Origin of the sequence: Paenibacillus polymyxa (genome assembly GCF_001719045.1) — a bacterium.
In the GTDB taxonomy this organism is placed as follows: domain Bacteria; phylum Bacillota; class Bacilli; order Paenibacillales; family Paenibacillaceae; genus Paenibacillus; species Paenibacillus polymyxa_B.
On sequence record NZ_CP015423.1, the window covers coordinates 5,233,998 to 5,291,668 of the forward strand.

Annotated in this window: 50 protein-coding genes (2 of these 50 cut by a window edge); 39 read left to right on the top strand and 11 right to left on the bottom strand. The window is 45.7% G+C overall.

The features are described from left to right. Together AOU00_RS23715 and AOU00_RS23720 are read left to right on the top strand one after the other, a co-directional pair. Positions 1-121, top strand: partial view of an ATP-dependent DNA helicase gene (locus AOU00_RS23715; protein WP_069291803.1) — the end only. Its footprint begins 1,847 nt before the window's first position; the window shows 121 of its 1,968 coding nt (coding positions 1,848-1,968); the start codon falls outside the window, past its left edge; its stop codon occupies positions 119-121. Beyond that, positions 115-414 carry a DUF6509 family protein gene (locus tag AOU00_RS23720; protein WP_061831931.1) on the top strand — a complete coding sequence of 100 codons (300 nt, stop codon included), beginning with the start codon at positions 115-117 and terminating at the stop codon, positions 412-414. Before AOU00_RS23715 ends, AOU00_RS23720 begins: the two co-directional genes overlap by 7 nt. 119 nt (positions 415-533) lie before the next feature. Here AOU00_RS23720 and AOU00_RS23725 read toward each other — a convergent pair whose 3' ends face one another. After that, positions 534-896, bottom strand: a complete 363-nt coding sequence (locus AOU00_RS23725) for a hypothetical protein (RefSeq protein ID WP_069291804.1) — start codon at positions 894-896, stop codon at positions 534-536. A gap of 255 nt (positions 897-1,151) precedes the next feature. Between AOU00_RS23725 and AOU00_RS23730 the strand changes: the two genes are divergently transcribed. From AOU00_RS23730 to AOU00_RS23740, 3 genes are all read left to right on the top strand, one after another. Next, positions 1,152-2,075, top strand: coding sequence for a PLP-dependent cysteine synthase family protein (locus tag AOU00_RS23730; RefSeq protein ID WP_023988377.1), 924 nt, complete (start codon positions 1,152-1,154; stop codon positions 2,073-2,075). 1 nt (position 2,076) lies between these two features. Further along, entirely contained in the window at positions 2,077-3,207 is a 1,131-nt protein-coding gene (locus AOU00_RS23735; protein WP_069291805.1) for a bifunctional cystathionine gamma-lyase/homocysteine desulfhydrase, read from the top strand. Positions 3,208-3,407: 200 nt separating this feature from the next. Further along, a complete protein-coding gene (locus AOU00_RS23740) occupies positions 3,408-6,164 on the top strand; it encodes a PHB depolymerase family esterase (protein WP_069291806.1) in 2,757 nt (918 codons plus the stop codon). Between the two features lie 90 nt (positions 6,165-6,254). Here the strand turns inward: AOU00_RS23740 and AOU00_RS23745 are convergent, their stop codons facing one another. From AOU00_RS23745 to AOU00_RS23755, 3 genes are all read right to left on the bottom strand, one after another. Continuing rightward, complete coding sequence (locus AOU00_RS23745) at positions 6,255-7,139, bottom strand: IS3 family transposase (RefSeq protein WP_155765264.1); 885 nt, start codon at positions 7,137-7,139, stop codon at positions 6,255-6,257. Beyond that, positions 7,094-7,408, bottom strand: a complete 315-nt coding sequence (locus AOU00_RS23750) for a helix-turn-helix domain-containing protein (protein ID WP_061831351.1) — start codon at positions 7,406-7,408, stop codon at positions 7,094-7,096. Before AOU00_RS23750 ends, AOU00_RS23745 begins: the two co-directional genes overlap by 46 nt. A 166-nt stretch (positions 7,409-7,574) precedes the next feature. Next, positions 7,575-8,492: a hypothetical protein gene (locus AOU00_RS23755; RefSeq protein WP_061831352.1), complete on the bottom strand. Its 918-nt coding sequence runs from the start codon at positions 8,490-8,492 to the stop codon at positions 7,575-7,577. A 445-nt stretch (positions 8,493-8,937) separates the two neighbouring features. Here AOU00_RS23755 and AOU00_RS23760 point away from each other — a divergent pair, with 445 nt between their 5' ends. From AOU00_RS23760 to AOU00_RS23825, 15 genes are all read left to right on the top strand, one after another. Further along, on the top strand, positions 8,938-10,740 hold the full coding sequence (locus AOU00_RS23760) for a vWA domain-containing protein (RefSeq protein WP_061831353.1): 1,803 nt from the start codon (positions 8,938-8,940) through the stop codon (positions 10,738-10,740). A gap of 24 nt (positions 10,741-10,764) precedes the next feature. After that, positions 10,765-14,154 (top strand): tubulin-like doman-containing protein, encoded by a 3,390-nt coding sequence (locus AOU00_RS23765; protein ID WP_061831354.1) that lies wholly within the window; start codon positions 10,765-10,767, stop codon positions 14,152-14,154. 3 nt (positions 14,155-14,157) lie between these two features. After that, entirely contained in the window at positions 14,158-16,524 is a 2,367-nt protein-coding gene (locus AOU00_RS23770; protein ID WP_061831355.1) for a transcription initiation factor TFIID, read from the top strand. A 46-nt stretch (positions 16,525-16,570) separates the two neighbouring features. After that, the gene (locus AOU00_RS23775; protein WP_061831356.1) at positions 16,571-17,860 is read left to right on the top strand and encodes a vWA domain-containing protein; all 1,290 of its coding nucleotides are present in this window, start codon (positions 16,571-16,573) and stop codon (positions 17,858-17,860) included. 18 nt (positions 17,861-17,878) lie between these two features. Continuing rightward, entirely contained in the window at positions 17,879-18,532 is a 654-nt protein-coding gene (locus tag AOU00_RS23780) for a hypothetical protein (RefSeq protein ID WP_061831357.1), read from the top strand. Between the two features lie 16 nt (positions 18,533-18,548). Continuing rightward, on the top strand, positions 18,549-19,814 hold the full coding sequence (locus tag AOU00_RS23785) for a TRAFAC clade GTPase domain-containing protein (protein WP_069291807.1): 1,266 nt from the start codon (positions 18,549-18,551) through the stop codon (positions 19,812-19,814). After that, positions 19,811-22,840 (top strand): GAP1-N2 domain-containing protein, encoded by a 3,030-nt coding sequence (locus AOU00_RS23790; protein ID WP_069291808.1) that lies wholly within the window; start codon positions 19,811-19,813, stop codon positions 22,838-22,840. The genes AOU00_RS23785 and AOU00_RS23790 overlap by 4 nt, the downstream gene beginning before the upstream one ends. A 218-nt stretch (positions 22,841-23,058) precedes the next feature. Beyond that, complete coding sequence (locus AOU00_RS23795; RefSeq protein ID WP_069291809.1) at positions 23,059-23,526, top strand: MarR family winged helix-turn-helix transcriptional regulator; 468 nt, start codon at positions 23,059-23,061, stop codon at positions 23,524-23,526. A 92-nt stretch (positions 23,527-23,618) separates the two neighbouring features. Further along, positions 23,619-25,001 carry an MFS transporter gene (locus tag AOU00_RS23800; RefSeq protein WP_061831361.1) on the top strand — a complete coding sequence of 461 codons (1,383 nt, stop codon included), beginning with the start codon at positions 23,619-23,621 and terminating at the stop codon, positions 24,999-25,001. Between the two features lie 80 nt (positions 25,002-25,081). Beyond that, positions 25,082-25,651: a hypothetical protein gene (locus AOU00_RS23805; RefSeq protein ID WP_069291810.1), complete on the top strand. Its 570-nt coding sequence runs from the start codon at positions 25,082-25,084 to the stop codon at positions 25,649-25,651. Positions 25,652-25,719: 68 nt separating this feature from the next. Beyond that, positions 25,720-25,869 carry a 50S ribosomal protein L33 gene (gene rpmG, locus AOU00_RS23810; protein WP_007430271.1) on the top strand — a complete coding sequence of 50 codons (150 nt, stop codon included), beginning with the start codon at positions 25,720-25,722 and terminating at the stop codon, positions 25,867-25,869. Positions 25,870-26,073: 204 nt separating this feature from the next. Continuing rightward, positions 26,074-26,313 (top strand): hypothetical protein, encoded by a 240-nt coding sequence (locus AOU00_RS27250; RefSeq protein ID WP_237166228.1) that lies wholly within the window; start codon positions 26,074-26,076, stop codon positions 26,311-26,313. Positions 26,314-26,377: 64 nt separating this feature from the next. Beyond that, positions 26,378-26,623, top strand: coding sequence for a type B 50S ribosomal protein L31 (locus AOU00_RS23815; protein WP_013310118.1), 246 nt, complete (start codon positions 26,378-26,380; stop codon positions 26,621-26,623). A gap of 680 nt (positions 26,624-27,303) precedes the next feature. Further along, positions 27,304-31,068 (top strand): S-layer homology domain-containing protein, encoded by a 3,765-nt coding sequence (locus tag AOU00_RS23820; RefSeq protein ID WP_069291811.1) that lies wholly within the window; start codon positions 27,304-27,306, stop codon positions 31,066-31,068. A 26-nt stretch (positions 31,069-31,094) separates the two neighbouring features. Next, positions 31,095-35,666, top strand: coding sequence for an S-layer homology domain-containing protein (locus tag AOU00_RS23825; protein ID WP_069291812.1), 4,572 nt, complete (start codon positions 31,095-31,097; stop codon positions 35,664-35,666). Between the two features lie 229 nt (positions 35,667-35,895). On the opposite strand, the gene AOU00_RS23830 is transcribed toward AOU00_RS23825, so the two are convergent. The 3 genes from AOU00_RS23830 to AOU00_RS23840 are packed head-to-tail and all read right to left on the bottom strand — an operon-like array spanning position 35,896 to position 39,005. Further along, entirely contained in the window at positions 35,896-36,999 is a 1,104-nt protein-coding gene (locus tag AOU00_RS23830) for a CobW family GTP-binding protein (protein ID WP_069291813.1), read from the bottom strand. A gap of 18 nt (positions 37,000-37,017) precedes the next feature. After that, on the bottom strand, positions 37,018-37,995 hold the full coding sequence (locus tag AOU00_RS23835; protein WP_069291814.1) for a TIGR03943 family putative permease subunit: 978 nt from the start codon (positions 37,993-37,995) through the stop codon (positions 37,018-37,020). A gap of 8 nt (positions 37,996-38,003) precedes the next feature. Further along, positions 38,004-39,005 carry a permease gene (locus AOU00_RS23840; RefSeq protein ID WP_069291815.1) on the bottom strand — a complete coding sequence of 334 codons (1,002 nt, stop codon included), beginning with the start codon at positions 39,003-39,005 and terminating at the stop codon, positions 38,004-38,006. 234 nt (positions 39,006-39,239) lie between these two features. Between AOU00_RS23840 and AOU00_RS23845 the strand changes: the two genes are divergently transcribed. From AOU00_RS23845 to AOU00_RS23900, 12 genes are all read left to right on the top strand, one after another. Continuing rightward, positions 39,240-40,232, top strand: coding sequence for a CobW family GTP-binding protein (locus tag AOU00_RS23845; protein WP_069291816.1), 993 nt, complete (start codon positions 39,240-39,242; stop codon positions 40,230-40,232). Beyond that, positions 40,229-41,353, top strand: coding sequence for a FecCD family ABC transporter permease (locus AOU00_RS23850; protein ID WP_069291817.1), 1,125 nt, complete (start codon positions 40,229-40,231; stop codon positions 41,351-41,353). The genes AOU00_RS23845 and AOU00_RS23850 overlap by 4 nt, the downstream gene beginning before the upstream one ends. Next, on the top strand, positions 41,350-42,138 hold the full coding sequence (locus tag AOU00_RS23855; protein WP_069291818.1) for an ABC transporter ATP-binding protein: 789 nt from the start codon (positions 41,350-41,352) through the stop codon (positions 42,136-42,138). The genes AOU00_RS23850 and AOU00_RS23855 overlap by 4 nt, the downstream gene beginning before the upstream one ends. A gap of 64 nt (positions 42,139-42,202) precedes the next feature. Then, on the top strand, positions 42,203-43,225 hold the full coding sequence (locus AOU00_RS23860) for an ABC transporter substrate-binding protein (protein WP_069291819.1): 1,023 nt from the start codon (positions 42,203-42,205) through the stop codon (positions 43,223-43,225). 217 nt (positions 43,226-43,442) lie between these two features. Next, positions 43,443-44,150 (top strand): metal ABC transporter ATP-binding protein, encoded by a 708-nt coding sequence (locus AOU00_RS23865; protein ID WP_025724201.1) that lies wholly within the window; start codon positions 43,443-43,445, stop codon positions 44,148-44,150. Beyond that, on the top strand, positions 44,096-44,944 hold the full coding sequence (locus AOU00_RS23870; protein ID WP_069291821.1) for a metal ABC transporter permease: 849 nt from the start codon (positions 44,096-44,098) through the stop codon (positions 44,942-44,944). The genes AOU00_RS23865 and AOU00_RS23870 overlap by 55 nt, the downstream gene beginning before the upstream one ends. 55 nt (positions 44,945-44,999) lie before the next feature. After that, complete coding sequence (locus AOU00_RS23875; protein ID WP_069291822.1) at positions 45,000-45,992, top strand: metal ABC transporter substrate-binding protein; 993 nt, start codon at positions 45,000-45,002, stop codon at positions 45,990-45,992. Between the two features lie 335 nt (positions 45,993-46,327). Beyond that, positions 46,328-46,690 carry a response regulator gene (locus AOU00_RS23880; RefSeq protein WP_023988407.1) on the top strand — a complete coding sequence of 121 codons (363 nt, stop codon included), beginning with the start codon at positions 46,328-46,330 and terminating at the stop codon, positions 46,688-46,690. 85 nt (positions 46,691-46,775) lie between these two features. Further along, entirely contained in the window at positions 46,776-47,264 is a 489-nt protein-coding gene (locus tag AOU00_RS23885; protein ID WP_039273324.1) for a hypothetical protein, read from the top strand. Positions 47,265-47,368: 104 nt separating this feature from the next. Then, the gene (locus tag AOU00_RS23890; protein ID WP_013310131.1) at positions 47,369-47,563 is read left to right on the top strand and encodes a hypothetical protein; all 195 of its coding nucleotides are present in this window, start codon (positions 47,369-47,371) and stop codon (positions 47,561-47,563) included. 12 nt (positions 47,564-47,575) lie between these two features. Next, positions 47,576-47,911 (top strand): YolD-like family protein, encoded by a 336-nt coding sequence (locus AOU00_RS23895; RefSeq protein WP_013310132.1) that lies wholly within the window; start codon positions 47,576-47,578, stop codon positions 47,909-47,911. 116 nt (positions 47,912-48,027) lie between these two features. Then, positions 48,028-48,372, top strand: a complete 345-nt coding sequence (locus tag AOU00_RS23900; protein ID WP_028542344.1) for a cupin domain-containing protein — start codon at positions 48,028-48,030, stop codon at positions 48,370-48,372. A gap of 104 nt (positions 48,373-48,476) precedes the next feature. Here the strand turns inward: AOU00_RS23900 and AOU00_RS23905 are convergent, their stop codons facing one another. Beyond that, the gene (locus AOU00_RS23905) at positions 48,477-49,346 is read right to left on the bottom strand and encodes an aminoglycoside 6-adenylyltransferase (RefSeq protein ID WP_069291823.1); all 870 of its coding nucleotides are present in this window, start codon (positions 49,344-49,346) and stop codon (positions 48,477-48,479) included. Positions 49,347-50,039: 693 nt separating this feature from the next. Here AOU00_RS23905 and AOU00_RS23910 point away from each other — a divergent pair. From AOU00_RS23910 to AOU00_RS26745, 6 genes are all read left to right on the top strand, one after another. After that, positions 50,040-50,735 (top strand): response regulator transcription factor, encoded by a 696-nt coding sequence (locus AOU00_RS23910; RefSeq protein WP_069291824.1) that lies wholly within the window; start codon positions 50,040-50,042, stop codon positions 50,733-50,735. Between the two features lies 1 nt (position 50,736). After that, positions 50,737-51,792, top strand: coding sequence for a HAMP domain-containing sensor histidine kinase (locus AOU00_RS27625; protein WP_028541664.1), 1,056 nt, complete (start codon positions 50,737-50,739; stop codon positions 51,790-51,792). Between the two features lie 221 nt (positions 51,793-52,013). Continuing rightward, positions 52,014-53,195: an alpha/beta hydrolase family protein gene (locus AOU00_RS23920; protein WP_069291825.1), complete on the top strand. Its 1,182-nt coding sequence runs from the start codon at positions 52,014-52,016 to the stop codon at positions 53,193-53,195. Positions 53,196-53,285: 90 nt separating this feature from the next. Continuing rightward, positions 53,286-54,236 (top strand): ABC transporter ATP-binding protein, encoded by a 951-nt coding sequence (locus AOU00_RS23925; protein WP_039275251.1) that lies wholly within the window; start codon positions 53,286-53,288, stop codon positions 54,234-54,236. A 13-nt stretch (positions 54,237-54,249) separates the two neighbouring features. Next, positions 54,250-54,966, top strand: coding sequence for an ABC transporter permease (locus AOU00_RS23930; protein WP_039275252.1), 717 nt, complete (start codon positions 54,250-54,252; stop codon positions 54,964-54,966). 36 nt (positions 54,967-55,002) lie between these two features. After that, complete coding sequence (locus tag AOU00_RS26745) at positions 55,003-55,167, top strand: YdeI/OmpD-associated family protein (RefSeq protein ID WP_155729760.1); 165 nt, start codon at positions 55,003-55,005, stop codon at positions 55,165-55,167. Between the two features lie 24 nt (positions 55,168-55,191). On the opposite strand, the gene AOU00_RS27770 is transcribed toward AOU00_RS26745, so the two are convergent. The 3 genes from AOU00_RS27770 to AOU00_RS23945 form a co-directional block, all read right to left on the bottom strand. Beyond that, a complete protein-coding gene (locus tag AOU00_RS27770; protein WP_081112497.1) occupies positions 55,192-55,566 on the bottom strand; it encodes a hypothetical protein in 375 nt (124 codons plus the stop codon). 265 nt (positions 55,567-55,831) lie between these two features. Beyond that, on the bottom strand, positions 55,832-56,713 hold the full coding sequence (gene hslO, locus AOU00_RS23940) for an Hsp33 family molecular chaperone HslO (protein WP_069291826.1): 882 nt from the start codon (positions 56,711-56,713) through the stop codon (positions 55,832-55,834). Between the two features lie 31 nt (positions 56,714-56,744). Beyond that, positions 56,745-57,221 (bottom strand): RrF2 family transcriptional regulator, encoded by a 477-nt coding sequence (locus AOU00_RS23945; RefSeq protein WP_080710773.1) that lies wholly within the window; start codon positions 57,219-57,221, stop codon positions 56,745-56,747. Between the two features lie 244 nt (positions 57,222-57,465). Here AOU00_RS23945 and AOU00_RS23950 point away from each other — a divergent pair, with 244 nt between their 5' ends. After that, a protein-coding gene (locus tag AOU00_RS23950) for an LLM class flavin-dependent oxidoreductase (protein ID WP_069291827.1) crosses the window boundary here: on the top strand, positions 57,466-57,671 show its beginning. It continues 808 nt past the right edge of the window; 206 of the gene's 1,014 nt are visible here — the first part of the coding sequence; it begins with the start codon at positions 57,466-57,468; its stop codon lies off the right edge, out of view.

Here is a 57,671-nt window from a genome sequence, read left to right on the forward strand (position 1 = left end):
ATCCATCATGGGCCAGGATTTGAGTCGTCAAGAAGTACGTACACAAGTTGAACAACTACTGCCTGCGGGCGTAGAATGCACCGTAATTGAAGGAAACCCGGGGGGAATAAAAACATGTTGAACTTTACAACGTACACAGTAGATCAGATTAAAGATGCTTTTGGTATTTTGACTGGACAGCGTTATGAATTTATCATTGATGTAGAGGTAGAGGAGGACGACGAGCTATACACTGAAAACGGACTGTATATCCGTTGTCTTTATTTAGTAGACGAAGAAAAGACGGGACTGCTAAAGTATGAATTAATTGAAAAAGTAACGAATCGTTACATTGATCTTGAACTTGAAGATGATGAGTTGCAAGCTGTTGAGACCTTCTGTAAAGAACATGTACAGGATGAAACAGTGAAGTAATAGTATAGAACACTTAGCTAGCAAAGCTGGTATATAGCTAACATATAATGAAGATATCAAGGAGTCCTGACATGATCAGGCTCCTTATTTTTATGGCCATTGAAGAGAACTTATTTGCTTTAGCGCAGTCTATCCCACACATTCACCATAAACAGCATAGTCCCCCCCGCGAGTAACACCCATCCTATGACGATCCAAACTCCAGCCTCTGGAACTTTGTAATTTTCACCTATAATCGCCAATATCAACACGGGCAGACCGATATTATGCATCCAAAAATGGATATGTGCCAAAATAGTAACTGAAAGTGCAGGAAAGGTCACATAGATCAGACCTATTATTCCAAGTGCCATCCAACCCAACAAATGGGTATGAGACTGAACATTGGATAGGCTGTGATCACCCGACACGCCAATAATTACACTAAGCAGCACACTAAGAGCAAAATATACGGCAGCTATCTTCAGAAATTGCTTTCCCATATATGAACTCCTCCTTATGTTGCACAAGGACATTTTGTGACATCTTCTCTATCATATCGAGCAAGTAGGCAGGGGGTGTGGGTATTGTGACTGGTCCATTTGACAAAAGCTTCAAATACACATAAAATCTTATTGCATCAATACTTACCGTATTACTGTGTTTTCTCGGAGATGATAGCGAACTTCTCCGACAATAGGCGTTAATTTTTGACCATTGGTTTATTTTGGATTCGCCATTAAAAGGAGCTTGAAATTATGAATGTATATCAAAATACCCTTGAACTCATCGGACGCACGCCATTAGTGGAGCTGAACAGCTATTCTCTACCGAGAGGAATTCGCCTGTTTGCGAAGCTGGAGTTTATGAATCCCGGCGGCAGCGTTAAGGATCGGGTGGGGAAGGCTCTAATTGAAAAAGCATTAAAAACAGGTCAGCTGAAGCCAGGGGGGACATTAATTGAAGCAACAGCAGGCAACGCAGGTATTGGTCTTGCGATGGCAGCGCTTCATTATAATATCTCGGTTATTTTTGCTGTGCCTGAGAAGTTCAGCCAAGAGAAGCAGGACCTGATGAAGGCATTGGGAGCACGCATCGTTCATACCCCGACAAGTGAGGGGATGAAAGGAGCTATCGAAAAAACAAAAGAATTAGCTGCTGAAATAAAAGATGCATACTTGCCACGGCAATTCAGTAATCCGGATAATCCCGAGGCATACTATACGACAATGGGACCTGAAATATGGAACGATCTGGACGGCAAAGTGGACGTATTTGTGGCAGGTGCAGGCTCGGGGGGAACGTTTATGGGAACCTCGCGTTACCTTAAGGAACAAAATGCAGCCCTTAAAACGGTCATCGTGGAGCCAGAAGGGTCCATTTTGAATGGCGGCGAGTCAGGCCCACATAAAACGGAAGGAATTGGCATGGAATTAATCCCTGAATTTGTGGATAAAGGATATTTCAATGCCATTCACACCATTAGCGATGTCGATGCTTTTGACCGTGTCAAGGAACTGGCTGCACGTGAAGGTCTTCTCGTTGGCAGTTCTTCAGGGTCTGCTTTACATGCCGCTTTACTGGAAGCAGAAAATGCACCGGATGGCGCACATATTGTTACCATTTTCCCGGATAGCAGCGAACGTTATCTGAGCAAAAAAATATATGAAGGCGGGATATAAAATGAAACGCAAAACAAAACTGATTCACGGCGGGCTTCCTACCGATCCCCATACAGGCGCGGTTAACGTTCCTATTTATCAGGTAAGCACTTATGAGCAAGAGGAAATTGGCGTCCATAAGGGATACGAATATTCGCGTACAGGCAATCCGACCCGGTTTGCTCTGGAGGAGCTGATCAAGGATCTGGAGGAAGGAAAGCGTGGTTTTGCTTTCGGTTCGGGTATGGCAGCCATTCATGCGGTATTTTCACTGTTTAACGCAGGGGATCATATTTTGCTGACCGATGATGTATACGGAGGCACCTACCGTATTGTAAGCAAAGTGCTCAGCCGTATCGGAATTGAATCCACATTTGTGGATACGACTGACCTGGAAGCCATCTCCAAAGCAATTCGTCCGAATACGAAGGCATTGTATGTCGAAACGCCAACGAACCCGCTTTTGAAGGTTACTGATATCCGTGCTGTTTCGGAGCTTGTAAAAAAACATGATCTTTTACTGATCGTCGACAACACATTTGCTACCCCTTATTGGCAGACGCCAATTACACTTGGGGCTGATATCGTCATTCACTCTGCTACCAAGTATTTGGGCGGCCACAGCGATGTTGTAGCCGGTCTGGCTGTTGTGAACAGCGACGAGCTGGGAGAACAACTGCATTTTCTGCAAAACGCCATTGGTGCTATTCTCGGCCCGCAGGATTCTTGGTTATTGATCCGCGGTATTAAAACATTGGGTCTGCGTATGGAAGCGATTGAGCAAAATGCGAAGGAAATTGCAGCCTTTTTGGAAAAACATCCGAAGGTTAGCAAAGTGTACTACCCTGGACTGGAAAGCCATGCACAACATGAACTGTCCAAAACCCAGGCTGAAGGCTTTGGCGGTATCATTTCCTTTGATGTAGGTAGTGACGCTAACGCGGTTGCACTTCTGAAAAAGGTAAAATATTTTACACTAGCTGAAAGCTTGGGAGCGGTTGAAAGTCTGATTAGCGTTCCGGCACGTATGACGCACGCCTCTATTCCGGTAGAACGTCGTGCAGAGTTAGGCATTACCGAAGGTTTGGTGCGGATTTCGGTTGGGATCGAAGATCTGGAAGATTTGATCGAAGACTTACAGGCAGCATTGTAAGAAAATAAGTGTAATGATCAAGAGAGGTAGCTGAGGCTGCCTCTTTTTTTTGTTTTTTTATCATAGCTACTTTTTTGAGAAGAACAGAGGAGTACGTAGATGTAATAACGAATAGTTTTATATAGTTCAATTGAATGTTAAACGGGATATATAACCGCGACTACGTCTCTGAGGAAACAAAAACCTGGAGGGGGAATGTTATGAGGTTCACACATCTGGAAAAAGCAACAACTGTGCTGTCGGATCATCCGGTACGTCTGAGGTCTGCTTATGCAGTCGGTCCGGTCATGCTCCCGGAAAATTGCGGTGTGGGCAGGGAATGGTCCAATTATTTTGCCCATGAGAATTGGAATTTGGAAAAGGCTTGTGGTGAAGAAGGAATAGAGCTTTCAGCCGGAGGAAAGGCAGCGTGCCGATTACTGACCGAGCTAGACCCTCGGACTGCGGAACTGAATCTAGGTGTTTTTCCGCCTTTGGCCGAACAAGAAAGGCTTTTGCTGGTTTCAAATCTTCGTTGTATGGTTGCACAGGAAGTGATTTTCAGACCCTTTGAAGGAACGGGACAAATTTGGATAGATGGCACACTGGTATATGCGGAATCCGGTCCTTTTCGCTTGTATCTGGAGGAAGGCGATCACACGGTAGTTATCATTGCTGCGTTTATTCCTGAGGAGGCCCGCTCTATTCGTATCAGTGGAAATCAGGTATGCGACGAACCAGATGTGGCAGAACTGCATCGTGAATTTGTAGAGCGTAATATACGTTTTCATATGGCATGGCTAGAGGTTGAGAAAAGTGCTGGCAGGGAGGGTGAAGACAGCCCGATCTTATTTTATCTACTGCGTAAGGATCGGATAGATCTTCCCTTAGATCAAACGTTATGGGTCGAGGTAACGAATGATGAAGGCATAAAGCTGGATCGCTTTCCAGCACATTGGGAGCAGGAGCAAAGCTATGACTGGGATCAGGAAAAGGCCAGGAATACGGGAATGCTGCACTTCACCGTTACATATCGGGATCATGAGGCTGTGGAGCATCGTTTTGTGTATTCGGCACTTGTGCGGCCTTTGTCAGTCGTCGTGGAGGGCTTGCAGGAAGAGTATGACCGGTACATTCAAGCCCGCGCTATAGATATTCTTCCTTCTGCGCAGAAAATACAAATAGAGGGCCTGCTTGAGGAATTAAAAAGGTTAACGGATTTGCCGGAAGATCCTTTTGAAATCTGGGATTACCGGATTGTGCGTGAATATATCAAGCTACTAAAACAGATCTTCACAAATGGACATACCGAACAGTCACAGCCCCCATCCTTACTTCAAGAAGAACACATTTTTTTGTCTAATGACGGAATTGGGGAAGGATTTTTTGTCTCCCGTTTGGACAATAGTTTGCAACGCTATACCATTCAGCTTCCTAGAAGCTACTCGACTGACCGACAGTATCCTCTGATCGTCCTGATGCCAGGCAAGCGATATGAGCTGGGTTTGCCGGATTTTCAGAATCGAGGTTTTGGGCAAGGCTGGGAAGAGGAAGCTATATTCGTTACTTTTTCGTGCCGTGGTGTAACGTTGGGCAGTTATATTGGAGAAGCTGCTTTTTTGGAGGGGCTGGATGTCATACTGCAAGCGTATCGAGTGGACGAAGATCGGGTCTATCTGACGGGTTATTCGAACGGAGCATACGCTGCTTGGGCGATGGCACAGGCTTATCCTTCTCGGTTTGCGGCTATTGCGGTTATCTCTGGAGCGCCACATCCTAAGCATCTGATAAATCTGTTGAATATGCCAATATTGAATGTATGCGGAGATCAGGATTACTTATTTGCACAAGCATACACAGCCCCTGTAACAGAGCTTCTATCTGATCATTTTAGAGGTGTTGTAGAGCGGCAGTCTAATCACTGGGATACGCATGAGCTGAGACTTCTGGACGGCGTACTGGGTTGGCTTATGCAATGGAAAAGAGATGTCGTACCTCAGCGTATTGCCTATCGGACGGAACGGGGGAGACATAACCGGGCTTACTGGCTGGAACTGACGCGAATGGATGAAAATGAGGAATATGCTGAGTTGTACGGTGAAATGAGTGCCACAGGTGAGTTGGATATCGAGGCGGTTCACGCCGAAGAATTTATCATTCATCTTTCTCAAGAGGTCATGCCCTTGGAGCTGGCCCAGGTTCGTATCGGAGCCCGTATTTTCGTGTTGGACTTGCGGGAATACAGCCGCTTTCGCTTTGTTAAAACACAGTCACATAAACGCCCCTCACCTGAATACCGTTTGATTGCCGAACGGGAGGAAGAAAGCAGTGGATGCTTTACAAAAGAATCGGATGCCAAAATGAAAACGGTGGGCTCGAAAAGCGTGGGAAGAAACGTTTTGAGCCACGGTATGGGTGTGCTTGACGTTTATATGGATCGTCTTCACATTGTCCTTCCATCCAGCTATGCTACACCGGAGGAAGAGCAGGCGGTGAGACGGACGGCGAACGCCTTGGCTAGCCCACGAACAGCAACTTGGAATCCGTATATCGGTGTTCATTATCCCGTGGTGTCTTCTAATGATATTACGGAGGAAGCACTGGCTGATAGCAACGTGATTTGTATCACTTCGGGCTTGTCCAGACATGAGCTGCTTCAAAAGCACCAGGCCGATCTGCAAATTACATGTACGGAGGAAGGGTATACATTGGGCGACGACTTTACGGCAGGCGAGTATTGTCTGTCATATATTCAACCTAGCCCATGGTCTGCAACCCAGCAAATGCTTGTTGTAGCGACCAATTCACCCCGTATACTGGGTAAAAACCTATTTATGCGCAGACTAATTATGCCTGGATATTTTAATGGTCTACACCCGTATTTAAATAAAGAGATCATTGTGTATGATAGCAAGGGAGTGCGTGCTCTTAACTTCACTTCCATTAGACATGCGCAGCAAAAACTGCAAGGCCAATAAAAAAGATAATAATGTTATAATAATCTATAATTAAAAAAAACCGTCTGGAGGCTGGTCAAGCCCCCATTTTATAGACACTGAAAAAAGCCCCTAGGCTATAAGCTGCTTCCGATACTCTTTCGGAGGCAGCTTATTTAACTTTCGTTGTGGTCGACATTGGTTGTAAAATTGGATATATTCTTTTATTCTCCTTTGTACCTCATCCATATTTCGGATATCATAGGGGTAGAGCCCTTCCGTTTTGAGATGCGAGAAGAAGCTCTCCATCGAGGCATTATCATAACAATTGCCTCGGCGAGACATGCTGATTCGGGCGCCAACCTTTGGCAGCATGTCATGGTACGCATGGGACGTGTACTGGAATCCCTGGTCGCTGTGAACGATGAGGCCAGTCACGTCTTTTTGCTGTTTCCAGGCTTGTCGAAACGTCTGTAAAACCAGTTCGTTATCATTTCTATGGCTCATCTGGTACGCGATAATTTCGTTATTGAACAAGTCTTTAATCGCAGACAGATATAGCCAGCAATCACCCACTCGATATTGCGTGATATCTGTGACCCATTTTTGATTTGGTTTGTCAGCCTTGAAATCCTGTTTTAGCGGATTTTTCGCCACACGACCTTCCGTAGAAGAAGCATAATTGCAGCGATGCTTCCGACGAATTTGTGAGCGGATTCCCAAGACCTGCATGAGCCGAAGTACCTTTTTATGATTCATCCAGACTCCATGATCGTGCTGCAAAAATAGTTGGATTTGACGGTAGCCGTAGACTCCGTTATACTGCTCATACACTTTCTTCACAAGTGCTTTCGCGTCCCGATCTCGATCTGTTTCTCTCCGTTTTAAGAAGGCGTAATATCCACTTCTAGAGACCTTAAACAGCTTACAGAGTTCGCTAACTGGATACTCTTTAGCGGCCTTCTCAATCGTTACATACTTGTGCGCCTCATCTCCTGCATCCAGATTTCCAAACACTTTTTTAGCATATCATTTTCCCGTTTTAACTTTTGGACGTACCTGTCCTGGTCCATATATTCCTTCCGTCGTTCTCGTTGGTCCATAAGTCCGAATTCACCGAGTTCCTTGTACTTCCGCATCCATTCTTTCAACCGATGTCGATCTGCAATACCGAACTTCTCCATGAGTTTACGATATGTCCAACCTTCTTCGATATGAAGCCGTATGGCCTCTACTTTGGTTTCAAACGTATACTCTTTAAACTTCTGTCCTTTTTTCGCTGGCATAAAAATGCACCCCCTAGAAATTCATCGGATAAACCAGGGGGTTATTCCAATGTCTATTCTAAGGGGTGCACTTCAGGCACGTTGGCGATCCTGACGGTTTTTTGCTGGTTCATTGCAGTGATTTGTGATCGAGATGACGTCATATAAAGAAGGGTATTGTGGCAGCTTAGCTTTTATATTGCTCCATCAGGTACATGATCTTTACTTCATCGGCCAAATCTCCAAAGGGTTCTAACGGATTCTCTTGAATGATATGATATAAACGCTGGACTCGTTCCTTTGGCAGTTTGCGTACATATCTGGAAATGAAAGCGGCATGGGTGACTACGTAGCGCTTTTTACGGACAGCTGCACTGGCTACGCGGACGAGAATATCTTCGCCCCCTGCCAATTCCAGAATACGGCGCTCATAAAAGACTACGTATCGGAATGTCCGGTCCTTGATCAGCTCACGATTGAGTCTGGCAATCTCTCCGATATATCTGACCATAAGCGGCTCGAAGCTCTTGATCAGGAGGGGATCGAGCGTTAATTCCATGTCTTTGCGGAGAACGAAAGATTGCAGCAGGGCGACCTGCTGGAGCCTTATCCGATCATTGTGAATGAGTACAGCCATCTCACGCAGCATTTCATAGGAGACACGCTCACTGAGTTGCCGCAGGGCAACCGCGTTTTTATGATTAATGTTTAGTCCTTCCTGGATCTGCTCTATACGACCTCTGAACAGACGTATAAGCTGCCTACGCTGTTCATAAGGATAAATACCCTGCTGTAGAAGCACTAAGGGCAGCAGAAGAAGCGCACCGACGATACCGCACAAAAGCATTTGTTGCGGTGAGTGGCCGAAAAAGACAGTAGCGGCCAGCAATATGACACTGACAGCAAGGTCTTTACGAAAATAACGTTTGGCTCTGAGTCTGGCATATTGCTCTACAGGAACTAGTGTATCCCGACCACATGATGTGCACTTTTCTTCCCAAAGGGCGGTAAATTGCCCACAACGCTTGCAGACTCTTAGCTTTTGGAAGGCGTGCTCTGTGCGGGTAAATGGGCGAAATTGTACAGCTTGTTTGGAACTATTCATTGCGTTCACTTCTCCGGTTCAGCAGTGCTAGAAGCTCGGTGTCGATTTGTGTAATCGACGGGGCCCGTTTTTTATGTATATAGTAAATTAGTGATTTGATGGCGACAAAAAGAAACATAATCGCCAGACATCCGTATGAGATCATAGTGTACTTCCTCTTTCTACTTGGATTTTTATTTCAATATTTTACATGGGCGGGTTTCGCTACTGTCATTTTTGTCGTATAAAGGAGAAGGCTGGTGCCCGATTGCCCTTGTTGGGGTATAATTATATCATTACTGCAGGATATTGGTAAAATCACGCGGTATAACAGGCTTTTTGGTTGGATTCAGACCATTCGGGCAGTATTTTCAGCTGGCGCTCATGTAAAACTCATTATAATTTAATAGTAGGGGAGTACAACTGTAATTTAGAATGAGAATTAACTGGCAAAGGGGTACAAGCGATGTTTAGTAGAGACAGAAAATGGTTTTTGGTCATCGGAATCATATGTACAATGATCATGACCTCGATTTTGGCATGGCAGCCACAGATGGCGAATGCCGCTTCACCCTCTGCTTCTAAGGTGGATGCGGTGCTGGTCGTCGATGTAAGTAATTCGATGAACACCAGTGATCCTGGGAAAATTGGCAATGAAGCCATGAAAATGTTCATTGATATGCTGTCGACCCAAAATGACAAAGTCGGGATTGTAGCATATACGGATGTCGTACAGCGCGAGAAAGCCTTGCTTAATATTACATCCGAAGCGGATAAGCAGGAACTGAAGACGTTTATTGACGGACTGAACCGGGGGGCGTATACTGACACCTCCGTGGGTGTCAAGGAAGCGATCCGCATTTTGCAAGATGGTAAAACAGCTGGACATGCGCCTATGATCGTCATGCTGGCCGACGGTAACAACGATTTTAATAAGACGACAGGCAGAACCGAAAGCCAATCCGATCAGGATATGGCACAGGCTGTAGCTGAGGCTAAGAATAGCGGCGTTCCAATCTACACCATCGGCTTGAATGCAGATGGAAAGCTGAATAAAAACAAGCTCGCCGACATAGCGCAGCAAACGGGCGGCAAATCTTTTATTACAAGCTCAGCGGATGACCTGCCGAAGATTTTGAGTGAAATTTTCGCCAGCAATTTGAAGTTGAAAGTGGTGCCTTTGCAGTCCATTACGGCAAACGGCGACTATCAGGATGTAACGGTAACCGTACCGAACGATAGTGTGCTGGAGGCTAACATTTCGATCATGTCCTCAAAACCGGTGGATGCGAGACTGATAGACCCGTCGGGCAACACCAAGCCAATTCCTTCGAGCGATGTGCTGCTGTCCAAGTCCAAAAGCTACTCGCTGATTAAACTGCTTAAGCCTGTGGCTGGTGACTGGAAGCTCCAAGTCAAGGGAGTCCAGCAGGATCAGATTGATATTAATCTGGTGTTTAACTATGATCTGGAGCTGAAAATGGACGCACCGTCAGCCAAATCATACAAAAAAGGCGATGCAGTTCAAATTCGTTCCTACCTGACAAGCAATAGCCAGCAGCTCCAGGATCAGGAATTATATGCGAATATGAATGCTGTTCTGAAGGTCAAGGATCTGGATTCCGGTACAACGAATGAGGTGCCGTTAACCAATGCAGGGGATTCTTTTACCGGTTCCTATACGATTCCAGATGAGCATGACTACGAACTAACCGTTAGAGCAGAGGAGAAGAGCTTTTACCGTGAAACACAGCCTGTAACCATCAGTGCTAAAGCAGGGGCGACGAGCGGTACGAATACGGGCACGACGCAGCCAACAACACCTGCTGAAAAGTCCAAGTTAATGCCACTCATTCTTTTAGGGCTGGGACTGCTCGTTCTGCTGGTTGCCGCGTATTTCATCTGGAAGGCTGTCAAAAAGGCCAACCGTGGCTTTGTCGGTCAAATCGTACTGGAAATCCGGGATGAGAACACCGGCGAAAAAACGTATCCGCAATACAAGAAGCTGAACACCTTCCGGGGCAAATTTAATCTGCACCAGTTGCTGCAACTGGCACCGGAATTTGCTGGAACCGACAAGGTCGTGTTCACACCAGCCAATCAGGATCGTATTATTGTGCGCAGTACCCCCGAGATTACGATTGAAAAATCCGGACGGGCTGTAGACACAGGCAACGGTCTTGAACTAAAAAATGGTGATCGTCTGACGATCCCGTTAGCCAGTGTGGACAAAACCATTTTACTGGAGTTTATTTCAGTAAACAGCTAAACGAACCCTTAGGAGGTCATATCTATGAAACCAGTAGTTAGAGAGCATATCCAACAATTAGACGTATCACTCGGCGGAGGGATCGTAAGCGATAAGATCAGAGTTGATACAATTGATAATCCTATTTTAATTATCGGACTCGGAGGTACGGGGATTGATGCCCTTCTCCGCTTGAAATATCAAATTAACCGTAGATTCAAGCTTCCAGCAGATCCGATTTCCAAGAAAAAGAGCGATAAACCGGACAATGTGGAATTTCTCGCTTTTGAAACGAATGAACAAGATCGCAACAAAAAATACAAGGGGATTGGTTTGGACCCTATCAATGAGTTTGTATTGCTGTCCAATGCGGAAATCGGTGGATTGCTGCAAAACCGCAGCATTCTTGAGCCGTACATTACCGATTGGCTGTCTCCCGAACTAAGCATTACCGATGGTATGAATGGTGCGGCAGGGGTGCGGCAGGCAGGACGATTGCTGCTGTTCACCAAAATCAATCAGGTCGTACAAAGCATTGACAAAAAAATCAAAACCCTGTCTGAAGGCACCAACAAGAAGCTTATGGTGTTCCTGCTGTCCGGTTTGTCCGGCGGTACAGGAAGCGGTACCTTCCTCGATATTTCATATATCGTCCGAGGAATTATTGAGCGCGACTATGGCTCTGCAGGCGTAGACCGTGTAAATACATTAGGTTATCTGTTTACACCAGATATTAATTTGGCGAACAAAAGCCTGAGCGAGCATACCCGTGAATATATTAAAAAGAACGGCTATGCTGCACTGAAAGAACTGGACTATTGGATGAATGTAGATAGCCGTGGTGAACGTTTTAAGCAGCAGTACGGCAACATTTTGACCGTGAACTCGCCGCTTCCACCGTTTAATCTGTGCCACCTCATTTCGGCCACGAATACGGAAGGCAAGCTGTTGGAAAATGCTTATGATTACTGCATGAATGTCACCGCTGAGAACATCACTAACTTTATGGCGAGTGAGGAAAAACAGTCGGGCGAAGAGTTTGCCATTCATGACTATATCAGCAATATCCGTACCAACATCGCACAAATGAATAAGGCGTATCCGGCAAACTACGATTACAATATTATCGGGGCTTCCTCGGCGGTACTGCCAATGGAGGAAATGACGACATATCTGGCCTATCGAATGTTTGGCAAAATGTCCAAAATGTTCGAGCAATCGCCAAATCAAGAGGATGTAGAGAAGTTTGCCCGCAAGCTGGGCGTGGATCTGGATAGCATGATCAAAAACTTTGAATCCCGTGTACCTGAGCCACTTCCGGGCTTTGAAAACAGTGAACGGTTAAGTTATAGCAATGTCGTTAAAATGCAAGTGGTCAATATGGATACCGAGCTGGAGCAAACGTTCCTGACGCGTGCTCGTGAAGAGTATATCAAAGCGAAGAAGCAGCTTCCTGGGGAAATTACAGGACAGTTTACGGATCAAATTCGCCGGATGTTTCTCCATCCTGAGCAAGGGCCGTTTTATGTATCCCGCATGATTTATACTGAAAAAGGATTTAGCTTGCTGAAAATGCTGCTTTCATATGTTGAGACGTTGCGTGAATCACTGCACCGTATTCCAACGGACATTGAATGGGCACGTGAGCAGGCGAACGAAAAGCTGGGCGATGCCAAGAGCGCGTTTGTGTCTAAGGATAAAAAGAAAAATGCGTACATCGAAGCGAAAATTAATGAGTATTGGCTGCGGGCTGATGTGGAACGTACAGAGCAGCTCATTGAGTTTTATGAAGACCTGTATGACCTGTTGAACAAGGAAAATAGCCGCATTTATAATGTATTTACTGAAATTTTGAACGCGCTGAGCGCAATTTTCGAGAAGAATGGCGATCTGCTGATTAACGGCGAGGAACAGTCCGATCACAAAGGTAACAAAACGTACTATTGGAATCTGGTAAGTGTACCGGATATTTCTGAAGTTGTGACCAAGCTGCTGGATAACCGAAACGGTGATGATTTGATTCGTGATTTTGCCCAAGAATTGCTCGAAAATTCAGACCAATGGGTGAAGGATCAGGATATGGACATCATCAGCTCAATCTCCAATTTCTTGACTGATAAGTTCGGTGATCTCATTACCCGTTCCATGGAAGATTTCCTCGTCATGAAATACGGGCAAGATGAAGCCATTGAAAAATTTGTGGAGCGCTACATTGCGAGCAAACTGGATGAGGAAGCTGTACCTGTGTTTCATCTGAGCAATAGCTCTGGCAACTTGTACTTCCCATCATGGGGATTCGTTTCAGTACCTGTACAGTCACCTAATATCCTGAAAGGCGTTCGCAATTATCAAAATAATGCAATTGGCAAATCACACTTTACTATTAAAGAGAGTGAAGTTCGTAACCGGATTTTCTGGCTTAATACGCGTAATGGTGTTCCTCTGTTTGTATATACGCCGCTCAAAGTGTATGAAGAAAGCTATGAAAAAACGATTCTTGACCGCGAAGGTATTGGCCGCCATCTGGTACAAACAGGTCAGAACAACTGGACTAATCTGCCGTCGCCGATTCCTGAAAAGTCATGGGGCGAAACTTACGTCAATTCGCGTGTGCAAGCTTACAATGCCCGCATTCGTAATGACTTTGACCGTGCCAAGTCACTTGGCGTGATTCGGGAAAAGGATGTCGATCAAAATACGAGCAGCCGCTTCACTGTAATCCGTTCACATGCGCTAGATCTGAATGCGATGCTGGCAGGCTACGATATGCGCTTGCAGGAATCCAAGCCGAATTTGGGTGAGGTGAAAAGAGCATGGTCTGAGTTGAAGCGTCTGCTGGCTGAAGGGCTGGAGCAGGCCGGAAGCAAGGACATCTTTGGCAGCATCAATGAAGAGATGGCGAAGGAAAACCTGATCCGTTCACCAGAGTTAACACAGGTGGTTCGTGAAGAACTAGCGAAATATACACAAATTGAAGCGAAAGCCACTGAACTGGAAGCTTTGCTGGGCAAATATCAGGATGAAGAAAAATGGCTGGATCAGTTCATTCAGGCTCTCTATACAGACACGATTACGAAAAAAGGCGCTTTGTACGTCTATGACCGTGACGAAGAGGAAGAGGCTTGGGAGCCGTTTGCGAACGTCATGAAGAGCCGCAATTATGTGGAGTTTGAAGTGTTTACAAACTTCCGTGGTTTGGAAGAAAAGAAATTTGCAGCTCTAATGCGTAAGGCCGATCGCCGTGATGCTGTATTGACTTCATCGGAGGATATTACACCACTGCTGTCGAAGCTGGATGAACTGGCTGCAACTTACACAGAGGCCCGCAATCAATTGGAATATGAAAAGGTGGAGCTGGCTAACGGAGCAGAACTATATGCATTTTATGCTCAAATGGCTGGAAAATTAAACGACATCCGCAGAAAGTTGAAATAAAGTATGAGAGAGCAGCTGTTACGTTATGCGGCTGACTATGCAGCCGCAGAGGATCAATTAATCGGAAGCGGGGATGGACGTAGCAGCATCCATTTCCCGTCCGTGTTTCTTTTTATCGGTGATCGCATGAACCCGGTGATGAACACCATTGCAGATATCAACCGGACCAAGTGGGATAACAGCACGGGAGTAACGTATATTCAGATCCGCTCGCAGGAAGAACATGCGGCTGTAGATCGTTCGGTGGATGCTATTGTGCATACGATAGCGGTACCGGAGGAAAGTGGCCACCAAACGATACGCCGTGACTTGCACCAGGCTTTTTATACACATGAATCGCAGCTAATTGAGCTTAACACCGCGTTGCGCCGGGCTAGTGGACATCTGGCAGATTACGGTCGGTTGTATTCTTCGTTCGAGCGTGTCCATTTGTCGATTTTGACGACAGCGGATGACCCCATGAACGTATTAATCCCTGAGATTACGCTGTTGGCGGAGTATATTTTTGCACAGTCTTTTAAATCGGTACAAATGGATCTGTATGTGTTGGTGAATGAAAGCGATCAGGCTGTCCAATTCGGCTACAGTAGTGCAACGTCCGTTGCTTTCATGCGGGAGCTGGACTATATCCAGAGTCCAGAGTATACGTTTACAGCACCGCTTCATATGACCGAGGACAAATTGACCATTCCAGTATCCCATGCTCCATCACCGTTGTTCGACCTCGTCTATGTGCTGTCCGACAAGAACGAACGCGGCGTAACGGTGCCGAATAGCCTGCGAGAAAGCTGTGACATCATTTGCCATATTCAGCTTCTTAAAAATCGCTATCAGGCAGGAGATTCCTATCGGTCACAGGATGGGGGGTACAACAATACATCGTTTAAAAACAACATCATGACGGAATCCGGGCGGCAGGGTTATGTGTCGGCTGGATTTTCCCGAGTCAACCGCCCTAACCAGTCAATCGCACTTACGGTGCTGTATCACTTTTATGTGAAGCTGTTAGAGCGTATGAGAACAGAGCAGGAGTGGGACATACGCGATAAGCTGAATTATTTTGGGTTAGATGCTGCTGAGCGCGGTCGCACGCGAAATGATCTCGTTCCTGGTAATGAAGCGATCACGGACATGAGCGCACTGATGACCAGCGGAGCCAGCTACGGTTCGTTGAAGCGAATGACATTACGTGAGGCGGAGGAAGCCTTGTTTGGTCAGGGCTGCGAAGCCTTTTTCCGCGATAACTGTGAACGGCTTGTCCACAAACGGTTGGGAGATTTTCAGGCGGAATCAGGTCTGCAGTCGGCTGTGAATGCAGCTGCCAAGGAATATCCTGAAATCGGCTTATTCGAGTTGACAGACTGGACGGATGAAAATAAAACAGGGAATGTGCTTACAGCCATTCGTGGACTGATTCGGGATACGTCCAATGACTTGCAGATTAGTGCCGCTGAACTGGACACCCTGTATAGCGGGCGAGTGGAAGACCAACCTTTTCAACGATTGCCACTCATGGATAAGCATAATGTTCGAAGCTTGATTCGTTACCTGACCGAGACGGTTTACGGGCACAAACTGCACATGCTGCGAATTCAAGCCGATTTGGAGCTGCTTCGCCGCTATGAACTGGCACTAGAAAAATGGCATGCACAAGCGAAGCATATTACAGTACAGCTTTCCAGCCTGGAGCGTGAACTGCATCAAGCTGCAACGGACAGTATCCGGCAGGCCGATAGTTACACAGGTCAGAACCTGTTCGAGTATTACGAGCGTGTGACGGAGGATGTCATGCGTGAGCTGGAAAGCAAGCGGGGAAAATCTATATTTTTTGATACCCGGCATATGGGGCCTGTATCCGGATTGCTGGACGGGGGCCTGTCTGCATTGGTGGATCGACTCACGCAGACCTGTCGCACCTTGATTCTCAGTTCACAGCCGTTTAATCAGACCTTCGAAGAAGAATTATTGCGGCGTGCCAATGTAGCTGCTGCATATGAAAATCGGCTGGTCGTTCCGAAGGATGAGCTGTTTAAAAAACTGTATCAAACGTTAGAGGAACATGGCGGAATTAACATACGTTTGCTCGACTATACCCATGAGCATCGGTATGAAGAAAAGTACTTCTTTGGTGACTACGAAGGCGAATTTCTTCCTTATGCGATGGAGGTGGACATTACTTCGCGTATTTACAAGCTGGGTTTTGTACATGAGCGTCGCAGCAGCGGGGTGGAAAAGCTGCATTTGATGGGCGGCTTCCATCTGGAGGATCTGATGGTTTACCGCAACGGCAAAACGTATTATGAGACATATACTGCGAATGGTTTCGTGTTTCACGGAATCGACGTGGACCGGTTGCCGGAATTGCGGTAACCACATATTCATCCTACTTTAATGATGGAAGGAAGCAACGATTCTTATGAAGCAGCGTAAATTTAACGTTCTCCTATTGCTGTTCGGCTTGCTGGGCGCCGTAGTAGGCTTCATCTTGGGAGAGCTTATTCTTCACAAATTGATAGGGCACTGGCCGCATATCATCGTGATCGGGCTGTATTTTGGCATCATGGCCCTGTGCATTGGCCTAGGTTGTCTGATCGGCGAACTAATTTCGCCACAGTTAAATGGACACTCATGGCGTCAGCGCTACTCCGGGTTATCCTGGAAGTTACTGGTGCCTGCTACGCTGGTGATGTTGTTCGTGGCAGGTCTGCTATTGGAGTTGGGCTACCAGGTTAATCCTGAAGGGCGCAAGAGCGTACAGGACCTTGTGCTTGTGATTGATAATTCCGGGAGTATGCAGCAAACAGATCCTGATAATGAACGCCTAACGGCTGCCAAAAGTCTAATTGGCCAAATGGATGGAGACAAGCGGGTAGCCATTGTTTCATTTGAATCTGCTGCGCAGTTGGTTCAGCCATTTACTCCCATTGGCACAGATGCAGAGAAGCAAGCGGTTTATTCCAAAATCGATAGTATGCAGACTATAATGTCAGGCGGTACAGAGATCGGGCTTGCTTTGGACGAGACGATCAAGGAGATTGAAACCCAAGGTAATGCAGAAAAAGGTTCTCTCGTTATTATGCTCTCTGACGGCTTTAGCGATCTGGATACCCAGACAGCATTGGCTCCTTATATCGCCCGCCAGATTCCGATTAATACGATCGGGCTGAAACTGGCAGAGTCGGATGGTATAGCCTTATTGCAAAATATCGCCCAACTGACGGGCGGAACTTATTCTAACGTAGCCAATGCCCAAGGACTTACTCAGGCGTTCGGTAAAATATATAACAAAATCGGTGATCGCACACTGGTAACGGAGCGGACAGGTGAGTATGCCGACAGTCTGTATTTTGCCATTTATCGCGTAACGGCTCTGGTCATTATCGGCGCTCTATTGGGATTAGCTCTTGGGCTGATGTTTGATAACCGTTTTCTCGCGCGGAATTTTGCGATTGGAGGAGTCCCGGCAGGCTTGCTCGCTGGCTTTATTTTGGAAAAGGGATTATCTGGCTCGCCTATAGGCGACTTGATGATTCGTTTGGTGGCAGCGCTCGTACTGGCGGCCCTTATTGCTGTCTTTTCGCTTGTTCTGCCGATTGCGGAAAATACTCGCCGATCTTCCGGTGGAGGAAGTCAGGGTGCGCCGTCAGGACGCCGGAGAGGGGCACCGGAAGCCCCGACGCGCAATCGACGCAGCAGTGGATTTTAGAACGGGAGGCTGGAACTTATGCAGTATAGGGAAGCACAGCCCGGTGATCCTGTTATTTCGGAGCTGAGCCACAAAATTGATGACAACCGGGTTGTGTTACGCTGGCAGTGGCCTGAGGGCGCAGCCGTGGTATATATTGCGAAACAATCAGCCGATGCAGGTATGAATGGGCAGAATGAAGCCGAAGTTTTACCACCTTTTTCAAGCCTAAAACTTTTTACACGCGAGGAGTATAAGGCTGCTGGCAGCTATCGTGACCGAATTGAAGGCATTGGACGCGTACGGTATACCGTGTATCCGGCTGTTCGGGAGGATGGAGACACTTACGTGATCCGTCAGCAAGACGAAGCCAACCAACTGGAGTTGAGTACGGGGAGGGCTAAAATCAGATATGCGGTTCACCATAAAAAAAGCTGGTTTCGCAGCCGCAAAACCGTCCAGATTCAGGTGACAGCCGAAGTTCCTGTCCCGCAGGAGGCGCTTTGCTACGTGAAGAAGCGCGGGGGCTATCCCGCAGACCGGGACGATGGAACCTTGTATCCATTCACGGCACCCTTTGCCGCGGGACGGAATGTTTTACCCGCTGTTGAAGTGGGGGGAGATGAATATGTGCGGCTGTTTTTTACAGACGGCCAGAAATATGGCACGGTATATGAATTAGTTCCTGAATGAAAGGAGGCCGCAACCGATGAGTTTTCTTAGCAATTTATTCAGAAGAAAGCCACAGGCAGCGCCAAGGCCGTTATTTTATGATATTGTGTGCCCTTATTGCTTTAGTAAATTCTCCCCGGAGGACGTGGTATTCCGTGCTTCTCATCACCGTGAAGATGACGAGGACTATGCTTTGGGTGAAGATGAGCTGTTGAACAAATATCGGGAGCGTTTTGGCTTGGACAGTGTGCATGATATGGAGGCAATTTTGCATCCCCTTGATGTCCCTGAGGAACATCGATTGTATTCTGATCATGTACTGACAGGATTGACGGACCGTTATGGCGAGCTGACACGCCACCGACTGTGCCCGCACTGCCATAACGAGTTGCCCGTGACCGCGGGTAAGGTGCCTAGCAATATCATTTCGATTATTGGAGCTTCGCAGGCGGGGAAATCTGTCTATATGACCTCCCTGATTCACACGTTGCAGCATGTTACGGCCGATCATTTTGACGCAGCTTGCATGCCGCTCAATGCAGAGATCAGCCGAAAGTTCCGCACCATGTATGAGGAACCCCTATTTGAACGAGGCGATCTGCTTACATCGACACAAAAAGAAAAGATGCAGGAGCCTTTTATCTTCCAGTTTGTATTTAAGGATGAGGAAAAGCCGCCACTGACGCTGGTATTTTTTGATGTCGCCGGTGAGGGAATGGTAGATCAGGACTATCTGGGACTGCATGGACAGCATATTAAGAATTCAGCAGGTATTCTCTTTATGGTCGATCCACTGCAAATCCGCTCTATTCGGGAGCGTATTAAGATTAACCTTGGCGATAAGCCGGGTGAATGGGTCTCGCAATATGATGAACCGCGTGATGTCGTACTTACGATGTTCGGTGATTTTATCGCTTATCAGGAAAAAGGGAAAACGGACATTCCGACCGCTGTCGTCCTGACCAAAAGTGATATGCTTACTGCATTGGCAGATGAAGAAGGCACATACATCAAGACGAATAGCAATATTTTTAATCCGATGGAGCATCGCAAATATATGGATTTGGATGAGTTCGCGAACATTGATGGCGAAGTTCGACGCTTCATCGAAAAGGTGGATAAGCCGTTCAAGGGCACGATGGATGTATATTTTACGGATACGGCCTATTTCGCGGTTTCCGCGCTGGGTAGCAATCCGGTGGAGCAAAAGCTACAAGGATTGGTTAGTCCGATCCGTGTGGATGAGCCATTCATTTGGCTGCTTTATAAGTTGAAGTACATTGAGGGGAGAGAATCACAGTGAGTTATTCTACCTCTCATTTGATACAACAGCAGATGTACACACGGGAACGGCGTGGAATTTTCCGTTCTACGGAAGGCTTCGATACAGTGGCTAATTCCAAAGGATTGGATGCTTCTTTTATTAAAAAGGTGCTCCATCCCTTATGTGTATATGATGCGCCTGCTGCTTTGACGGCGCGTGGCGAGAAGCAGGAAAGCGTCTATCCAGAAGCCATGCATCTGGTACGGACGGAGTCCGGGGATGTAGTGCTTGGCCGCAGTATTTATAAGGCTGCGGATTTTACTGGGCTGCGGAGCGCCTTTTTCACGCACAACTATGTGATTCCAGCCGGACATGGTGAATCTCCGTCTGACTATAAGCAGTGGCTGAACACATCATTTGTTGATACCTATGATATTGAGCAGGGAACGGATTTACCGGAATTGGAGCGTCTACCGGGTGGAAGTGTATTTCCGGCTGTTGACCCGTCTACAGTGCTGGCTCAATTGCAGCTGAGCGAAGAAGTGTTCAAACAGCTTTTATACGCAGTCATGATGTCCGCAGCGGGTCGCAAAAAGGTATATGTAGCATTGAATGTTCCTGTAGAAGCGGTCGGATCTTCAGCCAAGCAGCTGCTGGGTGTGCTGTATGCGGCACTGCCTTATGCATTTCGGAACAGACTCGGATTTCTTACATATGCACAGGAACCGAACAGCAGAAAAGGCATTCACTTGATGTTCGTTGAGCCTTTTAGTTTGCGTCCCGGTGATCGGAATGTGGAAAAGGACTTTGTATTTGACCTGTCTAACCATAGTCGAATACTTAATGTGGATGCAGAGCAGGTGAGACAGCCGTATTTTGACTGGATTGTCCGCACGTTGCTGAATGGTGAGACGCTGGATGATTTCTTCAAATTTGCCGAGCAAATGCTGACAGGTATGGAGGCAGGGCGTGATTTGACTCCATCCAGCTATCATGAGCTCATTACGTTGTACAGAATTGAGCAGGGAGAGCGGGCATTATACAACGAACAACGAATCGCTGTATTACGAAGCTTGACTGATTATTTATCGCCACCCGATTCGCTGCCACGTAAAATGAGGCTGAATGATCTGTTTCTATCGTTTTTTGATCATGAATTTGATCGGGTGAAGGATGGATATATTCCAGATGTAGGTCTAGTCGATAGTTTCAAGGACTATTATAAAGTTCATGCACGCAGCAGCGAAAATCGGTTGGTGGAATATTTAATCCGTTCGCTAAACAATGCTTATACTGCCAGAAATACGGAAGCAGTCACGTATATTTACCATACGATTGAGGAGAATCCGTCATTAGGCAAGGCATATTTTACGAAAGTGCTGGGTAATCCGGCGCTTACAAAAATGCTGTTCATTCCCTACATGGACAGTCAGATGAAAAGAACACCGGATGCCAAGGGGCTGCTGGCCGTTGTGCATGAATGGGGCAGTCGGTATATCGAAGTGTCGGCGAATGCCGATTTTCAGCTTTTGGCAGAATCTGCACTGATGGGAAGACTGCGTGCCGAAAGAAAACCAGTAGAGGCTGTGGCTGCCATTCACCAACGCTTGCGTCAATGGGACAGCAGCTCTGCTGTAGGCAAACTGTCCCCGCTGGAGCAATCTGGATTGACAGAGCGCCTGCAGGAAGCGTCGGATCGGTATTTACTTACCGAAGTAGAGCTAAAAGAAATATCACCCGATCAGGTCGTACAGATTCCATTTTTTACACGTCCCGATTTGGTGCAGTGGGTTGGAAAGCTGCCTGCTCCCCTCAAGGGACAAGCAGTGCGATTGATTGCGGCTTACGATTGGTTTAATACGGAGGAACCGGAACCGTCGGTGCTGGACGGCCTGGAGCCTGGCGAAGTAGAAAAGGTACAGGATTGGGCTTATGGCTGGCTGCCCCAGCAGCTTGCGGAAGGCCATTTTGCCCGTCTGTTGCCTGCATTCTATCGTTCTGACGGGCCGGGAGAAGGAATATTGGACTTCGCTCGTCTGGTCAGTTCGATCCGCAAATGGGCGAAGGATAACGATACGATGTACCGCTTTATCCGATGGTCGGAACAACACCCCGAGTTTGCCACTCCACGTGGCGGTTTCGAACCGTCGTATCGACGTGCGCTACTTCTATTCTTCCAAAAGGAAGGACGAGAGGGACTGCATAAAAAAACGCTGTGGCGTCAATATTTTGAACCTGCAAAGCCTGCTTTTAAAAATTTTTATTTGGCAGCAAAGCGGGAGACGGACACACCGTTGGTTAAAACACTTCGTCGTTTTCGTAAAGGTGGGGTGATTTCCGGGATCGTGCTGATTGTCATTGCAGGTACGCTCGGCGGCCTGAAAGCAACCGGGGTGATCGGATCTGGTGACACACCTGCGCCTGTTGCTGCTCCGAAGCCTGTACAACAGCCTGTAGAGCCTACAGTGCCCGTAAAAGAGGAGCCTACGGCGATAGTGACACATGTGCCTAATACCAAGTCCACTACGAAAATGGTCAAGCTGTTGTTTGCGTTTCAGACATCGACAGAGCAGGCAGAATTTAAGCCGAAGAAGCTCGTCATTGTCGGGGCGGACCAACAGGAGCACTTATACGAAAATTTTACGCTTGCTGAACAGAACGACAAGGAAGCTGCCAGTAATGCGAACAATGACCCATCCGGTGACGTAATTACTGGGAGCGCCACTACAAAAAGTACGACAGCAGATGGACAATCCACGGACAGTGGTTCCACAGCTCGTGGTAGTACATCCAGTGGAACAAGCGGCGATCAGTCTGGAGCAGTGACAGGCAACACGGACGGAGGCTCGACTTCGGAGATTTCTACTGAGGGTAGTGGTATAGCAGCCGATAAAACCATAGGCAGCACGTCCGGTGATGGTACAGAGACAAAGGAGTACGATCTGAAGAAGTATCCTTATCGTACGCTGTTGACCATTTGGCAAAGGCTGGAGCTGAACGATGCTAGCACGGTTACCGTTGATGGAGAAGAATACCCGCTGGTTCAAGTGAAGAGTGCAGACTAAGCAACTATAAAACAGAAATAAAGTAAAAGACGGGCTTCCTTCAAGGGCTCGTCTTTTAATATACATAAATTTCCATGAAGAATGAATTCGTAATTTGAAATTCATCTTATCTAGTAAAGCATTATTTTACGAAAGTATTGACACCAAGTAGGCAGCTGATTAAAATTAGTTGGAATTCAAACTATTAAATTTAGATGGATATGGAGGTTCGTAGTGAGATGGGAAGTGAGGTGTATCCCGTTTGTCTTCCTTGTGAGGAAGAGAGCACAATGTATTTAATTAAATGGATTTTCACTACCGTCCGGCGCGAAATTGAAACGGCACTGCGCCCTTTGGGACTCACCTCCCCACAATCGCAGACGCTCTATATACTGGCGGTATCGCCTGGAGTCACCAATACGGATTTGGAAAGGCTATTGCTTATTGATAAATCAAGCGTTACCAGCCTGGTTAACGGGATCGTTAAGAAAAACTGGGCAATACGCAAAAGTCACCCGGAAGATGCACGAATGAAGCAAATCTATTTGACTGAGGAAGGCTTAGAGATTCACAAAGTAGCTGAACGTACTATTGAGGCAATTAAAAGCTCGGTAGGTGAAACATTATCTGTAGGAGAATCGGAGACGCTACGCTGTCTGCTTAAAAAAATTCTCCGCGACTACCACCCTGCGGACACCCGCGTTTGAGCGGATATATAGAGAATTTGCCCGGATAGGGGTATCAAAAACAGTGAAATATGATCTTAGATAAGAGGTTTACAGGAGAGGGAGACAACCAAATGATAAATGAACAAACTTATCCCAATGCGGATAAGCTTATGCGAGTGCTAGCTTTCACACTTGTTTTTTCAGTGATGAACGCTTTTATGTTTAATGTCGTTATGCCTGTAATTCGAGAGGAGTTTCATATTAGTGCTTCCGATGTAAGTTGGTTGCTGACTGGCTATATGATCGTGTATGCAGTTGGCTCGGTGACCTACGGCAAATTGGCAGATAAATATCGTCTTAAGGATTTGCTGACGTTTGGGATTATCTTTTTTGCACTGGGTTCGCTTATTGGACTGTTGGCCAATCAATTTTGGATGCTCATTGTAGCTCGTTTGCTTCAGGCTGCAGGGGCTGCTGTTATTCCGGCAACTGCTATGATCGTCCCAGTCCGTTATTTCTCGGCTGAAAAAAGGGGACGTGCTTTGGGCGTCACAGCAATCGGCTTGGCGTTAGGTACTGCACTGGCTCCGATTATTTCCGGTTTGATCACAGGCTTTGCAAGCTGGCGTTTTTTGTTCGTCATTTCCATGCTGCCACTGATCGCATTGCCGTTTTTCCGCAAATATTTGGACGATCAGCGTGGAGAGGATCAGAAGTTCGATTTTCTGGGTGGATTATTACTGGGTGGAACAGTAGCCTTCTTATTACTTTCGATTTCGCAAACTAATATGATGTTTTTTCTGGTCGGTGTGGTGTTATTCGCACTGTTTATATGGCGCATTAACACTGCGCATGATCCATTCATCCAGCCGAAGCTGTTCCGTAACAAGCAATATTCATACGGGCTCCTTATCGCTTTTTTAGGGACGGGGATTAGCTTTGGATTGCCGTACTTGGCACCGCAGTTTCTGAACAGTCTCAATCAGCTCACGCCGGCAATAATTGGACTGGTTATGTTTCCGGCTGCTATTGCTTCGGCTCTATTGGGTAAAAGAGGAGGGCGTTTGGCGGATAGCAAAGGAAATTCGTTTCTCGTCTATACAGCTGTATCGCTTTTGTTTATCTGTTTTATCAGCTTGTCAACATTTGTGGGTGCCTCTCCGTATCTGATTTTATTTTTGCTTATTTTCGGAAACGTAGGTCAGACCTTCATGCAAATTGCCATGTCCAACACGATTTCTCGTACCTTGTCGAAAGATCAGATTGGTGTTGGAATGGGGCTGCTATCTCTGCTGAATTTCATTGCCGGGGCGATCACGACAAGTATTTTGGGCAAAACGCTGGATAGTTCGTCGTCCTTTCATTTGAATCCTGTCGTATCTAATGTGCAGGTGTTCAATTTTAGCAATATTTTTACGGTGCTTGCACTGATTGCGCTTGTGACGATGGGACTTTATGCGTTGCAATTCCGAAGGGGTTCACGCCGTAATACGCCTGCTGTTGAGCAAGGATAAACATTTGATGTAAACTCATGCCAAAACAAGGGTATAATATAGAAGGAAAAGTTCATCTATGGAAGGACGGAGTGTCCGGCATGACAAGAAACCTTCAATATGTACCCTATGGTTATGAGCCTCCGATCGAGACGCATAAAGGGACCATGGTCTACTATGATACGTTCGAGCAGATTACAGCCAGAGAGCTGGAGCTTTTTGCCGAAACGGGGGCTGCATTATCTTTTACAAAGCTGGTGTTGTATCCGCTACATGAAGAAACCGTCAGAAGAATGTGGAAGCAGCCGGTACGTTCGTATTACAAGCGGGTGGACGAGCTGGGAGAGTGGCAGCGGGAGCAAGCTTTGAGTGCTGTTGTGATTGAGAACTGGGAAGGTAAGCGTAAAAAGTATACGCCGATTGAAGCAGCCATCCGTTTTTTGGCGGAAAAGTATACGACCCCACTTTTTTTGTACATGAGTCCTGAAACTGCAAATTTGTGCGCTTCTTATGCATCATTTGGAGAATGGATTAGAAATGTCAGATTGGTGCTTTCGAGCGACCCCCAGGAACTTCATCCGAAGCTTGCACAGTACCGTAATCGATGGAATACGGTCGAAGAAGCGACAAACCGTGACTCTAAGGTTGACAAAGCGGAGCATGAATTATAGAATAGAACTAATCGTAAAAATTACTATTGTAATTGTATACCATGTATTCCAATTAAGGAGGAAGAGAAATGCGCGTAATTGTTACCTTGGCATGCACCGAATCCGGTGATCGCAACTATACAACAACCAAGAACAAAAGAAATCATCCGGAGCGTCTTGAAATGAAAAAATACTCTCCGCGTCTGAAAAAGTACACGATCCATCGTGAAACTAGATAATTTGAGGTTTGCTGCATAGCAACCTGAATGATTCTGCTTCCTGAGCGAAGCCTGTTAAGTTTGCAAAAGCCTGCGTTATGGAACCGGCGAAAACTTGAATTAGTCTAGTGGACAGAGCGTCCAAAGTTAAAGCTTGCACCTAAGAAAACGGCTTTTTTTCAAGGCTGTATGATAGATGCCGAGCTACATGGTACGCTTTGCCTTTTGAATCGAAAGCACGTGGCTACCGAGTTCTCCTGTGCTGGTGTCAGCATTTGGGACGAGCCGGAGGACCATTCACTATATGCTTATATAACGATGAAGGCTGACGAAAGATCCGGAGCGTTCGTGCAATGGGCGATGCGTATATGCGGCATCGTTTGCTTGTCGTTTACGAGCTTGAGCGCAACTGTTATGATCTGTCGTCTTTTTTTCTGGGACATAACCGTTCCTTTTGCCAACTGATGGAGTATTGCGCCAGTACGTTTAAGTTTGAAACTAAAACTACATGAAAGATTAGGTGAAACTAATGAAAAAAGATATTCATCCAACATTGAACAAAGTTATCTTTTTGGACCCTAGCTGTGGATTTACTTTCCTGAGTGCTTCCACTAAATATTCGCAAGAAACGATGGAATGGGAAGATGGCAACACATACCCAGTTATCCGTGTAGATACTAGCTCCGCTTCCCACCCGTTCTTCACTGGTAAACAAAGAAACGTGGATATCGGTGGCCGTGTGGATCGCTTTAACAAAAAATATAACCTTAAGTAAGACTCGTCGAGAGCTAGGTTTACGGATTATGCCAATAATTCGTAAACCTAGCTTTTTTATTTTTTACGGATAGTTACATCCGAAACAACGCGAATAACAAATGTATTTTCAAGTCTCGAATTTAACACTCTTCTGGAACAGTCCATGAAGCTGCTGCTTTTTAATGCTAAATGAAGCTGAACAATAGTCGACGAGGGCTATGATGAAAAAAAGATACGAATATAACGTTTTAAGATATTCAGTAGCGGCATTGCTAATCTTGGCAACTAATCATTTTAAAACGTAATTCTATACTTCGCATAGGCTGTCTTAATTTAAAAATAATCGCAGGTATCTAGCCTGCGATTATTTTTTTTTAGCACAAGAGTCGCGATTAAGGGAGGGTTCCGATAAATCATTTGCGGAAATAAGTTATTTGAAGGATATAGTTAGAGACTTGATACAACTAGGCATCATTATAGATAAGCTTTTGTTCAGAATTGGTTCAGTGGTTTCATGTATATTAATTGAAAACGACATAAATCACTTATTTTCGACAAATATATGAATAAAAGATTAATATAAACACATTTTTATCGGTAAATACAGTGAATAAGCTTTATTATCTTTGAATTATGTAGAAACATTTCGAAGATCGAATAGGGTCGTTTTACTCAAAAGTAAATTAGGAGGTAGAACCATTGAAAGTTTATTCACTTAAGTGGGCAGCCGCTCTTGTTGCTCTTCAGGCGGCGTTTGGTACTTCTGCTTACGCTGCAACGCCTACCAATAATTTGTTTTCAGATACATCCTATGTGACGAGTGATAAAATGGCGGCCATCCAAGAAGCTGTACGCCAAGGGCTTTTATCGGGGGATCCTCATGGAACTTTTCGCCCTGCAGCAACATTAACTCGTCAGGAACTCGCAGTATTATTGGTCAGAGCTTTAAAATTGGACCCTATTTCGAGTTCTTCTACTTTTAAAGATGTGCAAAGTAAACAATTTGCTGCCCCATATATAGAAGCCGCACAAAAAGCCGGGTTTCTATCTGGGGATGGATTAGGAAACTTCCGTCCGAACGATCCTGTTACACGTGAAGAGCTGGCAGCTGTGTTTGTTCGTGCAGTCGGAGGGGTTAATGCAGAGGGCGGATCAAGCATTTTACCCAAAGATCAGTCCTTGGTAAGCCAATGGGCGGCTGGATCGGTAGATACAGCACTTCGTCTGGGTTTAATTGACATTCATGACAGCAAGCTCAATCCCACGGGTGAAGTAAAAAGGGAGGATATTGCTCCTTTCCTGCTGGATATTTTCAAAACTCAAGAGCAAACAGCTACGATCAATAGCATTGATGGAGACATTGTAACGATCGATAATGTTCCCTATTTAATAGAGGGAAATTTGAAAGAGTTAATCGGAAACTCCAATAAAGATGCGTTAAAAGGAGCTAAATTAAAGTTTAATTCACGCAATCGTAATGTGGACGGGCTGCAACAATTACAAATCGTGCAAAAAGATGTTGTGTTAAACACCAATGGTCTACCGGAAAGCAGCCTGCTTCGAATTTTAGGTGATGGTGTTCAGATTAAAGGGGATATCAAAGGAGTAATCGAGCTTAATGACGGTGTTTCTAATATCCAGCTGAATGGAAACGTAAACCATCTTAATGTGAATTCCGGCAATGGTATTTCTATTAAAGGAACCGGAACAATCGGGGAGCTTCAAGTTGCCAACGCAAACGCTAAAGTGACATTGAACCCGAATTTTAAAGTTGAAATGATTCAGCTGCCTAAAGATGCATCCGTTTCACAAGTTATCCAAAATTACAGCGAAGTACAAAAGCAGATTGGACAAATTCAGTCCGCTGACGGAACGGTTCAAGAACCGACTACAGTTACGTCCAGCAGCGTGACATTTTCCTCCGGAGGTGGAACTTCAACAAAATCAGTGACTAACCATGCGCCAGGCGTTACTACCAGGTTTACTGATATTACGTTAAGTACAGCAGATGAGCCTAAAAAGATTAATCTGGCAAATAGTTTTACCGATGCTGATGGAGACACTCTGACCTACACAGCAGAAACTTCAGCCACAAACGTAGCGACGGTATCAGTGAATGGAAGTCAGTTGACTCTCACGCCGGTGAACGCCGGAACAGTTACGATCACGGTTACGGCGAACGACGGCAAGGGCGGGACCATAAACGACCAGTTTAACGTGACGATCACGCCGGTGATCCCAGAAGCCGTGAACCATGCGCCGACGGTGGAAACGTCGATCAGCAATGTGACGACAGGAGCTGCGGACGGAGTTAAGACGGTGAGCCTTGCGAGTGTGTTTGCAGATGAAGACAGCGACGCACTGACATATACCGCAACCTCGACGGATACGGGCGTGGCAACAGTAGCGGTAAGCGGAAGCGATCTGAAAATTACGCCAGTGAACGCGGGTACGGTCACGATCACGGTTACGGCGAACGACGGCAAAGGCGGGACCATAAACAGCCAGTTCAACGTGACGATCACGCCGGTGATCCCGGAAGCCGTGAACCATGCGCCGACGGTGGACACGTCGATCAGCAATGTGACGACAGGAGCCGCGGATGGAGTTAAGACGGTGAGCTTTGCAGGTGTGTTTGCAGATGAAGACAGCGACGCACTGACATACACGGCAATCTCGACAGATACGGGCGTGGCAACAGCAGCGGTAAACGGAAGCGACCTGAAAATTACACCAGTGAACGCGGGTACGATCACGATTACGGTAACGGCAGATGACGGCAAGGGCGGCACGGTGGATACGCAGTTCAACGTGACGATCACACCGGTTATTCCAGAAGCCGTGAACCATGCGCCGACGGTGGAGACGTCGATCAGCAATGTAACGACAGGGGTCGCGGATGGAGTTAAGATGGTGAGCCTTGCGAGTGTGTTTGCAGATGAAGACAGCGACGCGCTGATGTACACGGCAACCTCGACGGATACGGGCGTGGCAACAGCAGCGGTAAACGGAAACGATCTGAAAATTACGCCAGTGAACGCGGGTACAGTCACGATTACGGTAACGGCAGATGACGGCAAGGGCGGCACGATGGATACGCAGTTCAACGTGACGATCACACCGGTTATTCCAGAAGCCGTGAACCATGCGCCGACGGTGGAAACGTCGATCAGCAATGTGACGACAGGAGCCGCGGATGGAGTTAAGACGGTGAGCCTTGCGAGTGTGTTTGCAGATGAAGACAGCGACGCGCTGACATACACGACAACCTCGACAGATACGGGCGTGGCAACAGCAGCGGTAAACGGAAGCGATCTGAAAATTACGCCAGTGAACGCGGGTACAGTCACGATTACGGTAACGGCAGATGACGGCAAGGGCGGCACGATGGATACGCAGTTCAACGTGACGATCACACCGGTTATTCCAGAAGCCGTGAACCATGCGCCGACGGTGGAAACGTCGATCAGCAATGTGACAACAGGAGCCGCGGATGGAGTTAAGACGGTGAGCCTTGCGAGTGTGTTTGCAGATGAAGACAGCGACGCACTGACATACACCGCAACCTCGACAGATACGGGCGTGGCAACAGCAGCGGTAAACGGAAGCGACCTGAAAATTACACCAGTGAACGCCGGAACAGCCACGATCACGGTTACAGCAGATGACGGAAACGGGGGTACAGTGGATACGAATTTCACTCTAACGGTGACTCCTCCACCTGCTGCTAATCACGCTCCTGTTGTTCAAAGCACGATTAATGATGTTTCTACAGAAGCAGGTGCTGTGGACACAAATATTGGACTTGCTTCAACTTTTGCAGATGAAGATTTGGACTTACTGACGTATTCCGCTGATTCATCGGACCCTAGCGTAGCAACGGTTTCCGTTACAGGCGACCAACTGAGTATTACTCCGCTTGCAGTGGGAAGTGCTACAGTCACAGTTACCGCAGATGATGGGAAGGGGGGAACCGTTCAAACGATCTTCCAAGTCACTGCTGGAGAAAAGAAGGGACTTTTCTTCTCTGAGTTGGCATGGGGGCAGAGCGACTCTATGATGCAGATTATTGAGCTTTATAATGCGGGTTCTGAGGAATTGGATGCTTCAAAAATTAGAATTGAACGCAGTGATAGTGGAAATTCGATCGAAATAAGTCAAGACGCTGGTGCTTTTATTCCAGATGGAGCTACTTTCGTGATAGGAGATACCATGTATTTTGGTGATGCGCATGTAGATTACTTCACAGACATGGGATTTTATAACGATGATTCAGCACCTGTTACTTTATCGCTTTATTACGATAATCAGTTGATTGATACGGCAGTGTTTCAACCTCATACCACTTTAGCTAGACAATCCGATGTTACCCATGGAAATGCAGACTACGAGGCAAGTGAATGGTTTGATGAAGGAACCGATTATACGGATAATATCGGCATCTTTAGTAGTGAGGCACCATAATGAATAAAAAGAATAGAGGGAACATCATGAGTTCTAAACCTAATAAATGGCTGATTACATTAGCTTTGGCTGCACTTGTTGCTCCAACGGCTTTGCAGACGATTGCATCTGCTGCCAGCGGTGCATCAAACGGAGCAGCTCTGGCCAGTCTGCCTTTTAAAGACATCAATAATATTGATTCAGAGCAAAAGACAAACATCCTGCGAGCCATTGAAGCTGGACTTCTGCATGGTGACCCATCTGGATCCTATCGGCCAACGGATTTGTTGACCCGTCAAGAAATGGCGGTTCTATTAACTCAAGCTCTGCAACTCTCTATTTCTAAAGCAGCAAGCAGCAGTTTCTCGGATGTAGAACCGAAAAGTTGGTCGAGTCCCTATATTGAGGCTGTACATCGTGCAGGACTCATGAATGGAGACGACGGCTCCAAATTCAGGCCCAAAGCGGCAGTTACCAGAGAGGAGGCTGCGGTTCTGCTTATGCGGGCCGCCGGGCTTCCTATTACAGCTGACGCCACGGAGTCTGCTAAACTTACTGATTGGAATCGGGTCAGTCCGTGGGCACGGCCTTACGTTAATACGGCTTTACAGTCGGGCTCCATGAAGACGGATCAGTCCGGTTTCAAACCTAAATCGTCCGTTCAGCGCCAAGATATAGCCCAGTATATGATGTCTACCTTTTTCCCTAAGGACCATGTAGTCCAACTCCAAAAAGTAGAGGATGGAAAGGCCTGGATTAACGGGATTGAATATAAACTCTCGGATTCAGTTAAAGGAATCCTGCAAACCTCTAACCAAGAGATTCTCAAAGGAGCAGATATTCAATTTGTAGCATCACAGCGGACCATTGAATCGATCACCAAACTGGTCATCCATGCGAGCGGGCAAGCTCCGATAGGGCAAGCTTCCGAATTCAGCGGCAATCTTGTATTAGATGGTCATAACTCCTCGATTGACGGAAATTTAACTATTGACGGTGATTACATTTCGGTTATGAATTTGAATGTCAAAAATAGTTTTACAGTTACGTCAAGCCTTGAACATGATTTGTATGCCTCTAAATTTACGGTACAAGGAAAAACATATATTCAGGGCGGTGACCAGAACACCGTATTGTTTAACACATCTGAGCTGCAGGATGTCGAGGTATCCAAACAGGATGTCCACGTAGTCATTCAAGGAAATTCGACGGTGGATCAAATGTCGTTGATTTCCAATGCAACGATTGAAAATGATTCATCCTCAACGATACAGCAGTTGAATGTTCTTACCGGTGCCAAGCAAGTAGAGTTGCAGGGGATTATTAAGCAATTGTCGGTCAACAGTGACCAGCCCGTAGCTCTGACAGGCCAGGCCTCCATTAATACATTGGCTGTGAACAGTTCCTCTCCGGTCAGTCTGGAGGTAGCTGGAACTATTTCAAATTTACAAGTAAATAACTCTGCAGCAAATATTAGTGTAAGCTCCTCCAGCCAAGTCACGAATACTTCATTTGCAGTAGGTGTGTCTTCTTCGACGGTATCAGGAGTCACTGGAGTCACTACAACTTCTTCTGGTAGCTCGCGTTCTACGGTTGTGACCAATACAGCACCGAAGTTAGTGACCAAATATGACGATCAAGCCGTAACGGTGGGCGATTCTGAACTTCAGATTGACTTACTTGGACATTTTACGGACGAGGAGCAGTCCGAGCTCAAATATACGGCAGTGTCGTCTAGTACAAAAATCAGTACAGTCCGAGTAGAGGGAACAAACCTGTTTATCAAGGCTGTTGGCAAAGGGACTGCGACCATTACGATCGCCGCAGATGACCAGGCCGGGAAAAAAGCGGGAACGAATTTCAAGGTCCGTGTCAATGAATCTCCTGTTTCATTGAGTATCCCCAATCAAAACGAACAGTTGGGGAGCGACGACGTAACCTTATCTTTAGGATCGTTTTTTACGGATTCTGAAAATGATCCTATGACTTATGAGGTTGCGATCGATGATCCTTCCATTGCTACCTTTACCCTGACGGGTGATCAATTGGTATTAACTCCGGCAGCTGTAGGACATGCCCAAGTTACCGTCAAGGCATCCGATGGTCGGGGAGGCAGCGCAAGCCAGTCGTTTCAATTGGTTGTAACTGCAGTACCTAATCAAAATCCGGTTGTAAATCAGAAGCCGGGCAACCAAACGCTCACTGTGGGCGATGCGGACTACATCCTGGATTTATCTCCGGTGTTCCTTGATTCGGACAGCAATCCGCTAACCATCTCGGCAGAATCCTCGGATCTATCCATTGCGACGGTCTCCGTTAATGGAAACCAGGCCACAGTTCATGCGGTTTCCTCAGGAACAGCAAACATACAGCTAAAAGCGACAAATGGCCTTGGAGGCGAGGTTAAGACCGATTTTGATATTACCGTTAATGAACCTCCGGTATCCTTGCGAATTCCAGATCAGACGAAACAAATCAATTCAGACGACATTCAATTATCTTTAAACGACTTCTTTACCGACCATGAGAAGGATTCATTGTCATACAGCATTGATATTTCCGATTCTTCGGTTGCGACTGCAGTGCTAAATGGGGACACGCTTACTATTACACCGTTAAAAATTGGTAGCACATCAGTATCTGTTAAGGCATCTGATGGCCATGGAGGTAGCACAAGCCAGTCGTTTCAAATGGAAGTAACTGCTGTATCTAACCAAAATCCGGTTATAGATCAGAAGCCGGTTAATCAGACACTGAATCTAGGCGATGCGGATTATATCCTGGATTTATCTTTGGTATTCCACGATCCCGATGGCGACCCTGTGGACGTTTTGGCAGAATCTTCGGATTCGTCAGTTGCTGTTGTATCCGTTAACGGATACATAGCCACGGTCCATGCAGTTTCCTCAGGAACAGCAACGATTCAGCTTAAAGCAAAAGATGGCCGCGGGGGCGAGGTCACTACTGATTTTGATGTTACCGTCAATGAATCCCCGATTTCCACAGGGATTCTGGATCAGATGAAAGAAATAAATACAGGCGATATTCAATTGTCCTTAAATGATTTCTTTTCCAGTCCTGATAGCGATGTTTTAACTTACGATGTTCATAGCATTTCTGACCCGACTGTTGTGACGGCTGCCGTTTATGGAGATATGCTTACTCTTACACCGTTAACGATCGGTAGTACATCGGTATCGATCAAAGCAACAGATAGCTGGGGAGGGAAAGTGATCGAAACTTTCAAAACCACCGTCACGGCTGGACCTCCACAGAATCAGTATCCAGTAGAAACTAAACCTGCCGACCAGTCGCTTACTGTAGGTGGTGCGGTCTACTCACTCAATTTAGGTTCCGTTTTTACTGATCCTGATGGGGATACGTTGACCTTTAAGGCAACCTCTTCTGATCCGTCCGTTGCTTCGGCGGAAATCACTGGAGCTCAATTGGAAATTCAGGCACTAAGTGCAGGGACGACAATCATAGAAATCAAGGTTATGGATGGCCGTGGAGGGGAAACTTCAAGCACCTTCCAAGTCAGTGTCCAATCATCCGGTTCGTCTAACCCATCTTCTAATCAGCCGCCTCAAGTAGATGCGACCATTTATGAACAAGTGTTGACTGTAGGAGTTACGAATGCAAGAAGCTACGACCTATCTCAATTGTTCAGTGATGCTGACGGGGATGCCCTGACGTTTACTTCTACTGTTGAATCAACCGGTATGGTAAATGCAGAGGTTAACGGATCAACGTTGACTCTTACTCCGGGTAATCAGACAGGAAGTACCAAGGTAACGATTACTGCGAATGACGGGCATGGCGGAACAGCCACCTATAATTTTCAGGTAACGAATGCTCCTCTGGCGACGAATGGAATTGTTCAAATCCGAACCAAGCAAGGGGTCAAAGATCCGATTACTTATGACATGTCAACAGTGTTCCCGGGTGAAACTTCATTTAAAATCTATTCGGGTACGGCAGATTCCACCTTTACTGGGCCAATCCCTCTTAATGGGACGGTTTGGACATGGAACGGGGATATTTTTCAATACTTCTGGGTAATCGGGGCGAACGGATCTGCCGCTGTATTCCAAGTGACCTCAAATCCTCAAGGACCGGAGGATCTATATTTTTCCCAGTATCTATCTTTGGATAAAACCCGTACTGCTATTGAGCTGTTTTATAATCCGGTAGGAGATACTTCTAAACCTATAGAAAATGCAGGATACTCACTTGAGATTCATCAATACAATTTAGCTACAAATACTCCCAAGGTGTGGAGCCAGCCTATTAATTCGTTTTGGAAAGGCATGCCTTATATATATATCGATTCCATCTTTTATGACTTTTTCGACATTGTTCCTGCGACATACTATAATGATGAATTGATGTTACTAGAAACGAATACCAATGTAACGACAGGCTATGTCCTGAAAAAGAACGGCGTAACGATCGACGTCTTAGGTGATCCTAACGGAAAAACGCAATTTATGCCGAATAATGGGACTATTATCCGAAAATCGGGGATTAAGTCCGGTTCCTCCTCTTATAATCTTCCAGGAGAGTGGAACTCTTATCCAACCGGAACGCTTCAATATTTTAGTCATCATACTCCATAACATTTTGTTGAATTAACGGGAAGCCCTCCAGCGCTGATGGTACTTGGGGCGAAGGGTCCCGGGAGAGTAGGATGTCGCCAAGCAATTAATGTATAACTCTGCATAGTGGTACTCAAGCTGTCGAGACATTCTCGACAGCTTTTTTTATTCCCAATCTTTCAACATGGCATCCTATAAGGTACATACCATACCAAAGGGAATTTTCATCATTACGAGCCGAATATGTCGATTATAGCGACACGAAGCACTGTTCCCATTGATCGGTAATGGAGGCTTTGTCAAGCTGTTCTCCAATGAGTGTGACATATCCCTGGCTCACAGGAAGTGCAGTAGGCTGCCACTCCAAGTGATTTCCTGAAAATTGCAAAAGCATTGTACCTTCCTGAGGAAGCACGCAGTAACCTTTCGCACGAAGCAACGAGGAACCTAACCCGGTCAAAAGGTTTTCCAATCGTTGTTTTTCGAGTGGCTGAGGAGAATATTGATGCAACGTTAGGCTCTCCAGACGGGAGAACGAATGAGGCTGCTTAGGATCGTGGTTATGACTGTGTGCCGCAATAACTTTGAAAGCCGTACTTCTGGAGAGACTACTGGTGCTTCCGATACTTTTGACGGGAATGGAAACGGACGGTACACCTGCATCGGTGGACTGGACTTGTGCAGGTGCTGGTTGAAGTGTCTGTACAGGTTTTGCGGCAACGGATGCGGAGGCCAGAACAGGCTCTAGTAGTGGTTCAAGGTCAATCCGGCTATATTCAGTAGTTTGCAGCTTGGCCGTATCGTTGAGCTTGCGGATGCTCTTGACGACCTTCGTCACTTCACGGCTACTTGCTGCATCCGTCTTGTTCACCACAATAAAGTCTGCGGTGCGCAGTTGTCCGTGCAGGGTGCGAACCAGTTCTTTATCAGCCGTAAAGCGGCTATTGTATTCATGGAACAGCTCAGCATCCACAACACTGATGCTGTGAACCAGATAAAGCCGATCTGTCAGTAGAGGGGAGCGAAGCTCCTCCAGTACTTGTTCGGGGTTGGCTACCCCGGTGGTTTCCATGAAGATCAGGTCTGGCTTCTGGTTGAGCAGGGTATGCAGAGCCCCTGCCAGCTCATTTCTTTTGCTGCAACAAATGCAGCCTTCTAGCAATCCTTCTACTGTTACGTCAGGCATTTCCTCTGAAATTATAGCGCTGTCTACATCATATTCACCCATTTCGTTCATTAAAACAGCAGCACGAAGGGGAATTTGGCGAGTATGGGCTAACAGGCGTAAAAGCAGTGTTGTTTTGCCGCTTCCAAGAAAACCACTGATTAAAATAACAGGAACTTTGTTCATCATTTTCCCTCCTTGGTGGGTTTAGTGTACTGTGTTCAAGCGATCAAAGGTAGCTACCGAGTCTGCTTGGGTATAGACATAAGGGGATTCTGGTTGCTCGACAGCGGTTATTTTTTCGGATCGAATTTCAAGTACCGGAACGTTGCCCTTTTGTGTGGCATGCAGTGTTCCTTCAATGGTCACCCAGGTATCCTTGTCAAAGGACGGGGCCTTCTGGGATTGGACGATGATCCCGAATGGCATGGCATCGGCAGTACAGCACATGACGAGGAATCTTCCTACTGCAAATAGGCCTTTACCCGGCAGGTTGTCGTCTTTATAGACAAAGCCAGTCACCTGTACTTTTTTTCCTTCAAAAGCTTGTTTATATAACTCAATGGCGCCAATAGTTTCGGAGAAAATCTCCGGCTTGATCTGTATGATAGGTTGCTGATACAGGCGTTTCGCCAGCTCGGCGAATTCTACATTGTACTTGTCAGGCGGAACGAACAGCTTATCCAGCGTTTCCTGACTCCATTTTCCCTCTGGAGGGGGCGAAGTTGGGACAGAAGATGCAGTTGATAAAAGGGAGGAGGTGGATGCTTTCGTGGTCTGTATATCTGTTTTTCGTCGGATATCCGGGTTGGGATACGTGAAGGACATGCCTTTTTTGGCGGCCATATCACTACCAAGTGCCTGATTGGGCAGCAGAGAACCGAACAGGAGCGGGATGAGCAGCATTCCATATACGAGTGTTTTTTTGAACCAGCTTTGCGGCAACGGATGCTCACAATCACATACATCCTCACCGTCCCGCTCTCCGATGATTCCGTGCCATGCCATCGCCAATGCGATGAACAAGAGTGGTACAGGACAGAGTAGGAGCAGCTTTTGCATATGGGGAGCTAGGTAGTAATGAAGTGCATTCGTACGGTTTAATGAGATAATGTACACAGCCAATCCGATTAGGAGCAAGGAGCGCATACCATATTGCCAGCGGATGCTAAAGGTTGAATTCACGTTTGTATTCACCTCCCCAATAACCATTCTGCAGCTATAGAACCCACAAGGACGAGTGAAGCAATGAGCAAGCCCAGGATGGCGACAAATTTAGTGCGGAAGGTGCTGAGCAGCATGAGCGTGCCTTTGAAGTCTAACATCGGACCGAGTACAAGAAAGGCTGCCAGCGGACCTAGTGTAAAGGTGTGTGAAAAAGCAGTGGCTACAAAGGCATCGGAGGTGGAACATAGCGACAGTATGTAGGCAAAACCCATCATAAAGGCGTACGATCCGACTGTTCCGTTGCTTAACGAAAGCATCTCGTCACGTGGGATGAAGGTTTGAATGCAGGCTGTTAATAATGCGCCGATAGTGAGATATTTACTCATGTCCAAAAACTCGTCACCAGCATGTACAAAAAAGCCCCGCCATGTGCGACTATGCCGATGAGTCTGATTGTTCTGCTTTTGCTGGTTAAAAGAGAGCAACGACCGTTTGAGCGGATGCACCCGCACAAAGGCATACACGATCAGCCCGATGATCGTGGAGACGGCAAAAGCCAAACCCATTCGAACGGCAGTGACCTCGGGATGGGAAGGGAAAGCCATCATCGTCGCAGCCAGTACCACGGGATTGATAATGGGCCCGCTTAAAATAAAAGTGATACCCATATAGGCAGGCATTCCCTTGAGCATTAATTGGCGAACGACAGGGATCATGCCGCATTCACAAATGGGAAACAGCATACCTAGTAAGGAGGCCAGCAGGACACCCGGTACAGGATGCGCAGGCGCTATTTTGCGAATCCATGTCTCCGGTACAAGCCACTGCAAAAGGGATGAGACGAGTACACCGATAAGGAGAAACGGAACAGCTTCCAGAAAAATACCCATAAATACCGTTTTTAACGGTTGCAGCTGGCCCATATCTAACAAACGAAGCCACTGGGGAGATAGCGTGACAAGCACAGGGATGAGAAAGGCAAACGGAATCATAAAAGGCAGCATCTTCAACAGCGTACTGTTTTTCATTCCACGTCTCCTTGGGAATAAGGGTTCTTATCTACATACTATGTCTGTAGAGGGACAATCATGCCCGCTGGATTGTGCTTGTCTCACCTCCTATATTGACAATTCAAAGAGTGGTCATATATATTTATGTTTGTTATTAGTAATTATTACGATTAAAATCCGATAAATGATTGCAAGAAGGAAACTTTTACGGTACGATCCATATTAAATGTTGTAAAGACAAGGAGGGGTTATATGATACCGATAGTTGTTTTATCCGGTTTTTTGGGTAGCGGTAAAACCACTCTTCTTCAGCATGCGCTGGCTTACTACAAGGAGAAGGGCCTCAAGCCAGCCATTTTGATGAATGAGTTGGGTGATGTTAATCTGGACGGCAGTTTGGTGAATGGCCAAGCACCCATGAAGGAAATGCTCAGTGGTTGTATATGCTGTACTATTCGCGGGGATTTGGGCGTCGAGCTCATGAATCTTGCTGAAGAATATAAGCCGGACGTGATTATTGTAGAATGTACTGGAGTAGCTAACCCGATGGAAATTGTAGATGCAGTGACAGACGCCTCCATCTATTCTTCTATGATATTACAATCCGTTATCACGGTCATAGACGCGCGTCAATTTCTGGATTTTGCCTCGGGGAACGAGAGAGGCAAGTCGCTTCGTTTGATGCAGGATCAGCTTCGGTGCGCTTCCAAACTGGTTATTAACAAGACCGATTTATTGGCTGCGGGCGAGTTGCAGAAAGTACAGGCCCTCGTAAAAGAGTTAAATCCATATGCTCTGACTGTGAGCACGCAACGAAGTGACGTGGACGCGGGTATTTTTTTCTCCACTCAAGGAGAGGAGCGTATGGACGTTGACCATCAGTCTCATGATCACCATGATCACGCCCATGACCACGAACATGGGGAGCATTATCATTCCTACGACCACGTAGTGGTTCACACGCATTTCTTTGGACAACCTGTGCCACGCTCCGAGTTTGAACAGTTGTTCCGCAGTTTGCCAGCTGAAATATACCGGGCCAAAGGAATTGTGCGGTTTCTGGAATCAGAGGGTCAGATGATGTTTCAGTTTGCCTATCGGGAGCTGGAAATCATTCCGATCCGCCCGCAAAAGCCAGTGAACGATGTAGCGGTTGTCATGGGTGAGAATTTCTCTGCTTCCGAGATCGAGGAACAATTGAGAAAGTTGGAAGCGGCCGAAAAGCCATTGAGTAGTAGTTCATGACTTCGAGAACGAGCAACCTTAATCCATCAAGACCTAATCCATCACAACATAATTCTCGCGCACACCTAGCTGGCAAGTCTACTTGGGGATTTACAACAATTCTGCTGCTGACTGCTGGACTGTTGCTTTCGGTGACACTCGCAGTCATGCTCGGTCCTGTAGCTGTCGCACCGGGGACGATATGGCGAATTGCACTGTCTCATCTTCCCTGGCTGGACCAGTGGATACCCGTGACATGGACCAAGCCTGAGCAATATATCGTTTGGGAAATCCGCTTTCCACGCGTGCTGCTAGGTGTTGTCGTAGGAGCAGGACTTGCTGTTACAGGGGCGACTATACAGGCATTAATTCGTAATTCGTTAGCGGACCCTTATATTTTAGGAGTCTCGTCTGGGGCTTCGGTGACAGCCACGTTGGTAATTGTGTTCGGAGCTTTCGGATTTTTAGGACGACTTGTGCTGCCTTTATCTGCTTTTATAGGCTCGTTAGCTGCAATGCTTATGGTGTTCGCGTTAGCCCGTGTGGCTGGGAGCATATCGACGACCCGCTTATTGCTGGCAGGAGTGGCGGTGTCCATGATGCTGTCGGCTGTGACTAGCTTTATCGTTACGATGGCCCCGAATGAAAAAGGCATTCGTGACGCGATGTATTGGATGATGGGAAGTTTGGCAGGTGCTCAATGGGACACGCTTTTCATTCCAAGCCTCATTGTAGCCGTTGGAACGGCTGTGCTCCTGACCCGATACCGTTCGCTGAATGCTTTGCTAACGGGTGAAGAAACCGCAGTAACGCTAGGGGTGAACGTACAGACGTTCCGCGTATTACTGGTTGTTGTGGCGTCTCTTTTAACCGGGGCAGTCGTATCAGTGAGTGGCTCGATTGGCTTTGTCGGGCTTATGATTCCGCACATCGTTAGGCTGATAGTGGGATCAGATCATCGGCGTGTACTGCCCGTCAGTCTGTTGGCGGGAGCTATTTTTGTCGTGTGGGCTGATGTATGTGCCCGGCTCGTGCTGGCTCCACAGGAGCTGCCGATTGGTATTGTAACGGCTGTGTGCGGAGGCCCCTTTTTTGTGTGGCTTCTGCGTCGTAGTTCCTACTCGTTTGGAGGCGAAAAATGAATATAGAAGTTGAAAGCGTGACCTTCAGTATTCACGACAAACGGCTGATCGACGGCATCTGTCTCCAGGTAAAAGCAGGGGAGCTAGTCGGATTGATTGGTCCGAATGGCAGCGGGAAATCGACGTTGCTCAAAAATATGTATCGTGTGCTAAAGCCTGACAGTGGTTTGGTTACGTTGGATGGGCAAGATATGCTGCGGATGAAGTATAAAGAAACGGCCCGACAAATGGCAGTGGTGAGTCAGGATGCGCCGCAAACGTTTGATTTTTCAGTACGGGGCATCGTCCTGATGGGTCGCCATCCGCATAAGAAACTGCTGGAAGCAGATACTGTTGCCGATCATGAATTGGTCGAGCAGGCGCTGGAGCGGGTAGGCATGAATGCTCAGGCGGATCAGGGCTTTGCCACCTTGTCTGGCGGAGAAAAGCAACGGGTATTAATCGCCAGAGCTTTGGCCGGACAGGCGAAATTTCTTGTTTTGGATGAGCCAACAAATCATCTGGACATCCGGTATCAGCTGCAAATTCTGGATTTGGTCAAAACACTTCGGATAACTACGCTAGCTGCACTACATGATTTGAATTTGGCTGCATTTTATTGTGATCGAATGTATGTATTAAAAGAAGGCAAAGTGGTAGCCTCCGGCATAACGGAGGATGTGCTTCAGCCAGACCTGCTGTGGAGTGTATTCGGGGTGGAGACAGAAATCTGTATTCATCCAAAAACCGGGAAGCCGAATATTACCTTTTTACCGGATTCTCTCAGGAGAGGAGGCTATCCATGACGCTAACAGAAAAGGTGATATGATGAGGTAAGATAAACTACAAATAAAAGAGGAGACGGTACATTTGAAAAAATATGGAAAGCCCGCGTTACCGCTGGTTATGCTCGCTTTGGCGATGTTGCTGTTGTTATCAGCCTGCGCAGCAGGAAACACGGCTCAAACAAGCGATCCATTGGCAAACGGGCAGCAACCTGCTGCATCGCAATCGGCAACCAATAAGACTTCGGTAGAGCTTGAGAACATGGGCGTTAAAATGGCATTTCCCGAGGCGCCCAAACGCGCGGTTACACTGAACCAGCACGCGACTGAGGTTATGCTGGCTCTTGGACTGGAATCCTCTATGGTAGGAACTGCGTATTTGGATGATCAGATTTTACCGAAATATAAGACTCAATATGACAAAATCCCGGTACTGGCCGAACAATATCCGTCCAAAGAGGTGTTTATGACCGCTGCACCGGATTTTGCCTATGCAGGTTGGAAGAGTGCCTTTAATGATAAAAATCTGGGTTCCCGTGAGGAGCTAGCCAAACAAGGGGTGCTGACCTATGTACAGGAGTCCTCAAACAAGCCGGGTCCCATATTAGAAGATGTATATCAGGATATACTAAATATTGGGCGTATTTTCAGGGTTGAGGAGCGTGCAGAAAAGCTGGTAAATGACATTCGTGAACAAGTGAAGTCCATTCAGACTCAAATTGGTACTGTTGAGCAAGCACCCAAGGTGTTTGTTTATGACAGCGGAGAAGACAAGCCCTTTACGGCTGCCAACAATTATCTAACGTCTTTAATTGAAAGTGTGAAGGCGAAAAATATTTTTGATGATATTGACAAAAGTTTCACCGAAGTAAGCTGGGAAGAGGTTGTGAACCGTAACCCTGATGTGATCGTCATTCTCGACTATGGTGATACTTCACTGGCTGATAAAGAGAAGTTGCTCCTGAGCAAGCCTGCGCTGGCTGGTGTGGAAGCGATCAAAAACAAACGGTTTATAGTCCTGCCATTATCCGCGGCGGCTGAAGGTGTACGTGCACCGATTGCACTGAAAACCTTGGCTGCAGGCTTGTACCCGGACAAAATGAAGTAAACAAACAAAAGAGTTGCCAAAACATTGACGAACCTTGCCTAAACTGTTAAACTTGCTAATGCGTAAAGGTTACGTTTATCAAACGCTTATTTTTTTATTACCAAATCGTAATAATTACGGTAGATGGTTTAATGATCATAAACGACCTGGAGAATCTGCGCAAATGATGATCGCTCAGATGGCTCCAGGCTTTTTAAAGGAAAAGGAGGTTTGCGTCATGTTATTGGCCTCATTGGAACAGGTCACATTTGGCTACGGAGATGTTCCTAACTTGGTGGATGCCAATGTTGAAATTTTTTCGGGAGAATTTGTGGCTATTACCGGACCGAATGGTGCTTCCAAATCAACCATGCTCAAACTATTGCTCGGCTTGCTTCAGCCTTGGAAGGGCAAGGTGTTTATGTCTAACCGTACAGGTGAAGGCAAAAAGCTCGTTGTCGGCTTTGTATCCCAACAAATTGCTGCCTTCAATGGCGGATTTCCAAGTACGATTTTGGAATTTGTCCGTTCAGGAAGATATACTCATGGCTCTTGGTTACGCCGTATGCGGTCTGAGGATCATGATCTGACTGAGCAGGCGCTGCGTCAGGTAGGCATGTGGGATTTGCGTCACCGTAAAATCGGCGAATTGTCCGGTGGACAGAAGCAACGCATTTGTGTGGCGAGAGCGCTCGCTCAGGAATCAGATTTGCTCATTTTGGATGAGCCCACGACCGGCATGGATCAGGAAAGCCGCCATCATTTCTACGATCTGATGAATCAGCAGGTTAAGGAATATGGAAGAACTGTGGTCATGGTGACCCATGGACTATCGGAAGTACAACATTATCTGGATCGAATTATTGAGCTTGAAAGGAAGGAAGATGGCGGATGGAAATGCTGCACTACGACTTCATGCAGCGGGCATTTTGTGCCGGTGGGGTAATTGCACTGCTGGCCTCGGTGCTTGGAGTATACCTGATGCTGCGGCGTCAGGCTCTCATGGCGGACATGCTATCGCATGTATCGCTGGCAGGGGTAGCAGCGGGTGCCTATTTAGGCATTAACCCGACGATAACCGGATTTGTTGTTGCCGTAATCGGCGCGATTATCGTTGAATACGTCCGCAGGTCTTATAAAACATATAGTGAGATATCTGTGGCTATTATTATGGTAGGTGGCCTCTCGACGGCCGTTATTTTAATGAATCTGAATCAGAGCATCAACAAAGGGTTTTCCGCTTATTTGTTCGGCTCGGTCGTAGCGGTCAATCAGACAGAGCTGATGTTGATGATTGTAGTGGCTGTGATCGGAGGTATTTTCTTTTTTGTATTCCGGCGTCCTTTGTATCAGATTACCTTTGATGAAGAAACGGCGAAGACCAATGGTCTTCCTGTCAAGTCCATTTCATTTGCATTTAGTATTTTAACAGGGATGATTGTAGCTGCTGCAATGCCGATTGTCGGTGTGCTGCTTGTCTCCTCACTCATCGTGCTCCCTGCAGCGCTGGCGATTCGAATTGCACCGAGCTTCGCGGCAGCCATCTGGATATCTATGGTCACTGCATTGATCGGCGTATTTATGGGTTTAACGGCATCATATGAACTCAGTACTCCCCCAGGGGGGACGATTGCCATGGTGCTGTTATTATTCCTGATTATAGGAGCTGGTATTCAAAAGCTGGTCCGTAAGCTGGGCAAGCAACAGGCTTCCCGGCGGAAGAAGGCGACAGGCCAGTGAGTGTAATTACAGTGAGAATTAACTAAAAAATCTAACGCATAAAGGAGTAATGAATATGAATACATGGTTCAAAAAATCATTTGTATTGTCTGCGGGACTAGCACTTATTTTATCTGGCTGCGGAGCCAAATCTGATAATGCAGCTACAAATGCTTCCCAAACCGAGCCGAATGCGGCACAGACAGCAGACAGTGGTAAGAAGCTGAATGTAGTCACCACTTTTTATCCAATGTATGAATTCACGAAGCAAGTTGCTGGAGACCATGCTAACGTAACCGCGTTGATTCCTGCTGGTGCTGAGCCGCATGACTGGGAACCGAGCGCCAAAGATATGGCACAGGTTAAGGATGCTGACGTATTTGTGTATAACGGTATCGTCGAAGGTTGGGCAGAACAGGCTTTGAGCAGCGCGTCCAACGATAAGCGTGTTGTAGTTGAAGCGAGCAAAGGGTTGAACCTGATGGAAGGGACTGCTGAGGAGGAAGAAGAAGCACACGCAGAGGAAGGCCATGATCACGATCATGTGCTGGACCCTCATGTATGGCTTGATCCAGTCTTGGCTCAAAAAGAAGTAGAAGCTATAGAAGCAGGGCTTGTAAAAGCCGATCCTGCAAACAAAGCAGACTATGAGAAAAACGCCGATGCTTATATCGCTAAGCTGAAAGAACTGGATACCGATTTCAAAACGGGTCTGAAAGATGTAAAACGTAAAGACTTTATTACGCAGCATGCTGCTTTTAGCTATTTGGCTAAGCAATACGGTCTAACCCAAGTACCCATTGCCGGTTTATCTCCGGAGCAAGAGCCTACACCGGACAAGCTGGCGGGTATTATCAAATTTGCCAAAGAAAATAATGTTAAAACGATTTTCTTTGAAACTCTTGTTGATCCGAAGGTCGCTGAGACCGTAGCTACTGAAATTGGTTCGAAAACGGATGTGCTTAATCCGCTTGAAGGGTTGACAGATGAAGACAAACAGAAGAACCTGGATTACCTTGGTGTAATGAAAAACAATCTGGAGGCTTTGAAAAAAGCCTTGAATGAATAAACAGACCTTAAACGAATAGTACAAAAAATGACGTTGAGGAACGATACCAGCGTCTTTTTTTATGTCTGTCTAAGAAGATTGTACTTTTTTGGCTAGTGCTCTAGATACAGTAGATATATAGTACTTTGTAATCTTCACACTACATAAATTATTTACGTCATTGTGAAACGTTTTTTTGAAAACTAATGCTGTAGTAGCTAGTTTCAAATTTCTTTTATAATTCATTGGTAGCGTTTTTATTTTTACAGATTCTTTCTATTAATATTACTAGTTTATTCACCGATATTGAAGTTTGGGCGTGCAATATCATTTGACAACGGATTGGAGAGGTTAATTTGGCAACAGTTATAGTAGTGGATGACTCTTTATTTATGCGTTCTGTGCTTAAGGATATTCTTTTGGATTTAGGTCACGCTGTTATCGCGGAAGCAGAAAATGGGTATGATGCTGTTTTGAAATACGCACACTTTCGTCCCGATTTAATCACCATGGATATTAATATGCCTAAGATGGACGGACTTGAGGCTGTTAAAAAGATTGTAGAGCTTGATCCTCAAGCCAACATTTTGATGTGTTCTGCTTTGGGGCAGCAGGAAGCGATTATAAAAGCATTTCAGGCAGGTGCAAAAGACTTTATTGTTAAACCATTTGAGATGGAAAGGGTCGTGAATGCAGTCACAAAAATGCTGGGGAGTTAATGAATCAAGATTTTTAATACATAAATATTGAACATGTTAAAGCGAGAATTCCATGCTTATTTTCACGAATATGGAGATGAATAGGATGAGCAATCGAGTGTTGTCTCAAAAAGTATTTATAGACGAATTGATCGCTACGATCAAGAATGGAGGGCTTGTCCCTGTAAATTATGAACACCTCATCAGCGAACAAAGAGAAAGAATGGATGCTCTTAACAATGAACTTACCCTTCGTATTGAGGGATTAGAGACTGATTTGATCTCTGCTTCGACACATTCCATTCCTTTTGCCAATGGCGAAATTATGTTTCTTGCTCGTTATATTGTACTCATTGGGGATCATACCGAGGGATACTTTGTGTTCTATCGGGCAGAAGATTGTGAAAGTCCAGAGGAATATCAGTTTTTAACAAGCTCTTATCAACTTCCACATTTATTACTTGAATTATCTCTTTCTTTAAAAGAACATGGTACTAATGAGCCGATCGATATTCTGACTTATTGGAATGGCCCTGTCTACCCGCTGAAAGATTTGAATAAAGAAGATATTAAGCTATCCACCTATGAATTTTAATTCCCTTGAGAGAGTCAAATCCCTCAGGGGATTTTTTTACATTGATAATCAAACGCATGTTCGCATATAATACAAACAAACGTTCTGATAAGGAGTGAAGGATCATGTTGGAAAAATACGTGGGGCAGATCGTGGAAATCGTGTATTTGGATCGGAAGGGCAAGCTGTCTCATCGGCGTATCGAGGTGCATCGTGTGCAGAATGGCTTGATACGAGCCACCTGTCTACAGACAGGCCAGCCACGTGTTTTTCGATTAGATCATGTATTGGCATGGCATCCGGTAACCAGAACAGCATAGGAGGGGCTTATGATGGGGAAAAAGCTTGAAGGAAATGGCATATGGGAAAGCTCGCGCATGATTTTGCCTGAGCATCGGGAGGCATATTTAAGACTGATGAAGGAGCAAGGAAGGCGCGGCAAGCCAGCACTGGACGATCAGGAAATGCAGCAGATTGAACAGGCCATCATCGTATCCTATAACGAACGGAAGCCTATTACGCTAAAAGTGTTCAACCCGTTTGATGATGAGGAGCTTCGTGGATTGGTCACGGTGATTAATACAAGTCGGCGAGAAGTGAAGCTGTCCCGTGGGGAGGAGGATTTTAGCTGGATTAAGTTGGAGGAAATTATCGAGGCGGATATATAAAAAAGTCTGACTAAGTCGGACTTTTTTACATTTGTCCTGCCGTTTTATAATTAAGATTGTAGCTCTATGAATTCATATATAAAATAAACTGTAATTGCAAAAGGAGGAGTTCAATAATGAAAATTAGTAAAAATAATGCGGAACATTATATATGGGGAGATCAATGTGATGGTTGGCGCTTGGTGAAAAATAATGATTTGAGCATTATTCATGAGCGGATGCCCGGAAATACACATGAGGTCAGACATTATCATCATCATGCGCGCCAATTTTTCTTTATTTTATCAGGTACAGCGGTACTTGAAGTGGATGGTGAACGAATCCAATTAGGATCTCAGGAAGGGTGTGAGGTTCCTCCTATGGTGCCTCATCAAATGTTTAATGAAACGAATCAGGATGTTGAATTTTTGGTTATCTCTCAGCCTGCGAGCAGAGGTGACCGGGTTCTGGCCGAAAAATAATATTTTGGAGCAGACCTAAAGGAGCATATAGGACAGAATAACTTAGAGTATAAAAATAAAACCAGCCTAGCACATGAAAATCAAGTGCCGACTGGTTTTTTTTATCAATAAATATCCTTAGCATCTGCTGGGAGAGCTTTTACGTGATGGAGATAGTTCGTAACACGTTGATCGTCCAGAGTCGGATATTCGTAGCCATAATAGTTCGCTACTTCCAAGGCAACTTCTCTAAATAAATTTCCCATGATCAAAAGAGACTGCCACATATGTTCATAATCTGCATCCGCAAATGTTTGGATGTAGAGCGTCCAAAGTCCAGGCTCAAGGTGGTTCTTGAAATATTTTCCCTGTTTACCCGGATCTGCCGCGAAGTCTGTTCGTATACCAATATGCCATTCCAGCATCAAGTGGAGCGCATCTCTAACAGGCCGATCTAGCATACATTTAGCATAGGGCAGCTCCTGTCGCCATAACCCTTTAGCCACATAAGTACTGACCCACCAGAACTCATTACAGGAATCTGCATAGGTTTGGGCGGTTGGAGGGACTGTCTCATAATCTTGAAGATTTGGCGGTGGAAAAGGCTTTACCAGTCCGTCTTTATCCAAGAGCAGTACACTTAAGCTGTCTCGGGGCCAATTGGCGATGTTAGCCACAGGGCAGAGGGTAAGATCTATGCGATTGCCATCCGTAAATAACATAAGAAAAGCAAAGCGATCATGGGGCATCGGGGTAGGTTCCATATGCTCATCGGGCGTCTGCATAATGATCAATTCTCCAAAGTGGTGAATCCAGCCACGTTCCTGAATAAAGCTGTCCATGGAAGATACGAGAAAGACGATGTCATAATCCTGAAAAATATCTCGTAGAGCATGTGGATTAGCGCGTGAACCGTTCATAATCACAGCACGTACCCGTTCGTCCTCTTGAGCAAATTGGAGAATGGTATGCAGCATCTCTTGTTCACTTCTCACTATAGTCGTCTCCACAAACGGTATCGAAAGGAAAAAAACGTAGACAAGACAGCAGTAGAAATAAGGGCCACCAGTTCAAGGATCATCAAGAAAAACGACCTTCTGTAAGTTCTTTTATCTGGGAAAAGTATCCTATCCTTACAATAGCCTATCCATGGAAGCCATTCAACTGTGCTGCCGAGGCCTTCTTCATTACCCAAAGTACACTTGACCGAATTGTATGTTTTATCCATAATGAAGCGAGGCATCAAGTACAGACCATCGAAACTCTCATAGGCTTATGGGAGGCAAATCAGACAGATGTGTGCTCATCACATGATTCAAGGAATGAACTCGCAGAATCTTATTTCTATAAGGCATTCGGTCTTTTTAATATAATGAAGCATCACATATCGATTCAAGGTGTCATTAGCGGCACCATACCGGGTAGAATTTTTTATCTAATAATGGGGATAACGCTGTATTGAGCAACCCCCAAGGCATTTTTCTGGGAGGAAGTCCGGACAATAAAGCCTTTTTAAAAGAAATCAACATGTTGCTTCAAGAAATCCTATTACCTCAACTGGCATCCAAAGGAGAAATATCCGGAACTGGAGAGGCACTTTGAGCGCGACTTTTTTTGTCAATTCGAGTCCATGCGGCTCTTGTGTGTTATATAAATGCAGTCCATTTAAGAGGTTGGGAGGTATAAAGATGCCAAAAACGATATTAGTTGTAGACGACGATGAAGAAATCGTAAAACTCATCACAAAGAGTTTAAAGTACGAGCAATTTGCAATAATTTCGGCATGTTCCGGGAAAGAAGCCTTATCTGCATTGGAAGAAAATCACATTGATTTCATCGTTCTTGATATAGTGATGCCTGATATGGATGGACTTGATGTCTGCAGAAGTATCCGAAATTCTTATAATGTCCCAATTCTGTTTTTAAGTGCGCGTGATAAGGACATTGATAAAATCGTCGGGCTTGAAATAGGAGCAGACGATTACATGACCAAACCTTTCAGTATTCAGGAGCTTGTCTCCAGGATAAAGGCTCACTTCAGAAAAGTGGACAGGCTTTTTAAAGAGTGGGGTGAACTTAGTCCCAGTAACGAAAAGGCGGATGCTCCGCTCATTTTGAACGATAAGACGTTTGAAGCATTTCTGAATAGCAGGAAGCTCGACTTATCAACGAAGGAATTTCAGATTCTGTCTATCCTCATGCGCCACCCCAATCATGTATTGACTCGTGAGCAGATATATGAAAACGTTTGGGGAGACGAATACGGAGAAATAAATACCGTAACGGTTCATATAAAAAATATCCGTAAGAAACTTGGTTCTGAATATGACTTTATTAAAACAATATGGGGCATAGGATATAAATACACGGAAAGAGAGCAATAGTATGAAACTGAAAATAAAGCTTCCTCTTTTGTTCCTGCTGATGTTTATAATATTCATGTTTTCGATTGGAATGTATCTGAAGCTTGTCTTTGCAGTATATTCCCCTATACGCAGTTCATTGCTGGACTCGCGATATATAGCATTGCTCCTGCCCATATTTGCAATTGCCTGTTTCATATTTATTATTCTGATTATCTATATTCATTTTTGCATAGAGAAACCCATTCAGCTTCTGAATACCAGGCTTGAAGAAGTAAATATTGTACATCCACTGCCTCCGCTAGCTCTGAGAAGTAATGATGAGATCGGAGAACTTTATAAGCACTTCAATAAGATGGAGCATCGGCTTCAACTCGCGCACAAAGAGCAGATCGATATGATCGCGGCAATTGCCCACGACTTGAAAACACCCTTGACATCTATTAATGGTTTTACTGAACTGCTGGCTACACACAAGGATTTACCAGAAACTGAAAAGCAGGAATATTATGATTTGATTCAAAGGAAGTCAGGATATATGGTCGAACTCATCAATGATTTCTCCAGTTTCACCAAAGAAAAACTGGAGTTGGAATCTATGGTAGCTAAACCTGTAAAAGCTTCAAAATTATTTGAAAACATTGCCCTTGAATATGAGTATGAGTTGGCGGGACTTGACAACGAGCTTACTTGCCGCCATTCATTCACGGAAAATATATTGCTGATGGTCAATGAACCGATGATACGTCGGGTTTTCGGCAACCTCTTTAGCAATGCTGTAAGATATGGAGGGAAAAATAAACTGAAAGTGTATATGACAGGATACCCGCTAGGACAGTATGCCTTTTTTCAAATCGAAGATAATGGAATTGGAGTGCCGGATAAGGATATATCTTCTCTGTTCCTCAAATTTTTCACTGTGGATAAATCGCGGCAAATCCAAAAGGGCGGGCTGGGTCTAGGTCTTGCAAGCTGTAAATCCATTATTGAACATCATAGGGGCGAAATTTGCGCCTACCCTTCCGAATATGGCGGTTTGGGGATAAGATTCAGCCTTCCCTTGGCCGCACAACACTGATTTTATTTTTGCACATTTTCTTTTACTACAGGAGTTAAAGGCTGCTGCCAGGTGTGAACACCCAGGCAGCAGCCTTTTTTGTTTTTTCAGCGGTTTATAGTTTTTTATATTCTCTTTATAAACATTTATTTTTCTTTTAAAGAAGCTTTATCTTTGTGTTGTAAAAATTACTTGTAGTAAAAAAACTACAATCACTAGAACTGGAAAAGGAGGATGTTGCAATGTCAATTGAGTTCAGCCGTTGGCCCAATCACTACATGATGTCATACCAAGTCACCAAAGCTTTGGGTATGGCAAGCCTCGGTGCTACGGACGTCACCGAGATCTACGAGGCCTGCAAAAAAATCGACCCCGATGACAAGGACACGTGGCACAGGGAATGGCTCATAACGGCTCAGGCATTGGAAAGACACGGCAAGGAGGCCGAAACGGCTGGAAACTGGTATACAGCACGAAACTGCTACATTCGTGCCTGCAATTACTACAGAATTGCGGAATATGCGGTGATGGATGATGACACCGAGAAAATCCGTGTATTTAAGAAAGTAAATGAACTCTTCGAAGCTGCCGGAAAGTACTTCGATGTCCAACCGGAGAAGATCCAAGTCGATTACGAAGATGTCAAGTTGGATGGTTACTTCTTCTCCCCTTCCTGGATAAAAGGTCCGAAGCCGACCCTTTTTGCTCTCAACGGTGGCGACGAGTGGTCAATTGAAAACTATTTCTGGCTAGGTCCCGCTTTTATTTCGTGTGGATATAACTTTCTGGTCTATGACCAGCCTGGGACCGGCCTCTCGCTGTACGAAAAGGGAAAAGGAAGACGAGCGGACAGTGAGGCTTTCCATTCCCGGGCAATCGACTTTCTTCTAACGCGGCCGGAAGTCGATCCCGATAAGATTATCGTGCACGGGGAGAGTTTTGCGGCTTACGACTCGCTGCGATTCGCTTCGTTCGATCACAGGATTGCTGCCGTCATCTCCGACGGCGGTACGCACGCCTTCGACTGGGATGCCATGCTTAAATGGATGCCGCCGAGTCTGGCCGCACACGGCATGAGAATTCTGGGGGCAAAAAGCTTGGAGGATTTTGCGGGGAATCCGCGTTTTGCCTATGATCTTGAGGGCGTGCTCCACCAGATAGAATGTCCGCTTCTTGTAATGCACGGAGCGGAAGAGATATTGGTTCAGCCAAATCCGCTGACACAAGCCTTGAAGAATTACGAGCAAGCGGGTTCGAAAAACAAGACGTTCTTCCCGATAGAGGATAGACGACTTGGCGGATTAGAACACTGTCAGGTAGACAACATCAACGTGCTGCATGAGGTAGTGCTGAATTGGCTCTGCTCAATTGGGCTTGGGCCAGCCTCGCCTCGCTTAAGCGATTGCCAGGACATCATAAAGTAGATTTATTGAAAAATTTCTGATTGAGCTTGTTCAGGAGTGTTGTACTTAGAATCCTGAATAAGCTCTCTGTTTATGGAGGAGTTGAAGGCTATGAGTATTTTATCAAAGGAAAAAAATGGCGGAACGCCCGCCATACAAATTGAGGGAGTGCACAAAAAATTTGGCGACTATATCGTATTGAACAATCTTTCGCTGGAGGTGAGCCGAGGAGAGATATTTGGATTTTTGGGACTGAATGGCGCTGGAAAGACAACGACCATAAAGATGCTCTTGGCGATGCTCAAGCCAACCTCCGGCAAGCTCTATATGTTAGGTGAAAAGGTCGATGCCGGAAACTATAAATTATGGGACAAGGTTGGATATTTGGAGGAGGCTACTTTTTATCCCGATTTAACTGTAGTTGAAAATCTTGACATAGCACGACGCATGCAAGGGGTGCCTGACAAAGATTCCGTAAATCGGGTTATCTATAAGTTGGGGCTTGAGCTGCACAAACAGAAGAAGGCAAAGAATCTTTCTTTAGGAAACAAACAACGCCTGGGACTTGCGAAAGCAATGATTCACAATCCGGAAATTCTAATATTGGATGAGCCGATAAATGGCCTCGATCCCGCAGGCGTGGCGGAGATACGGAATATGTTATATAACCTAGCGAAAAATTTCGGCGTAACTGTTTTTATATCCAGCCATCTGTTAGAGGAACTCTCGAAAGTTTCCACACGCATTGGGATTATTCACAATGGCCATCTTGTTAAAGAAGTCGCAATGGATAAGCTGGAGCAATCGTTACAGAAAAACTTAGTGGTGAATGGCCGCGACAAACATGCCTTAAAGGAGGTGCTTGAAGAGCATGGATATGAATTTGAGGAGATAATAGACGGCTATATTAAACTAACCGATGACCACGCAGCGGATAGTCCTGAACGACTGGCCGAACTGCTGGTTAAATCCAATCAACCGCCAACATTGCTTCGAGTGATTACGGAGGATTTGGAAGGATATTTTCTCCGCACAATTGGTATGACAAGGGGGAATATATAAGGGGGAATATATAATGAATATTTTTTCTGTCTTACATTGTGAGATTCGCAAGATTATCCGCGCCAATGTGTTTTGGTTGGTATTTCTTATTTTTGCATTTGGGCCAATCATGATGGGAGTCGGAATTATTTTATCCAGTGACGCCGGCGGCATCAATTGGAAAATGTATTTAACCGAATTGCTTGATAGTCTTGCCCCGCTGGGACTTATCGGGTACACCTTTATCGCGGCATGGGTATTTGGACGAGAGTTTTCGGATAAAACAATTAAAGATTTGCTTGCAAAGCCCGTTTCCAGATCGAAAATTGTACTGTCCAAATTTCTTGTAATTTTAGCATGGAGCCTATTACTTTCCATGTATATGTTTGCCATAGGTTTTGCCGTGGGGGGTATTCTAGGAGTTGCGGGCGGGTTAGCTTCTTTTATTTGGAATATCTTCTTTAAATTCATTATAACATCGCTATTGTTTATTATTGTTACCACACCAGGCACTCTTCTGGCCAATGTGAGCAAGGGATACTTGGCACCATTAGGACTCATCCTGATAATCGTCATTCTCTCAAATGTTTTGGCCTCTTTTGGATTCGCCCCCTATTTTCCGTGGACCATCCCGTCGGTATTTCAAAGCACCGGGTTTTTAAAGTTGAGTAGTATAATCATTCTTGCGTCTACGGGAATAGCCGGAATAGTCGGAACATTTGCCTGGTGGAGATTTGCCGAGCAGCAATAAACGCGCTACATGCACTGAGTTGTAGATATATCAATTATGAAAAGGAACAACAATCTCTCCGCTGCTCGCACGTTCATGCTTGACGACAAACTAAGCGCTGGATTGGAGAGTGTACCACAACCGAAGCAGTTCAAAACGCGCGTTTCAAGGGTTGAAACATACACACAGCCCATTCTGGAGGGCAAAGGGTTGAACGATTAGAACGGACAAATGGATCGGATATTCTCAAGAAATACGAAAGGCGAGGAACATCTGCCGAAGAGCAGGTGTTTTTTTGCTTAGAATTACAGAGGGAGCAGCAACCCTTAAATTATGAGGGGGGATATGATGTGTTCTTATGCTGAACCTGTTTCCGGTGTTCACCGGCATCGGGCTGATCATTCCGATAATGCCGAAATTCATTAATGAACTGGGGATTGCCGGAAGATGTGTAATACTCCCATTGAGCCAGTCGACTTCAACGGTAAGTTGATCGACCAGCTTTTCTAGGCGCTCCTGTTTGCTTGCGTATTCCTTTCTTATCTTGTCCGCTTCACTCGTCCCTTTCTCGAACACCATAGACGCCCGGCTCAGAAACTCGGCTTTCCACCAGCTAATCATCACGGACTCATTTCATATTTGGCGGCAATCTCGTTCACGGTCTGCTCTTCCTGCAAGACCTCCAGCACAATCTTCGTCTTAAAATTTCCTGCGTATCTTTTTCGAGCATAGCGCACCTCATTTCAAGTGATTGGAATAATATAACATTATCACTTACATCATGAACAAGTCTACCGTGTTTAGGATTAAGTAATCATCGGAAGCATTGGGAAAGAAAAAAGCTGTTCCCCAGTAGCTAAACCTACTTTTTGGGAACAGCCCATATTTAAATGATGTTTGTTTCCAACATGCCTTCGAGATCTTCTTTGGTAAGATGGTAGTGTGCGTTACAAAAGTGGCAATGAGCTTCAGCCTGTCCATCGGTATGGATCATATCTTCTATTTCCTTATTGCCTAAGCTGATAATGGCATTGGTAACGCGCTCTTCTGAGCAGGGACAATGAAATTGTACAGGCATGGTTTCCAGTATGTTCAGGTTGCTTTCTCCCAAAATCTGACCCAGAATCTGCTCTGGCGTAAGACCTTCCATGACCATTGCGGAGATGCTTGGAATGCTCTCAATGCGTCTCTCGATAAAACTGATAACCTCCTCCTGCGTATCTGGCATCAGCTGAATAATAAAACCTCCAGCCGCCTGAATAGAGTTATCCGGGTTAACAATAACTCCCGCTCCTACAGAAGAAGGAATTTGTTCGGATTGGACGAGATAAGATGTGAAATCCTCCCCCAGTTCACCCGAAACGAGAGGGACTTGTCCAACAAATGGGTGTTTTAAGCCGATATCTTTAGATACAATTAGCGCTCCATCTGTTCCTACAGCTCTGGCGACATCTAATTTCCCTATCTGATTAAGCTCAAAATGGGTTTGTGGATTTTTTACATAACCTCTAACTTCACCTTTGGAGTTGGTATCGACAAGAATAGTGCCGATAGGTCCGCCGCCATTAATCCTGATCGTCAGTTTATCCTCATCTTTAAGCATGGCTCCCAGCATGACGCCGACCGTCATAGAACGTCCCAATGCAGCCGATGCTGTGGGCCAGGTATAATGACGCCGTTGAGCTTCACTTACCGTTTCCGTTGTTCTCACGGCATAAGCCCGTACCTGGTTATTGTAGGCAAGAGCTTTTACTAAATAATCGTTCATGTTCATATTCCTTTCTGTTCATTAGAGTTCTTTACAAGACCATTTTTTCCTGAATCCAGTTCTCCAAAGAAGTCATTTTGTCATCATATCCTTCTTTAAAAAAGTCAGCGGATAGTGACGCGATGGTTTCTCTTTTCAGAACGGCTTTCCAGGAGGCTTCCGCTTCTTCCATTAAATTTGCCAGTAAACAACACTGATCGTCTTTCTTTAATTCAAGCATATCGTTGTAGATACCGCTGGAAGAATAGAGAGTCTGTTGTCCTTCAATCGCCAGATAAATATCAAATACCCGTATATCCTCAGGTTTTTTCTTTAATTTGAACCCGCCCTTGACACCAGGTACAGAAGTAATCAAATCGGCGCTAACCAATTTACGTAACAGTTTATGAAAATAAGTAGGTGAAGCACCTAACTGCTGGCTAATGGCCTCCCCAGGTAAAACGGCTTTGTCCGGCAGCATCGTGAGTAGAAGAAGCGCGTAGACAGATTGTTCGACACCTGTTTTCATATGCACTAGCAATCACCTCAATCTTTATAACAGTGCTAATGTGGATAATTATTATCCACATAAATGCATGATAGACGAGCTTCTCGTAAAAGTAAACTGTTTTTGAACAAAAACTAAAAATTTAAATCATTTGCAATTTATAACGGGACACATTATCATAATTGACGTATCAATTGATAGGTCAAAGAATTAAGGCATTGAGGAAAATTCGTAAAATAATATTTTGACAGGGGGTTTATATATAATGACTACGCGTAACGTTGCACTATCTATATTAGATCTTGCACCTGTCCTTGAAGGCGGCACTCCTGCCGATTCCTTCCGTGACACGGTGGATCTTGCCCAGCATGCTGAACAATGGGGGTACCATCGGTACTGGCTAACGGAGCATCATAACATGCAGGCGGTCGCCAGTGCGGCTACGTCCGTGATCATCGGGCATGTAGCTGC

Coding starts and splice junctions, on each gene's coding strand:
- AOU00_RS23720 (WP_061831931.1), top strand. CDS start 115: ATGTTGAACTTTACAACGTACACAGTAGATCAGATTAAAGATGCTTTT.
- AOU00_RS23725 (WP_069291804.1), bottom strand. CDS start 896: ATGGGAAAGCAATTTCTGAAGATAGCTGCCGTATATTTTGCTCTTAGT.
- AOU00_RS23730 (WP_023988377.1), top strand. CDS start 1,152: ATGAATGTATATCAAAATACCCTTGAACTCATCGGACGCACGCCATTA.
- AOU00_RS23735 (WP_069291805.1), top strand. CDS start 2,077: ATGAAACGCAAAACAAAACTGATTCACGGCGGGCTTCCTACCGATCCC.
- AOU00_RS23740 (WP_069291806.1), top strand. CDS start 3,408: ATGAGGTTCACACATCTGGAAAAAGCAACAACTGTGCTGTCGGATCAT.
- AOU00_RS23750 (WP_061831351.1), bottom strand. CDS start 7,408: ATGCCAGCGAAAAAAGGACAGAAGTTTAAAGAGTATACGTTTGAAACC.
- AOU00_RS23755 (WP_061831352.1), bottom strand. CDS start 8,492: ATGAATAGTTCCAAACAAGCTGTACAATTTCGCCCATTTACCCGCACA.
- AOU00_RS23760 (WP_061831353.1), top strand. CDS start 8,938: ATGTTTAGTAGAGACAGAAAATGGTTTTTGGTCATCGGAATCATATGT.
- AOU00_RS23765 (WP_061831354.1), top strand. CDS start 10,765: ATGAAACCAGTAGTTAGAGAGCATATCCAACAATTAGACGTATCACTC.
- AOU00_RS23770 (WP_061831355.1), top strand. CDS start 14,158: ATGAGAGAGCAGCTGTTACGTTATGCGGCTGACTATGCAGCCGCAGAG.
- AOU00_RS23775 (WP_061831356.1), top strand. CDS start 16,571: ATGAAGCAGCGTAAATTTAACGTTCTCCTATTGCTGTTCGGCTTGCTG.
- AOU00_RS23780 (WP_061831357.1), top strand. CDS start 17,879: ATGCAGTATAGGGAAGCACAGCCCGGTGATCCTGTTATTTCGGAGCTG.
- AOU00_RS23785 (WP_069291807.1), top strand. CDS start 18,549: ATGAGTTTTCTTAGCAATTTATTCAGAAGAAAGCCACAGGCAGCGCCA.
- AOU00_RS23795 (WP_069291809.1), top strand. CDS start 23,059: ATGGGAAGTGAGGTGTATCCCGTTTGTCTTCCTTGTGAGGAAGAGAGC.
- AOU00_RS23800 (WP_061831361.1), top strand. CDS start 23,619: ATGATAAATGAACAAACTTATCCCAATGCGGATAAGCTTATGCGAGTG.
- AOU00_RS23805 (WP_069291810.1), top strand. CDS start 25,082: ATGACAAGAAACCTTCAATATGTACCCTATGGTTATGAGCCTCCGATC.
- rpmG (WP_007430271.1), top strand. CDS start 25,720: ATGCGCGTAATTGTTACCTTGGCATGCACCGAATCCGGTGATCGCAAC.
- AOU00_RS23815 (WP_013310118.1), top strand. CDS start 26,378: ATGAAAAAAGATATTCATCCAACATTGAACAAAGTTATCTTTTTGGAC.
- AOU00_RS23825 (WP_069291812.1), top strand. CDS start 31,095: ATGAGTTCTAAACCTAATAAATGGCTGATTACATTAGCTTTGGCTGCA.
- AOU00_RS23830 (WP_069291813.1), bottom strand. CDS start 36,999: ATGATGAACAAAGTTCCTGTTATTTTAATCAGTGGTTTTCTTGGAAGC.
- AOU00_RS23840 (WP_069291815.1), bottom strand. CDS start 39,005: ATGAAAAACAGTACGCTGTTGAAGATGCTGCCTTTTATGATTCCGTTT.
- AOU00_RS23845 (WP_069291816.1), top strand. CDS start 39,240: ATGATACCGATAGTTGTTTTATCCGGTTTTTTGGGTAGCGGTAAAACC.
- AOU00_RS23850 (WP_069291817.1), top strand. CDS start 40,229: ATGACTTCGAGAACGAGCAACCTTAATCCATCAAGACCTAATCCATCA.
- AOU00_RS23855 (WP_069291818.1), top strand. CDS start 41,350: ATGAATATAGAAGTTGAAAGCGTGACCTTCAGTATTCACGACAAACGG.
- AOU00_RS23865 (WP_025724201.1), top strand. CDS start 43,443: ATGTTATTGGCCTCATTGGAACAGGTCACATTTGGCTACGGAGATGTT.
- AOU00_RS23870 (WP_069291821.1), top strand. CDS start 44,096: ATGGAAATGCTGCACTACGACTTCATGCAGCGGGCATTTTGTGCCGGT.
- AOU00_RS23875 (WP_069291822.1), top strand. CDS start 45,000: ATGAATACATGGTTCAAAAAATCATTTGTATTGTCTGCGGGACTAGCA.
- AOU00_RS23885 (WP_039273324.1), top strand. CDS start 46,776: ATGAGCAATCGAGTGTTGTCTCAAAAAGTATTTATAGACGAATTGATC.
- AOU00_RS23890 (WP_013310131.1), top strand. CDS start 47,369: ATGTTGGAAAAATACGTGGGGCAGATCGTGGAAATCGTGTATTTGGAT.
- AOU00_RS23895 (WP_013310132.1), top strand. CDS start 47,576: ATGGGGAAAAAGCTTGAAGGAAATGGCATATGGGAAAGCTCGCGCATG.
- AOU00_RS23900 (WP_028542344.1), top strand. CDS start 48,028: ATGAAAATTAGTAAAAATAATGCGGAACATTATATATGGGGAGATCAA.
- AOU00_RS23910 (WP_069291824.1), top strand. CDS start 50,040: ATGCCAAAAACGATATTAGTTGTAGACGACGATGAAGAAATCGTAAAA.
- AOU00_RS27625 (WP_028541664.1), top strand. CDS start 50,737: ATGAAACTGAAAATAAAGCTTCCTCTTTTGTTCCTGCTGATGTTTATA.
- AOU00_RS23920 (WP_069291825.1), top strand. CDS start 52,014: ATGTCAATTGAGTTCAGCCGTTGGCCCAATCACTACATGATGTCATAC.
- AOU00_RS23925 (WP_039275251.1), top strand. CDS start 53,286: ATGAGTATTTTATCAAAGGAAAAAAATGGCGGAACGCCCGCCATACAA.
- AOU00_RS23930 (WP_039275252.1), top strand. CDS start 54,250: ATGAATATTTTTTCTGTCTTACATTGTGAGATTCGCAAGATTATCCGC.
- AOU00_RS26745 (WP_155729760.1), top strand. CDS start 55,003: ATGAAAAGGAACAACAATCTCTCCGCTGCTCGCACGTTCATGCTTGAC.
- AOU00_RS27770 (WP_081112497.1), bottom strand. CDS start 55,566: ATGATTAGCTGGTGGAAAGCCGAGTTTCTGAGCCGGGCGTCTATGGTG.
- hslO (WP_069291826.1), bottom strand. CDS start 56,713: ATGAACGATTATTTAGTAAAAGCTCTTGCCTACAATAACCAGGTACGG.
- AOU00_RS23945 (WP_080710773.1), bottom strand. CDS start 57,221: ATGAAAACAGGTGTCGAACAATCTGTCTACGCGCTTCTTCTACTCACG.